The sequence below is a fragment of the Pseudomonas sp. GM79 genome (assembly GCF_000282495.1).
GTDB lineage: Bacteria > Pseudomonadota > Gammaproteobacteria > Pseudomonadales > Pseudomonadaceae > Aquipseudomonas.
Genome location: NZ_AKJE01000035.1, coordinates 1 through 57,671 on the forward strand (window position 1 = coordinate 1; position 57,671 = coordinate 57,671).

The window sequence follows — 57,671 nt, forward strand, 5'->3', positions numbered from 1 at the left end:
TTCAGAAGTTTTCAAAGTTTCCTTTGTAACTTCAACCACTTGCGCTTTCGATCTCTCGTTAGCGGGAGGCGAATAGTACAGCATTTTATTTCGTGGTCAACCACCTGTTGCGATTAATTTTCCCCTTAACGAAACCCCTCAAGGCGAGTGCTGATTTCTGCCTCTATTAAGCAGCCCTGCTTTACTCATCGACACACCCAGATGTGGACAGGGTGAAACCAGCATGCGTCCGTTACAGTTCCTATGGCACATGTATTCGCGAGGCGATCATCTGTTACAGATTCAGGCATAAGCCATTGGCCATCAGACAATCCTCACCACTAGCTGCGTTATCATCGCCCGCCTCTCTGCACCAAGAGTCTTGAACCCGGATGTCCGTATCTTTGCCATTGCCCGCCGATCACTCCCTATTGCCACCGGTCCTCGTCGGTCCGCTGTTACGGCGCCTGGAACCCACGCGGCTGGTACTGTGGTTGGTAGGGTCGCGTGCGCTGCCGCTGACGCTGCGCCTGCAAGGAGTCGACATCAGTCTCGATGCGGGACAACGCACGGTTATCCCGGTCGGTACTCATGCCTTCATTCATTTGATAGATGTGCCACTGGATGCCGCCCTGCCCTGCGACACGTTGATCGAGTACGACCTGCTGATCACCAACGCGGATGGCACTCAGTCGGGCATTCTCGAATGGGCGCCTCATCTACTATATGGCGAGGCGCAATGTCCGAATTTCGTGTTGCGCTCGCGGATCGATCAATTGCTGCATGGCTCCTGCCGTAAACCTCACCATTCAGCGGCTGATGGTTTGCTGTGCGTCGATCGATTGCTGGAGTCTGAGCCGGAGGCTTGCAAGCGCCCCGCGCTATTAATGATGAGCGGCGATCAGGTATATGCGGATGATGTCGCGGGGCCGATGTTGCGGGCGATTCATGCCTTGATTGAGCGTCTGGGGCTGTTCGGCGAACACCTCGACGGTGCGGTGGTCAGCGACAGCGCCAAACTCTACGAGCATCCTGCCAGTTACTACCATCGTGCGGATTTGTTACCGGCGCTTGAGAGCAACGAAACCCTGCGCGAACGATTTTTCGGTGGAGCGCGTAAGCCGATCTTTACCAGTAGCAGCGCCGACAACCATTTGGTGACCTTCGCCGAGGTCATGGCCATGTACCTATTAGTATGGTCGCCCACGTCCTGGACACTGATCGCGCCGCAACCACCGGCACTGACGCCCGAACGACGCAAGCGTTACGCCCTGGAGCAGACGCGCATCGAGGAGTTCAAAAAAGGACTGGGTGGTGTTGGGCGGGCGATGGCGCACCTGCCGAGCCTGATGATTTTCGACGACCACGACATTACCGATGACTGGAATCTTTCCGCGCAATGGGAGGAAACGGCCTACGGCCATCCGTTCTCCAAGCGCATCATCGGCAACGCGCTGCTCGCTTATATGCTGTGCCAAGGCTGGGGCAACAACCCGGACGCGTTTGGCGGCATGCTGGAAAAAACCCGCCTATTGAGTGCCTCGGGGCAAGATACTTACCTGGACAGCGATGTCCAGGATAGCTTGATCGACGAGTTGCTGAGCTTTCAGAAGTGGCATTACGTGCTGCCCACTCGCCCTGCGGTGGTGGTGCTCGACACTCGCACTCGGCGCTGGCGCAGCGAAATGACGCTCAAGCAACCGTCCGGTCTGCTGGATTGGGAAGCGCTCAGCGAGCTGCAGCAGGAATTGCTCGATCATCCCTCGGCGATCATCGTTTCGCCCGCGCCGATTTTCGGCGTCAAATTGATCGAGACCGTGCAACGAGTGTTTAGCTGGTGCGGTTATCCACTGTTGGTGGACGCCGAAAACTGGATGGCCCATCGCGGCGCCGCCCAGGTAATCCTGAACATTTTCCGACACTCCCGCACTCCTGGTAACTACGTGGTGCTGTCCGGTGATGTGCATTATTCCTTCGTCTACGAAGTATTGATCCGACACCGCAAGGCTGGCCCACGAATCTGGCAGATCACCAGCAGCGGTATCAAAAATGAGTTTCCGCCAGCGCTGCTCGAATGGTTCGACCGCCTCAACCGCTGGCTCTACTCGCCCCGTTCGCCGCTGAACTGGCTGACCAAGCGCCGGCGCATGCGCATTGTTCCGCACATCCCCGAACACGCCGAAGCCGGCGAGCGGCTTTGGAACTCAGCGGGGATCGGCCAAGTGTTCTTTAATGAAAAAGGCCAGCCGCAGGATATTTATCAATTCAATGCGGATGGATCGCCGAAGACGCGGATGATTGCGCCTGAAATTTCCGAAGCGGCTGACTGACTTTGCCCGAGTTGCCATGAGCAATCATTACCCGCACACCATGAACCTCACCCGAACCCTGATCATCGGCAATTCCGGCTCGGGCAAGAGTTGGCTGGCCAAACGACTGGCCGAGCACTTGCAAGTACTCTGGATCGATCTCGACCTGATTCACTGGGTATCCGATGAACACAGTATCGCTCGTCCCCGCGCCGAAGCACTGGGAATGGCGCGAGTGGCGGCGAGTGGAGAGCGCTGGGTTATCGAGGGTGTTTACGACTGGATGATCAGTGAACTTGTGGAGCAGGCGACAGCGCTGATCTGGCTGTGTCTGGATGATGAAGACTGCGTCAGCCATATTCGCCAGCGGGAGGCGAAGCGCGATGAGCATGACGAGTTACTGATAGCGTTACTGGAATGGGCCGGCAGCTACCGTACTCGCGAAGGGTCCAGTGGATTTGCCACGCATCAGCGCTTGTTCGAAGGGTTTAGCGGTTCGAAACTTCAACTGATGAATCGGGATGAAGTCACGGCTTTCGTCAGCACAGTGCAACAAATCGACTGATTGCTCCTGATTCCACTGACGCAGACACCGATTCTGTAGGAGCTGCCGAAGACTGCGATCTTTTGATCTTGATTTTCGACCAAACTGAAATCGCTGAAAATCAAAAGATCGCAGCCTTCGGCAACTCCTACAGAGGGAATGCGTACATCCAATAGATGTCAGGCTGCGCTCACTGCCCGACACACACCTCTGACAATCATCTCCACTTCCCGCTCATCAATCGTCAGCGGTGGCAGCAGGCGAATGGTCTTGCCCCGTGTCACGTTGATCAGCAAGCCGTGATCGCGGGCTGCAATCAGGGTCAGGTCGCGAATCGGTTGTTTGAGTTCAATGCCGATCATCAAACCTTGGCCGCGAATCGCCAGAACGTTGGGATCATCGGCCAATTCGATGCGCAATCTGGCGAGCAAGCGTTCACCCTGCAGTCTGGCGTTTTCCAGCAGCCCTTGCTCTTCAATGATCTCCAGCACGGTGCACCCCACTCGACACGCCAATGGATTCCCGCCGAACGTGCTGCCGTGGCTGCCGGGGGTGAACAGGTCGGCGGCTTTGCCCCGGGCCAGGCAGGCCCCGATGGGAATGCCGTTACCAAGGCCTTTGGCCAGCGTCATGACGTCCGGGACAATCCCTTCGTGCTGGAACGCAAACCACTGGCCGGTGCGGCCGATGCCGGTCTGGATTTCGTCGAGCATCAGCAGCCAGGCGCGCCGGTTGCACAGTTCGCGTACCGCTTTGAGATAACCGGGCGGTGCCACTTGCACACCGCTTTCGCCCTGAACCGGCTCCATCAGAATCGCCACGATGCGTGGACCGTGGGCTTGTTGGACCGCCTCCAGCGCAGCGAGGTCGCCGAATGGCACTTTAATGAAGTCCCCCGGTAATTCGTTAAACCCCAGACGCACCGCCGGGCCGTCACTGGCGGACAGGGTGCCAAGCGTACGGCCGTGAAAGGCGTTTTCCATGACTACCACCAGCGGCTGCTCGATGCCTTTGTGCCAGCCGTAAAGCCGCGCGAGTTTCAGCGCGGTTTCGTTGGCTTCGGCGCCAGAGTTGTTGAAGAACGCCCGATCCATGCCGGAAAGCCGAACCAGTTTCTGCGCCAGCCGCTGTTGCCAGTCGATGCTGTACAGGTTGGAGGTGTGCAACAACAGCCCGGCCTGTTCGCTGATGGCTGCCACGATTCGCGGATGGGAATGGCCGACGTTGGTCACCGCTACGCCCGCCACCGCGTCCAGATATTCGCGGCCGGCCTGATCCCACAAGCGCGTGCCCAGGCCTTTGCTGAAACTCAGGGCCAAGGGTTGATAAGTGCTCATCAGGCAGGCGGCGGTCATGACATCAAACTCCATTAATAGTCGGTGTTTTTGCAGTATGGTTAGCCACCTGAGCTGGATAAACACTGCAACACTTCAATCATTTTAAAGCTGGGCTTGATAATGGATTTGTTCCAGGCAATGACCGTTTACGTAAGAGTGGTGGAAGCCGGCAGCATGACCGCCGCCGCTTTGCAGTGCGAAATGTCCACGACCATGGTCGGCAATCATCTTCGGGCCCTGGAGCAACGTCTGGGTGTGCGCCTGCTTAACCGTACGACACGACGCCAGCGGCTGACGGAATTCGGCACGGCGTATTATCAACGTTGCCTTGAGGTATTGGGGCTGGTGGCCGATTCCGAACGGCTGGCCGAACAGACCCTCGACGAGCCGAGCGGCACCCTGCGCATCACCGCACCGCTGACCTTCGGCACCGAACGGCTGGCGCCGGCCTTGAGCGACTTCGCCTTGCGCTGCCCGCAGGTCAAACTCGACGTCGTGTTGACCAACCAGCGCCTGGATCTGCTCGACAACGGTTTCGATGTGGCGATTCGCTTGGGCACTACCGAGATGTCCAACATGATCGCCCGCCCGCTCATCGACTACACGATGACCCTGTGCGCATCGAAGGACTATCTGGCGCGCCGGGGCACTCCTGAAAAACCCACCGACCTGCAACACCATGACTGCCTGGCCTTCGCCTACCCGGCCGGAGACGACTGGCACTCGGTAGCCAAACAATGGCGCCTGAGGGGACCCGAAGGCGAAGTCATGGTGGCAGTCAGCGGGCCGATGCTGATCAACAGTTCGGCGGGGCTGCACCAAGCGGCGCGCACCGGTATGGGCATCGTGATGGTGCCCGATGCCTTGGTGGAGCAGGACCTTCAGGACGGAAAGCTGGTGGCCTTGATGCAGGACTACCAACTGCCCAGCCGTCCGATGAACCTGGTGTACGCCCAGGACCGCTACCGTTTGCCGAAATTGCGCAGCTTCGTCGACTTTGCGCTGCAGAGGTGGGGCAAGCAGTAGCGGGCGCTCTCAAATAGTTTCCCCGCCGCGCTGGGGAAACTAATTGAGAACGCCCCTCTAGCAGGGGCAATACCCCATGAACTAATCTCCCCGACTGGCGAGTCACGTTGATATCAGTTCGGCAGGGAGACCGATGATGGGTGAGGCATCGAATATCGAGCCGTTGAAGTTCAATCTGTCAGATTTTAACGAAGACATGCTGCACACCATTCTGGAACTGGTCAGCGATGGCATCTGGGACTGGAACGCCAACACCGGGTTCGTCTACCGCAACCCCGGGTGGTACGAGATGCTCGGTTATCCACCTCATTCCCTGGATAACACTGTGCTGACCTGGGAAAACGTGATCCACCCCGACGATTACTCGCGGGTCATGGCGCTGTTTGATGACTACCTGAATCAGCGCGCACCCGGTTATCAAGCCGAGTATCGCTGCCGCATGCGCGATGGCACTTACACCTGGATCGAAGATCGCGGCTATGTGCTGGCACGTAATGCCGACGGCTCGGTGGCACGAATGGTCGGCGCGCACCGCAGTATCGAAGACAAGAAACGCCTGTTCGAAGAAATGGAACGGCGCAATCAATCCCTCGAAGCCATCGTCGAAGAACGCACCCGTGAGTTGTCTCGGGTCAATGAGCAGTTGCAGATTCAACTCGAAGAGAATCGCAAACTGGCGGAAACCGATGTGCTGACCTCCATCGCCAATCGCTATCGACTGGAAAAGGCCCTGCCCCAGGAATGCGACCGCGCCCAACGCTTTCGCCAACCCCTGTCGCTGATCGCCATGGACATCGATGACTTCAAAAACATCAACGATCACTACGGCCACGCCCTGGGTGATGCGGCGTTGGTGCAGGTGATCGAGAGCGTGAAGCACTGCGTGCGCGAAGGCGATCTGTTGGCACGGTGGGGCGGTGACGAATTCATCATGATCCTGCCCAATACCTTGTTGGCCGACGCAAGGGCACTCGCTGAAAAAATCCGTCACAGCCTGTCGAGCTTGCTACCGGTCGGGGACTATCAAGTCACCATGAGTTTTGGCGTGGTGCAACGCTTTGAAGAAGAGCAACAGACAGGGTTGCTGGCCAGGGCCGATCAGGCGCTGTATCGATCGAAGATTGCGGGCAAGAATGTAATTTCGGGATGAATACTCCCGTGCTTATCCGTGATGCGCAGCCCTCGGACGTGGAGTCCGTGCGACTTTTTCTTGGCGAGAATGGCTGGGCTCACCGCACCGGCTCATCCGAGCATTTCGCGCAGCTGATCGCTAATTCCCAACGTACAGCTCTTGCGATAACGGACTCCCACATCGTCGGGTTTGCCCGAGGTATCACCGACGGATTGTCCAATGGTTATCTGTCGATGGTTGTCGTGTGTGGGCAGCATCGGCGTGAAGGCATCGGTCGCGCACTGGTTGAGCATGTCATGGGCGACAACACCGCCATTACCTGGGTTCTGCGAGCAGGCCGTGAAGGCGCTTCAGATTTCTTTTCAAAGCTTGGCTTTGAAACGTCGACCATTGCGATGGAACGCTCACGCTTGAAGTAGCCAATGCACTATTGACCAGCCTTCACCAACACCGGCTTCTCCTGATACCGATCCGGATACAACTGTTTCAACTGCGCCACCTTCGGCAGGTCATTGATCACGATGTAAGGATACGTCGGATGTTCGGTCAGGAAGTCCTGATGTTCTTCCTCGGCCGGGTAGAAACCGTTGTAGGTTTCCAGTTTGGTGACGATGGGTTTGTTGAACGAATGGGCAGCGTCTAGCTGGGTGATGTAAGCCTGGGCGACGCGTTGCTGTTCGGCGCTTTTCGGGAATAGCGCCGACCGATACTGAGTACCGCGGTCCGGCCCCTGGCGGTTGAGTTCGGTGGGGTTATGGGCCACCGAGAAATAGATCTGCAACAGGCTGCCATAACTGACTTGAGCCGGATCGTAGGTGACTTCGACGGCCTCCGCATGACCGGTATCGCCATTGCTGACCCGCTCGTACTGAGCGGTGTCGGCTGTGCCACCCGCGTAACCGGATACAGCGTTCTTCACCCCTTTGACGTGTTGAAATACCCCTTGGACGCCCCAGAAGCAACCGCCGGCAAAAATTGCCGTTTCACTGCGGGCTTCAGTGTTCTCGTCGAGTGTTGGTGGCGCAATGATGACCGCCTCTTCGGCGCCTGCGAAAGAAAACGCGGCGCACTGACCGATAAAACTGGCTGCGGCCAATCCCAGCAGGGTGCGACGCCAGTTAAATAGGGTTTTCATGGCTTGTCTCCTGAATGAATGGGGCTATCAACCAAACGGCTATCAACCAAAGGTGAATGCATACGCCGACACACCCGGATCGAGAAATTCAATGCTGAATGTCCGGTCCTTTACGCCTGCGGTCTGGCGTACCAATTGATACAACCGCTGCTCGGTAACGCTGCCGCTGCCATCCGGCGCCACGTCAACACCGTGGGCAGTACCAGGGGGCTTGCCGTCAATCAACACGTTGAAACGCACCGGTTTGCCATCAGCACCGGGGCCCAATACCAGATGCAGATCGCGAGCGTGGAAGCGATAGACGATTCGACTGGCCGGTGCGTTCGAAACGGCCCGCTCCGGACCGACCGTCCATTGGCCCTCCAGGCTCCAGTTATTGAGGGCCAGTCGGGACGGCGGGCTATAGGCCGTCATCTTGTCTGGCGCCAGATCGGTTTGAGCAACGAAATGCTCCGCCCGTCGGTAGCCGATATAGGTTTCCGGCGATTGCACTTCACTCATGTCCGGGGCGAGCTGGACGCCCTCGGCACGAGCATTGATCAGCCCGTCCGCGACCTTCTCGGCGCCCGCCTCATGCAGCAGTTGTTGAATCACTCGCTCCGATTCGGCGTATTTGCCCTCGCCAAAGTGGTGGTAACGAATGCGCCCTTGAGCATCGGCAAAATAGTGGGCAGGCCAGTATTGGTTGTTGAAAGCACGCCAAACCTTGTAGTCGTTATCGATTGCCACCGGATAAGTGATGCCCAGGTCTTTCATGGCTTTGGTGACGTTGCCTACATCACGTTCGAAGGCAAACTCGGGCGTATGGACGCCGATCACCACCAAGCCCTGATCACGATACTTCTCGGCCCAGGCCTTTACGTACGGCAGGGTGCGCAGGCAGTTGATGCAGGAGTAAGTCCAGAAATCCACCAGCACGACCTTGCCCTTCAAGGCCTGGGCGGTGAGAGGTGGAGAGTTGAGCCATTGCACAGCGCCGTCCAGCGATGGAAGGTTGCCTTCAATCGGCAGTTCGCCCGGTATCTTGGCGGTCATTTTCATACTGCCGACGGATTGATCGCCGCCCCGTGGAATCTGCGACATCATCGCCCCACTGCCGGTCGGCAACTTACCGGCCAGCCGATTTACCAGCGCCTGCTCGATATCGCCGGTGGATGCCGTCGAGACCCGCGCCAGAATCCCGGTATCCAGCCCCAAGGCGATCGCCACTACACCCGCCAGCATCGCGCCTCCCAAGCCTCGACGCAGCCACTCGCCTGCGCCTATCGAGCGCTTCATCGCGGCGAAGACTTTACCGCCCAGCAGCAATGCCGCGGCGAGAGAGGTGGCGGCGCCGGCCGCGTAAGCCAGTAGCAACAAGGTGGTGGCGATGTTTGCCCCTTGCAGCGCCGCGCCAGTCAACAGCAGGCCCAGAATCGGCCCGGCGCAGGGCGCCCAAAGCAGGCCCGTGGCGACACCGATCAGCAACGAAGCGCCGGGGCGCGGCCGGGTATCGAGAGCCGCGGCTTCCGACAGCCGACCGCCGGCCGCCACCAATGGTCGCGTCAGGCGCTCGGCCAACCGTGGCAGCAACAGCGTCAGCCCGAACAGCGCAACGAACAGCAACGCGAGCCAGCGACCGTACTGATTGACTTGCACCACCCAACCGCCGCCCACCGCCGCCAATGAGGCGACGAGCGCGAAGGTCAGCGCCATCCCCGCCAGCAGCGGCAAGCCACTCTTGATAAACGGCTGCCCGGTGCGAGCGAAGACAAAGGGCAATACCGGCAGAATGCACGGGCTGACGATCGTCAGCACACCACCGAGATAAGCGAGGACCAGAAGCCACATAACGTCGACCTGCGTGAAGTGAGTGGAAGGAAGTGCCCATGGATTACGCCTGTGGCTTGAAAGTCAGCGCCAGACCGTTCATGCAGTAACGCAGACCGGTGGGCTTTGGCCCGTCCTCGAAGACATGGCCCAAGTGACCGCCGCAACGACGGCAATGAACCTCTTCGCGCAGCACGCCGAAGGAGCGGTCCTGACGGGTGGCCACCGCGTTGTCCAGTGGCGCCCAGAAGCTCGGCCATCCAGTGCGGCTGTCGAACTTGGTGTCGGAAGAAAACAACGGCAGATCACAACCGGCGCAGGCAAAAACGCCTTTACGGTGCTCGTTGTTCAGCGGGCTGCTGTAGGCCCGTTCGGTGCCCTCTTCGCGCAGGATTTCGTACTGCTCGGCGCTGAGCTTGGCGCGCCATTCGCTATCGCTGTGGGTCACCTCGAAAACCTCCTCCGCGCGGGTCTCATCGATCAGCGCGACGCTTGCGGAAAATTTTGGCAATACACCGACCACCAGGGCTGCAGCCCCAAGCCCGCCGCTCGCTACAAGAAACTGTCGCCGTGAAAACATGGGCCTTCTCCAAAATTCCAGATGCCTTGCATGGAACACAGCCTAGGCTTGAGTTGATCGCCAAATCCTCACGAGGAGTTAAACAATTCGTGATAACTCGGCCTCAGGAAAAGCCGCACAATGTTGTTCATTGCATCACGAGGGATTGAGCTCCATGGAACCGACCAAACGCGTCCTGGTGGTCGAGGACGACCTGCCTATCGCCGACCTTATCTGCCTGCATCTTCGCGATGAGCAGTTCGAGGTGGTGCACTGCGCCGATGGCGATGAGGGCATGCGACTGCTGCAGCAAGGAAGCTGGGACGCACTGATTCTCGACCTGATGCTGCCCGGCGTCGACGGCCTGGAAATCTGCCGCCGCGCCCGGGCCATGACTCGCTACACACCGATCATCATCACCAGTGCGCGCTCCAGCGAAGTCCATCGGATTCTGGGGCTGGAACTCGGTGCCGACGACTACCTGGCCAAACCCTTTTCCATGCTCGAGCTGGTGGCACGGGTCAAGGCATTGCTGCGACGGGTCGACGCCATGGCCCGCAACCTGAAAATGGATGCTGGCAGCCTGATCAGCGATGGCCTGGCCATCGACCCGATCACACGTGAAGTCTCCCTCGATGGCCGTCGTCTTGACCTCACGCCGCGGGAGTTCGACTTGCTGTACTTCTTCGTCCGCCAGCCCGGCAAGGTCTTCTCGCGCATGGACCTGCTCAACGCGGTGTGGGGCTACAGCCACGAAGGCTACGAGCACACGGTCAACACCCACATCAACCGCCTGCGGGCCAAGATCGAGGCCGATCCGGCGCAACCGGCGCGCATCCTCACCGTGTGGGGTCGTGGTTACAAATTCGCGACGAGCGGAGAACAGCCATGAGGTTGACCCTGACCCAACGCCTGTCCCTGGTGTTCGCCGTGCTGTTGCTGGTGTGCTGCGGCACCTCGGCATGGATGCAGGTGCGCTCCAACCAGATGCATGAACTGGAAGTGGTGCAGGGGTTGTCGCGGGATCTGGCGCAGCACATCGCCCACGACACCGTGCTGATGGACCGCAATGGCCCGATGCCCAATGCCGTGCGCGAATTGTTCAGCCAGTTGATGCTGGTCAACCCCAGTGTCGAGGTCTATCTGCTCGACACCGGGGGGCGAATTGTCGGCAGCGCCGCGCCCGAGGGTCGAATACGCCGAGAGCAAGTCGACTTGGCGCCAATCCTGCGTTTGCTCAAAGGCGAAGCCCTGCCGATTCTCGGCGACGATCCGCGCAGCATTGATGGCAGCAAGGTTTTCAGTGCTGCGCCGTTGCGGGTCAATGGTCAGCCGGCCGGTTATCTCTATGTGGTGTTGCTCAGTGAAGAACACGATCGCTTCGCCGAACGCGGCGCCACCAGCGCGGCGCTCAATACCGCGCTGTTATCCATTGGGCTGGTGGCATTGTTGTGTCTGATAGCCGGCCTCACGGCATTTGGCCTGATCACCCGGCCATTGCGTCGTTTGACCGAAAAAGTCAGTCAGTTCGACATCAACGGCGTGCCGTCGGCGGCGCCCTCCTTGCCCGAGCCAGAGCCGGTAGAGAAAGCCGCCAGCCACGATGAAATTGCCATCCTCGACGCCGCCTTCCGGCAGATGCAAGCGCGCCTCGGAGAACAATGGCGCTCGCTGACCCGCCAGGATCAGGAACGTCGCGAACTGGTGGCGAACATCTCCCACGACCTGCGCACACCGCTGGCCTCACTGCACGGTTACCTGGAGACCCTGTCGCTCAAGGACGCCACATTGTCCCCCGCCGATCGCCGTCGTTATCTTGGGATTGCCCTGGATCAAAGCCGCAAGGTCGGTGGCCTGGCGCAATCGCTGCTGGAACTGGTGCGGCTGGAGCACGGTTTCGTGCAACCGGTGCTGGAGCGCTTTTCGCTGACCGATCTGGTGCAGGACATCTTTCAGAAATTCGAACTCAGCGCCGAAGCGCGCCAGATCGAACTCAAGGCCACCTTCGCCCCCAACGTCTCGGCGGCCTGCGCAGATCTTGGGTTGATCGAGCGGGTGCTGACCAACCTGTTCGACAATGCGCTGCGCCATACGCCCCAAGGTGGAGAAATCGAACTCAGCCTCCGCCCTCAAGGGTCTTTCATCGAAGTCACCGTCAGCGACACCGGCCCGGGAATCGCTCCCGAACTGCGCGAAGGTCTGTTCCTGCGCCCGTTCAACATTGGCGGCGCACGGCGCGATGGCGGATTGGGGCTGCGGATCGTGCACCGGATCCTGCAATTGCACGGTCGAGAGATTGAGCTGATTGATGTGCCCGGACGCGGCGCGACCTTTCGTTTTTCCTTGCCGGTGGATGAGCAAACGGCAGAACAAAGCGTGGCTCGCTCGATGAATATAAATTCGATGGGGAAATAGTCGACAGCGCTGGCAAAAATGCTGACCAGCCGCCTGTTCATCCGTGACAACGCAGCCTCGGTCCAATAGATTAGGCGGCCTGAAAAGGCTTCGTGCTTTCTCGCCTCAATCCAAGTTAAAAGAAGTAGTGAAATTTCAATGTCCGATTCCAATACCGCTGAATCCGTAGTCACCTTGTCGTCCAAAGCGGAATACGAAAACTCCATCAATCTTTCACAACACGTGCCTCAGGCCAAGACCATCAGCGAGATGGTTCTGGATGCTTTTCAATCCACCCGGGAAAGCGACCAGATCCGCGAACTGCGCGCCGCGATTCGCCAGGCTCATGACAGCTTCGACGACGACAAAGCCTACGAATTGATGGGTGAACTCAAGCAACTGAAAGATGCCGAAGCGGCCGACATTGCTGCCCTGGAAGACCTGAGCAGCAAGTTCCCGATCAGTCGCATTCTGTCCAGTTTCAAGGACGACCCGGCGTTCCAGGAAATCGTCTACGGCCTGGCGCTGAAGGTACTGAACCAGACTCACCAGGCCATCAGCAACCCGAGCAGCGGCAAAAGCAAAGCGGCTCGCGCCAAGAAAGACGTCGAAGTGTTCACCATCAGCAAGGACGGCATCAGCGTCACCCTGCCCCTGCGCACCCCGCGCTCGCGCCTGAACGTTGACCGAGAAGCGCTGGAATTCCTGGGCTTCACTTTCGTCGGCGAAGGCGATGAAGCCGAGCTGGAAAGCGAAACGTTCCTGGACAATGCCGGGGCCGAACAAGCGGTCAACCGCAAGAACATCATCACCGCGCTTCAGCAGCAAACCGCGTTCGACGGCTACAGCATCGCCGCGCAGTAACGCTATACGCTGCACATAAAAATCCCCGCCATCAGAGCGGGGATTTTTATTGTCTGTTCGCCTATTAACTTTTTTCTGATACATCGCGGCGCAGCCATCGCGAACAAGCCCGCTCCCACATTGGCTCGGCATCGAGCACAAAAATTGTGGCAATGTCGATCCGTGTGGGAGCGGGCTTGCTCGCGAAAGTGGCGACGCGGTCTATCAGGACAACCCAATAAAAAGCCCCGCCCTTCTCTCGAAGGGCAGGGCTTTTCTTTACCGCATCCGAAGCTTAAGGCGCGTAAGTCAGCAACAGCTCACTCGGCACTTTAAAATCCAGCGACATCATCACGCTCAACGCGGTAATGGTGAAGATCGAGAACACGAACAGCTTGCGTGCCCAGACCGTGTCATCCACTGCCTTGTAGCCGGTCCAGGCCATGTACAACCAATACATGCCCATGGCTGCGGCGACGGCGAGGTAGCTCATGCCGGCGTAGCCGCTGAAGGTCAGCATCAAGGTCGCCACGAGGAACGCCAGGATGTAGAGCAGGATGTGCTTCTTGGCCACTTCAATTCCACGCTTCACCGGCAACACCGGAATCGATGCGGCCAGGTAATCGTTGAAGCGGAAGATTGCGATGGCGTAGGAATGCGGCATCTGCCACAGGCTGAACATCACCAGCAGCGTCAGTGCGGCCATGTCGAAGCTGTTTGTCACAGCCACATAGCCAATCACCGGCGGCATCGCCCCCGACAGACTGCCCACCAGCGTGCCGTGAACCGACTTGCGCTTGAGGTACAGACTGTAGAAACCGACGTAGATGACGAAACCGATCACCGCGAACAACGCAGCCAACGGGTTGGCCACCTTGTACAACAATGCAACGCCGAAAACACCAAGGATGGTCGCAAAAGCCAGGGCCAGTTTCAGGGAGATCAGGCCCTGGACCAGCGCACGGTTCTTGGTGCGTTCCATCTTCAGGTCGATGTCGCGGTCGATGCAGTTGTTGAACACGCAACCGGAAGCGACCACCAGGGACGTGCCGATCATCGCAGCCAGGAAAATGGCCAGATCGACATGCCCTTTGGAGGCCAGGAAAAATCCGCCTGCCACAGAAAGCACGTTACCGAAAATGATCCCCGGTTTGGTGATTTGGATAAAGTGCTTGAGGGACATGCGGACTTACCTCACTTCGCCATCATGAACGTGTGGATGCTGAACATGATCCACAGCGACAGGCCAACCAGCAGGACGATCACGATCGCGGCGAAGACAAACGCAATCACGTTGTTACGCTGCGCGGCCGAACGGTCCAGGTGCAGGAAGTACACCAGGTGCACCAGCACCTGGACGATCGCGAACGCCAGGACGATCAACAGGGTGATCGACTTCGGCAACGTCGGGTACATCACCAGACCGAATGGAATGACGGTCAGGATCACCGACAGAATGAAACCGATAGCGTAGGACTTGACGCTGCCGTGGCCGGCGTCGTGGCTATCGTGGGAATGAGCGTTAGCCATTTACATAGTCCCCATCAGATAAACAACGGTGAATACGCAGATCCACACCACGTCCAGGAAGTGCCAGAACAGGCTCAGGCAGCTCAGACGGGTCTTGTTGGTCGAGGTCAGGCCATGCTTGTTGACCTGATACATCATGATCGCCATCCAGATCAGACCGCTGGTCACGTGCAGACCGTGGGTCCCGACCAGGGTGAAGAACCCGGACAGGAAGCCGGAACGGCTAGGGCCGTAGCCTTCGGAGATCAAGATGTGGAACTCGTTGATCTCCATGCCGATGAAGCCCAGGCCGAACAGGAAGGTCATGGCCAACCAGCCCAGGACCTGCTTCTTGTTGCCCCGGTAGAACGCCAGCATGGCGAAGCCGTAGGTGATCGAACTGAACAACAGCAGCGCGGTTTCGCCCAGCACGTATGGCAGTTCAAAGATGTCGTGGCCCGACGGGCCACCCGCTACGTTGTTAACCAGTACCGCGTACACCGCGAAGATCGACGCAAACAGAATGCAGTCGGTCATCAGGTAGAGCCAGAAACCGTATACGGTCATCTCGCCCGAGTCGTGGTGATGGTCATCATGCCCATGTCCATCGACATGGGTGTGTCCAGCATTGGTCACTAAGTTCGACATGGTTTAAGCCTGTTCCAACGAGGTTTCAACACGGGTGGCGGTGGCTGGAACTTTCCCGGCCGCTACCAGACGCTTGTGCTGCTCGGCTTCGATGCGCTCGATTACGTCGACCGGCACCATATAGCCTTGATCATCACGTGCAGCGTGGATCACGAAGTACACAACAGTGCCGACCAGGCTTGCGACGGCCAACCACCAGATGTGCCAGATCATCGCGAAACCGAACACGGTCAACAGAGCACCCATGACCACACCGGTGGCGGTGTTGTTTGGCATGTGGATCGGCTCGTACCTGGCCGGAGCCTTGTATGCGGTGCCGTTTTCCTTGGCTTCGGTGAACGGGTCGATGGTTTCTGCTTTTGGCAGCACGGCAAAGTTGTAGAACGGTGGTGGCGAGGAGGTCGACCATTCCAGGGTATGGGCATTCCACGGGTCGCCGTGTTCACACATATTCTGCGGCAGCTTGCGGTCACGGATGCTCACGTAGAGCTGGATCAGCTGGCAGGCGATACCGACGGCGATCATCACCGCACCGAACATGGCAACGTACAGGTACGGTACCCACTCAGGGTTGGTGGTGGCGTTCAGACGACGGGTCATGCCCATGAAGCCCAGTGCATAGAGCGGCATGAACGCGACGAAGAAGCCGCTGATCCAGAACCAGAACGCTGCCTTGCCCCAGCCTTCGTGCAGCTTGAAGCCGAACGCTTTCGGGAAGTAGAAGGCGAAACCTGCGATGTAGCCGAATACCGCGCCGCCGATGATCACGTTATGGAAGTGCGCGATCACGAACAGGCTGTTGTGCAGAACAAAGTCAGCACCCGGAATGGCCAGCAGTACGCCGGTCATGCCGCCGATGGCGAAGGTCACCATGAAGCCCAGGGTCCAGAGAACCTGGCTGGTGAAACGCAGACGGCCTTGATAAATGGTGAACAACCAGTTGAATAGCTTCACACCCGTCGGGATGGAAATCAGCATCGTCGCCAGACCGAAGAAGGCGTTGACGCTGGCACCCGAACCCATGGTGAAGAAGTGGTGCAGCCAGACCATGAAGCCCAGGATCGAGATCGCGCCGCTGGCGTAGATCATCGAGTGGTGGCCGAACAGTTTCTTGCCGGTGAAGGTCGAGATGACTTCGGAGAAGATCCCGAACGCCGGCAGAATCAGGATGTAAACCTCGGGGTGACCCCAGGCCCAGAACAGGTTGACGTACATCATTGGATTGCCACCAAGTTCATTGGTGAAAATGTGGAAATCCATGTAACGGTCAAGTGTCAGCAGTGCCAGAGTAGCGGTCAGGATCGGGAACGAAGCCACGATCAGGACGTTAGCCCAAGTGCAGGTCCAGGTGAAGATCGGCATGTCCATCAGCTTCATGCCAGGGGTACGCATTTTCAGCACGGTGGCCAGGAAGTTGACCCCCGTCAGCGTCGTACCCAACCCGGATAGCTGAAGTGCCCAGATGTAGTAATCCATCCCCACGCCCGGACTGTATTGCAGGCCCGACAGCGGTGGATAAGCAACCCAACCGGTCTTGGCGAATTCGCCAACGCCCAGGGACAGGTTGATCAGCACCACGCCGGATACCAGCAGCCAGAAGCTCAGGGAGTTCAGGAACGGGTAGGCAACGTCACGCGCGCCGATCTGCAGCGGCACCGCAAGGTTCATCAGGCCGGTGAAGAATGGCATCGCCATGAAGATGATCATGATCACACCGTGAGCGGTGAAGATCTGGTCATAGTGTTCCGGTGGCAGGTAGCCAGGCGAACCCTCGGTGGCCATGGCCAACTGGGTACGCATCATGATGGCGTCGGCAAAACCGCGCAGCAACATGACCATGGCGACGATGATGTACATCACGCCGATTTTCTTGTGGTCGACCGAGGTCAGCCACTCGGTCCACAAATAGGTCCACTTCTTGAAGTAGGTGATTGCAGCGAACAGCGCCAGACCACCGAGCGCGATCATGGCGATGGTTACCATCACGATCGGTTCGTGGAACGGGACCGCTTCCCAACTTAATTTACCAAACATCGTTTACTCCTCTGCCCCGGCAGCTGAATGCGAGTTCATGTCCATTCCTTGCGTAGCGGCCACTTCTTTCTCTTTCTTCTCGTGCTTGACCTTCGGACCCGGTTTCATGCCTTCGTACTTGTCGACGATGATCTGGAACAGGTTCGGCGTGACCGAGGAGTAGAGCTCGACTGGGTTGTTCTGGCTTTGCTTGGCAAGGGCTGCGTATTCAGCTTGTTCAAGCTGTTTAGGTGCCTTTTTGACTTCGCTTACCCAGGCGTCGAAATCTTCCTGAGAAGTGGCGATAGCTTTGAATTTCATGCCGGTGAAACCCGCGCCGCTGTAGTTGGCGGAGATACCGTCCATTTCAGCGTTCTGGTTGGCGATCAGGTGCAGTTTGGTCTGCATGCCCGCCATCGCGTAGATCTGACCGCCCAGGGCCGGAATGAAGAACGAGTTCATCACGGCGTCGGAAGTGATCTTGAAGTTGATCGGGGTGTGCGCCGGGAACACGATCTTGTTGACCGTGGCAATGCCTTGTTCCGGGTAGATGAACAGCCACTTCCAGTCCAGCGCAACCACTTCAATGGTGATTGGCTTGACGTCGGATTCCAGCGGCTTGTAAGGGTCAAGCGCGTGGGTCGACTTGTAGGTGACGTAACCCAGGGCAATGATGATCAGTACCGGAATAGTCCACACCGCGATTTCGATCTTGGTGGAGTGGGACCATTTAGGCGTGTAGACGGCGTCTTTGTTGGACGCGCGGTATTTCCAGGCGAACGCGAAGGTCATGAAAATGACCGGCACGACGACCAACAGCATCAGCAGCGTTGCGGTGATGATCAGGTTTCGCTCATCCAGGCCGACCTGGCCCTTGGGATCGAGCAAGGTCATGTTGCAGCCTCCCAGCAACAACGTGCCGAGCAGCGGCAATAAGCCTAGTAGTCTGGGGTACCTGTTTTTACTCATCTCACGACCTCTAAAGCAGCTTGCGCAATGCAGTTGGGTTTTGATCGCCAACACTTCACCCTGCCAAGGGTTGGCATTTTTCTTGGATTGAATAAGGGCCTGCCCGTCGCGCGTCAGACGCTGTTCGACAATTGCTGGGCCTGCGGTGAGTTCTTATTCGAATTCGTGGTCAAGGGCCTTGTTACAGACCAATTCCATTTGGTGCGGATAGTCGGAAGGCACCGACACCTGGGAGTCGCATGAAGCCATCAGGCCTCTCGACACCCTGGTTCTGCTCATGCACCTGAGTAAGGGTGAGCAGTGCCGGGAATTCAGTGCGGGCGATTGTAGATATGTAACGATTCATAAACCATGTCTCATCCCGAAATAATTTATATCCGATCCGACAACAATCATTAACGGCTTTTGCAAAAGTGCGCCATGGTATCGAAATTCATTCTCAACAAAAACACCAAAAATAGTAGGTCTACCACGCGAAGTTCAGACAGCTTCCAAGGCTCTGCGCTCGTCTTCGACCCGGCTCTACCCCCTATGTGACAAGGGCTTTGCCAATTTTCCAGGCCCTGTTAAAACTGCCTGTTTCGACTGACGAGCGCTGAAACCGACAGTGCCTGGGAGAGCAGGTTTTTGCTGCGAAGCGATGCCCTGAATCAGCGATTTGAAATGCCTTGCGACACTCAAGCTGTGACAACATGTCGCATACGTGTCGCACCCTTCCTTGTCGAGCATCAAGGTCTTTTTACCTGACCTGCGAATATGCAAACGCCCCGGCCTCTCAACGAGAACCGGGGCGTTTTTTTGCTTCCTGCAACAGTACGACGTACAGCCTCAGCGCAGCGCTTTGCGGTTACGCGAAATGAGCAGCGGCACCAGCACCACGATCAGCACGAAGGCCAGCAGCGCCCACTGTGCCAGGGACAAGCCGAGGATCGGCGGGTACGGTGTAGAGCAGAAGCCGTCGACCTGGAAGCCCAGCGGGAAGATCTTCGCCAGCGGCAGGCCGTCGACGATTGGCTGCAGCACATCGATACCGCAACTGACCGCCGGGTAAAACTGGGTATAGACGTGATGCCCGGCCACCCCGGCGCCCGCAATGGCGCAGATCACCACCAACGTTTCGAACAGCGTGACGCTGCGGCGGGTGCGCGTCGCTGCGCCGATAAAGGCGAACAGCGCAATCAGCAACAACGCGTAGCGTTGCAGGATGCACAGCGGGCATGGTGCCTCGCCCAGAGCCACTTGCATGTACAGCGCGCCACCGATCAGCGCCAGGCAGATAATGCCCAGCAACACCAGATAGCGCCGCTCACGTCCCAACCGCATGGTTTCCTCGCTCATCGCGTTTCCCTTTTGTGTCCGTGGATATCGGTTGTCCGGAAGTCTACACGCAGCCCCTGCCCTTTGAGAGCCTTGAACGGGCCGCTGAAGTCGGGGGAATAAACGATAAACCGGTTAAGCACGGATTAACCTTTAAGCGATTGTTAATAATCGAAACCGCGACGCGGTCTTCGCGAAGGGTTGCTTACTGCTTCCACCGATCCGCCGCCGCATGATCGCTGTCACGCCCTTCCACCCAACGCGGCCCGTCCCCGGTGTTTTCTTTCTTCCAGAACGGCGCGCGGGTTTTCAGATAGTCCATGACGAAGGCACAGGCATCGAATGCCGCCTGACGGTGGGCGCTGGCGGCGCCGACGAAAACGATCGGCTCGCCCGGCTCAAGCGCGCCGATGCGGTGCAACACTTCCAGCTTCAACAGTGGCCAGCGCTGCTCGGCCTCCGCGGCAATCTTGCCCAAGGCTTTTTCGGTCATGCCCGGGTAGTGCTCAAGGAACATCCCGGCGACGTCGAGGCCGTCATTGAAGTCGCGCACGTAGCCGACAAAACTCACGACCGCACCAACGCCCACATTGGCTGCGTGCATGGCGTTGACTTCAGCGCCCGGGTCGAACGGCGTGGACTGCACGCGAATTGCCATGGCTCAGCCCCCGGTCACGGTCGGAAAAAACGCCACTTCATCGCCATCGCTCACCGGCTCGTCGAGCTGGCAGAGGTCTTCGTTGCGGGCGCACATCAGGTTTTGCTCGCTCAGCACTTCGGCGCCGTCACGTTGGGCCAGCAGCGCGCGCACATCGTCGACCGTGGCGAAATCACCTTCGACCTTCACCGAGTCCACACCGAGCGCTTCACGGTAACGGGCGAAAAACTTCACGGTAATGTTCATGGCTGATCCGCCCGAAAATGACCGCTCTTGCCGCCGAGTTTCTCCAGCAGCCGCACGCTCTCGATGGTCATGCCGCGATCCACGGCCTTGCACATGTCATAAATGGTCAGCGCAGCGACGCTGGCTGCGGTCAGCGCTTCCATTTCGACGCCGGTCTGCCCGGACAACTTGCAGCACGCCACGATGCGCACGGTGTCGTCGCCTTCGGCACTGAGTTCGACCTTGACGCCGGTGAGCATCAACGGGTGGCACAAAGGAATCAGATCGCTGGTTTTCTTCGCCGCCTGGATGCCGGCGATCCGCGCCACGGCGAACACGTCACCCTTGGGATGGCCGCCCGTGACAATCAACTGCAGGGTTTCGGGCAGCATGCGCACCAGCGCTTGGGCCGTCGCTTCACGGAACGTCACGGTTTTTTCAGTGACGTCGACCATATGGGCGCGACCTTGGGAATCGAGATGAGTCAGCACAGGGATACTCCTGATCAGGAGCATCGATTGTAAACCTGTGGGTCAAATTTCCGCACGTTTGATTATCGGATCACCACGAACCCACTGTGGGAGCGGGCTTGCTCGCGAATGCGGTGTGTCAGTCACTATTTACTTCAACTGACACACCGCATTCGCGAGCAAGCCCGCTCCCACATTTGATTTGTGTCGGGCATAAAAAACCGGGCGGCTTTGGGCCGCCCGGTTCTGTTGAAGCGATTACAGATGCGATTCGGCGTATTCGGCCAGAATCGAGCGTGGCACCCCTTGCAGGGTGATGTGTACACCGTTGGGGAAGTCCTTGAAGCGCTCGGTCAAGTACGTCAGCCCGGAGCTTGTCGCGGACAGGTAAGGGGTATCGATCTGTGCCAGGTTGCCCAGGCACACCACTTTGGAACCGGCGCCGGCACGGGTGATGATGGTTTTCATCTGGTGCGGCGTAAGGTTCTGGCATTCATCGATCAGAATCAGACTCTGCTGGAAGCTGCGGCCTCGGATGTAGTTGAGGGATTTGAACTGCAACGGCACTTTGCTGAGGATGTAGTCGACGCTGCCATGGGTGTTTTCGTCGTCCATGTGCAGCGCTTCGAGGTTGTCGGTGATGGCGCCGAGCCAAGGCTCCATTTTTTCCGCTTCGGTGCCAGGCAGGAAGCCGATTTCCTGGTCGAGCCCCTGCACGCTGCGGGTGGCGATGATGCGCCGGTAGCGTTTGCTGACCATGGTCTGCTCGATGGCCGCCGCCAGGGCCAGGATGGTTTTACCGGAACCGGCCGCGCCGGACAGGTTGACCAAGTGAATGTCCGGATCAAGCAAGGCGTACAGCGCCAGGCTCTGATAGATGTCACGCGGTTTCAGGCCCCAGGCTTCCTGATGCAACAGAGGCTCCTGATGCAGGTCGAGGATCAGCAACTTGTCGACCTGGATTTCCTTGATCCAGCCAACAAAGCCCTGTTCGTCGATGATGAACTCGTTGACGTGTACCGCAGGCAGGTTGTCGATCAGCTGCACCTGGTGCCAGGTGCGACCATGATCCTGCCGGGTTTCTACCTTGCTCACCCGATCCCAGAACGAACCGGTCATGTTGTGATAACCGTTGGGCAGCAACGAAACGTCGTCGACCAGTTGGTCGGTGCTGTAGTCCTCGGCCGCAATCCCGCAAGCCCGGGCCTTGAGGCGCATGTTGATGTCTTTTGTGACCAGCACCACGGGCAGTTTTGCATCGCGTGCGCGCAGGTCGATCAACTGGTTGATGATGATGTTGTCGTTCAGATGCTCGGGCAGAATGATGTTCGGCTCAGTGCGCTTGCTCATCAGAATTGACAGCAAACCCTTGGGCCCACTCTTGCCGCGCTGGATCGGTACGCCGAGTTCGACGTCTTCGGGGCTGGCATCGCCCAACGTCTTGTCGATCAGGCGAATCGCCTGGCGGCATTCCGCGGCAACGCTGTGATGCCCGCTCTTGAGCTTGTCCAGCTCTTCAAGCACGGTCATCGGGATGGCGACGTGGTGTTCTTCGAAATTAAGGAGGGCGTTTGGATCGTGAATCAATACGTTGGTATCGAGTACATAAAGGATTGGCTGGTTGGAAGAAGGGCTACGTCCGTGATCATCCATACTCGGTCACCTTTGTGGGAGCCAGTCGACGCAATACCATAACGGTGCTGCGCCTCGAAGTGGCCGCCGAATTCACCTGCGAGGAGTCAAGTGAACTGCACACAAACTGGGGTCTTGGGAGACGCCACCTGTGTTGCAGGTTTCGGCGGTCTGTCTTCGTAATACTCCAAAACATGTGACAGAAAAAAGCACTTTGACGTTTTTTTGAAGTTTATTTTTCAGAGTGACGAATAGCCCTTGGCGTGCAGGCAATGTGCCGTTAAAGTCGGAAGTCCGCCTGCACCGATTTCTCTGCAAAAATCGCCCTTCACCCAATGTTTTCGGCCTTTTGCCGTTTTCAGCGAAACGCGTCCTGACAGTCTGCCCAACCGATCCCGCTTGGCGCCGTTTGCGTAATGAGCCAGGGCATCGCCGTTTTCAGCGCATCCTGCTTCACATTGAAATTGATCACCCCGTGCCGCCACAGCAACATCAGGGTCAATACCCGTTGTGCGCTCTGGCTGCCCTTGAGCTTGCCGGCGCCGTCCTGGGCATCGATGTCCCACAATGCCACCTGCAAGCCCTGAGATTTGAAGAAGCCCTCGGCATCGGATCGACGCTGCCCCTCGGGCGGGCGAAACAGCGGCACGTAATTCTCCGGCAGCTTGCCTTTGACCAGCTCGACGCTGCGTCGCACCGAGTCCTGCCAGTCTTGCCAGTGGCTGTGGGAGCGAAACTCCCAGCCTTGCACGCCAACGCATTGCTGCGAATAAGTCCCTTGCAGGCTGGCCACCGAACGATCGGCCAGGCGGGCCTGGATGTCCTTGCCGAGGACGAAGAACGTAGCGCTCATGTTGGATTTGCGCAGGTACTCGGTGACCCAGGCGGTGTTATCTGGCGTGGCATTGGCGGCGCTGTCGAAGGTCAGCAGGAACAGACGATCATTCATGGCCTCGCCATTGCGCTCATAGTCGCCAAAACGATCGACTTCGCTGCTGGTCTGCGGGAACAGAGCGGCCTTGCGCAGCTGCTCGTCAAGGTATTGGGCGTGGAACAACCGGCTTGGCTCGGCCCATTTGATGTAATAGCTGTCATCGCTCACCTGAAATTTCGCCGCTTGCTCACGCAGGGTGGCCATGTCCTCGACCAGGAAACAGAAGGAGGCATCCTGATCGCAACTCTGCTGGGCGAAGTTGTAATTGGTCAGCAAACGCTGCCACAGGCGTTGGCGCAGTTGGTTGACCGACTCCAGATTGAGGGTGCGCAGGCCCAGGCGTTGAGCCAGGCTCGCTTCATCCAGCGATTCACTGGCCAGCAGAACCCGGGCAAACATGAGGATTTCGGCCCGCGAGGCGACGTCAAACAGCGTCGGGCTGCTGAGCTGCTCAGGCCAGGTGCCGCGATCCAGCGTCGCCACATCGCCCGGCGCGGCGATGGCGCCAAAACTCAAGAGCCAGGCCGAGAATAGAAAAACGATACGCAAAGGGATGTCTCCATAACAAAACCCGCGCGGCACTATAGCTGATCCCGCTCACATTCCCGCAGCAGCACCGATCTCCTGTGGGAGCGGGCTTGCTCGCGAAGGCGATTTATCATTCAACATTGATGGTGACTGACCCGCCGCCTTCGCGAGCAAGCCCGCTCCCACAGGGTTTTGCGGATAACCACCGATCATCACCTATGGACTTGATAGCTGGAGTCAACAAGGACAACCCCCTAGAATCGCCCCCACGATTAAAGGAGACGACTTCATGCTGATGGTGATTTCCCCCGCCAAGACTCTCGATTACGAAACACCGCCGGCGACCCAGCGCTTCACTCAGCCGCAATACCTCGACCATTCCCAGGAACTGATCCTGCAACTGCGCGACCTGACGCCAGCGCAGATCAGCGAATTGATGCACGTCTCCGACAAGATCGGCGGTCTCAATGCCGCGCGTTTCGGTAGCTGGACCCCGGCCTTCACCCCTGCCAACGCCAAGCAGGCGTTGCTGGCATTCAAGGGCGATGTGTACACCGGCCTGAATGCACAAACTTTCAGCGAAGCCGATTTCGATTACGCCCAGCAGCACTTGCGCATGCTCTCCGGCCTGTATGGCCTGTTGCGCCCCTTGGACTTGATGCAGCCCTATCGGCTGGAGATGGGCACCAAACTGGCCAATGCCCGTGGCAAAGACCTTTACGCCTTCTGGGGTACCCGGATCAGCGAATGGCTGAACGAAGCCTTGGCCGATCAAGGCGACGACGTGCTGCTGAACCTGGCCTCCAACGAGTACTTCTCGGCGGTCAAACGCAGTGCTTTGAACGCGCGCATCATCAATACCGAGTTCAAGGATCTGAAGAACGGCCAGTACAAAATCATCAGCTTCTACGCGAAAAAGGCCCGCGGGATGATGAGTCGCTTCGTCATTGAAGAACGCATCAATGACCCGGTCACCCTCAAGCAGTTCGACGTTCAGGGTTATCGCTACAGTGCCGAACAGTCTAAACCGGACAATCTGGTGTTCCTGCGCGATCACGCACCTGAGTAAATCAAACCCCGCACCAAGTCGACGCACGACATCGGTTACTTGATCGTGCGTCGCCCTTTGATCATCGAACAATCCCCTTCTTTTCGCCGCTTTATTGGCGCCAAAAAACAAGCACTCTCTTTTCTAACTTTAGTTTCACTCGACATCGATCATTTTTTTCCGTAGTGGCACAGATTTTTTTTGCTCGTAGTGGCAAAAAAATATCCACGACAATAATCACCCCATATATAAAGGGCCAAACGGCAAGTGCTATCAATATGAAAGCAGTGCCATCTTTTTCAATATTTCAAGAAATTTCAGAATTCGCGATGGGCGGACAGGAACTATGTCCAAATGCGCCGCTCATACCACCGGTAACGATTCTCTCGGTGATTGTGCGAGATAACTTACACAGACAAGAGATCGATGTAGCGAAGTTGTCACACTTACTTTGGCTTACTGATCACTTATTTGGGCAACACATGAAGGACAGGAGATAACGCACCATTACTATCCCCTACAAGGCCACGGCTGCGCCCCTATAAACGTGCTCACCTGAGCACCCAACCGCTTGATTTACGGGCTTTCGGGCCTGGCATTGAGCGCGCAAGACCTTTGCACGGAAGTCTTCAGAAAAGAGGATCGGCTGCATAACAGGGCACGTCATAACAATAAGACCTGGCTGCGCACATCTTGAGTGCACTTATTTAGACACTCGGAACTTAGTATGCCTGCACACGGCATTGTGGCGCCTTTAAGTCGCACTTGCGAGTGCACTATGACCGCTGAACACCATTAACTCCGGCCATGTAATGGCTTGATAAACACAGAGGTAATTGCGATGCGCATCAGCATATTTGGTTTGGGTTACGTCGGCGCAGTATGTGCCGGTTGCCTGTCTGCACGGGGCCATGACGTCGTTGGCGTCGATGTTGCCAAAGACAAAATCGATATGATCAACGCAGGCCGTTCGCCGATCGTTGAACCGGGTCTGGGCGAACTTCTGAAGCAGGGTATCGAGACGGGCAAATTGCGCGGCACGACCAACTTCGCCGAGGCGATTCGCGACACCGACCTGTCGATGATCTGCGTCGGTACGCCGAGCAAGAAGAACGGCGACCTGGAACTGAACTACATCGAAGCCGTTTGCCGCGAGATCGGTTTTGTCCTGCGTGACAAGACCACCCGCCACACCATCGTGGTTCGCAGCACCGTCCTGCCGGGCACCGTGGCAAACGTGGTGATCCCGATCCTCGAAGACTGCTCCGGCAAAAAAGCCGGCGTCGATTTCGGCGTAGCGGTTAACCCTGAGTTCCTGCGTGAAAGCACCGCGATTGCCGATTACGACCTGCCGCCAATGACCGTTATCGGCGAGTTCGACAAGGCCTCGGGTGACGTTCTGCAATCGCTGTACGAAGAGCTCGACGCACCGATCATCCGCAAGGACATCGCCGTTGCCGAGATGATCAAGTACACCTGCAACGTGTGGCACGCCACCAAGGTGACCTTCGCCAACGAGATCGGCAACATCGCCAAGGCCGTCGGTGTTGACGGTCGCGAAGTGATGGAAGTGGTCTGCCAGGACAAGACACTGAACCTGTCCCAGTACTACATGCGCCCTGGTTTCGCGTTCGGCGGCTCCTGCCTGCCTAAAGACGTGCGCGCCCTGACCTACCGCGCCGGTTCCCTGGACGTGGAAGCACCGCTGCTCAACTCGCTGATGCGCAGTAACGAGTCCCAGGTGCAGAACGCGTTCGACATCGTCTCCAGCCATGACAAACGCAAAGTCGCCCTATTGGGTCTGAGCTTCAAGGCCGGCACCGACGACCTGCGCGAAAGCCCGCTGGTTGATCTGGCGGAAATGCTGATCGGCAAGGGCTACGACCTGAGCATCTACGACAGCAACGTCGAATACGCCCGTGTCCACGGTGCGAACAAGGATTACATCGAGTCGAAGATCCCTCACGTCTCGTCCTTGCTCAACGCTGACTTCGACGACGTGATCGCAAACTCCGACGTGATCATCCTCGGCAACCGTGACGAGAAATTCCGCGCCCTGGCGCTGGAAGCTCCACACGGCAAGCAAGTGGTCGACCTGGTTGGCTTCATGTCTCAAGCCACCAGCGTCAGCAAGCGCACCGAAGGTATCTGCTGGTAACACACTTGTAGGAGCTGTCGAGTGAAACGAGGCTGCGATCTTTCCCGGGGCACTTGAGTCCTGAGTGAACCCAAAGACAAAGATCAAAAGATCGCAGCCTGCGGCAGCTCCTACCAGGATTTCTGGCGTCATCCAGAGCGGGTGACGCCAGTTTTCACAGGCCTGCCTTAACCCCATCGGGCCACCCCACAGGCTCGCCCGAGATCGAGACGGATGCAGATTATGCACAGGCTAAAGCACGGCCTACTTCAGGCCGCCGGTTGGCTGTTTTACCTAAGTTTACTGATGGGCATCGCCATGGCGCTGCCTACGTCCACGTTCGACTCCGAGTCGAAGGACTTTATCTTCCTGATCGGTATCGTCGGTATCTGGCGCTACTCGATGGGTGCCACGCACTTTCTGCGCGGCATGCTGTTTCTGTACGTGGTCTACCCGCACCTGCGGCGCAAAGTGCGCAAGCTGGGCAAAGAGGCAGACCCGTCCCATGTATTTCTGATGGTCACCAGCTTCCGTATCGACGCGCTGACCACCGCTCAGGTCTACAGCTCGGTAATCCGCGAGGCCATCGACTGCGGCCTGCCGACCACCGTGGTGTGCTCCATCGTGGAAATGTCCGATGAGCTGCTGGTCAAGAGCCTCTGGAAACGCATGAACCCACCGCCACGGGTCAAGCTCGACTTCGTGCGCATTCCCGGCACCGGGAAACGCGATGGCCTGGCTTACGGTTTCCGCGCCATCTCGCGCCACCTGCCGGACGACCGCGCCGTGGTTGCCGTGATCGATGGCGACACCGTATTGGCCGAAGGCGTCGTGCTCAAGACCGTGCCGTGGTTCCAGCTGTTCGGCAATGTCGGCGGCCTGACCACCAACGAGTTCTGTGAAGTGCGCGGCGGCTACATCATGAGCGAATGGCACAAACTGCGATTCGCCCAGCGCCACATCAACATGTGCTCCATGGCCCTGTCCAAGCGCGTGTTGACCATGACCGGCCGGATGTCGGTATTCCGCGCCACCGTGGTCACCAACCCGGACTTCATCGCCGATGTGGAAAGCGACTCGCTGCAACACTGGCGCCTGGGCCGCTTCAAGTTCCTGACCGGTGACGACAAGTCGAGCTGGTTCAGCCTGATGCGCCTGGGCTATGACACTTTCTACGTGCCGGACGCCGCGATCCATACCGTGGAACACCCGCCGGAAAAGAGCTTCATCAAGGCCAGTCGCAAACTGATGTTCCGCTGGTACGGCAACAACCTGCGGCAGAACTCTCGCGCCCTGGGTCTGGGGATGAAACGTCTCGGCCTGTTCACTTCGGTGGTGCTGTTCGATCAGCGTGTATCGATGTGGACGTCCTTGCTGGGCCTGACCGTGGCCATCCTCGCCACCTTCAAGTACGGCAGCGCGTTCATCCTGGTTTACCTGCTGTGGATCGGCATCACCCGCCTGATCCTGACCGTGCTGCTGTCCTGTTCCGGTCACCGGATCGGCCCGGCTTACCCGGCGATTCTCTATTACAACCAGATCGTCGGCGCGCTGGTGAAGATCTACGTGTTCTTCCGCCTCGACCGACAGTCCTGGAGTCGCCAGCCCACTTCCCTGACCCGTGATCTCGCCAGCTTTCAAGGTTGGTTCAACACTTGGTCGTCTCGGACCATGACCTTCTCCGCCGGCAGCATTTTTGTCGCCGTGCTGCTGCTGATGGTCTGACCGAACTCGCCTGAATTAACTAGGAAATCGCCCATATGAATACCGCCGTCAACTCCAACGTAGTGCACGAATCCGAAGCCCAGCGCCAACACGCTCGCGTGAAAATTCCGGCCAAGCTGCGTTTCTTCGGCCCTGACCGGACTCCGGTTGAAGCCCGAGTCATCGACCTTTCCGCTGGCGGCCTGGCGTTCAACGCCGGTCAGCTGCCGCTGAAAGTCGGCGATGTGCACAAGGCTCGCCTGCAGTTCGTGATCGATAACCTCGGTTTGGCCATGGACGTGGAATTGCAAATCCGCTCCGTCGATCGCCAGACCGGTCGTATCGGTTGCCAGTTCCAGAACCTGGAACCCCGTGACATTTCCACCCTGCGCCACCTGATCACTTCGCACCTGGCCGGCGACATCGTCAGCGTGGGTGAAATGCTGGCGACCTTGCAGCGCGACAACTTCACCAAGGCGCGCAAGACCAAGGATGGCGGCCACGGCATGACCCCTTTGGGCCGTCTGAAAGCGGTGACTTTCAGCGCCGGTATCTTCGTGGTCGGCCTGGTGGCGTTCGGTTTCATTTTCAAATCGGTGTACGGCATGTACTTCGTCAGCCACGCCCAGGCCGGCCTGGTCAGCGTACAGGGGATGAACATCACCATGCCACGCGACGGCACCGTGCAGAGCCTGATCAAGGCTGATGGCGTTGCCGCCAAAGGCGCACCGCTGGCGACCTTCAGCACCAGCATGCTCGACGTACTCAAGGGCCATCTGGACGAAGGTCAACTGCAACCGTCCAAGGTTGAAGAACTGTTCGGCAAGCAAATGACCGGCACCCTGACGTCGCCGTGCGATTGCACCGTGGCTCAGCAATTGGTGGCTAACGGTCAGTACGCCAGCAAAGGCGACGTGATCTTCCAACTGGTGCCGCGCAACACCGAAGCCAACGTTGAAGCACGCTTCTCCTATCGCCAGTTCGGCGACGTGCGTCCTGGCACCACCGTCAGCTTCCAGATCGCCGGCGAAGACCAAACCCGTACCGGCAAGATCGTCAGCAGCACCAGCCTGAAAAGCGCCGACCTGTCATCCGACATCCGCGTGCAGATCAAACCAGACGAGCCGCTGGACAGCGCCTTCGCCGGTCGCCCGGTGGAAGTGAACAGCACTCGTGGCCCGAACCTGAGCTGGCTGATCAACAAAGCCATGGCCGCCGGTCTTTAAACAGAGGACATGCCCGTGACCATCACAAAAATCCTGAACACACCGCACACCTTGTGGGAGCGGGCTTGCTCGCGAAGGGATCAACACGGTCTGCCTGATGCACCGCAGCGCCTGCTTCGCGAGCAAGCCCGCTCCCACAAGGGTGCATTCTGTGCATTGGCGTTAGCGGTGAGCCTCAGCGGTTGCGCCGGCCTGCCCGACCAGCGCCTGGCCAATGAAGCCCTCAAGCGCGGCGACACCGCACTGGCGGCGCAGAATTATCAGCAGCTCGCAGACCTGGGTTACAGCGAAGCTCAGGTCGGCCTGGCCGATCTGCAGGTCGACAGCCGTGACCCGGCGCAAATCAAAAAGGCCGAGGCGACTTACCGTGCCGCGGCCAGCGTCTCGCCGCGGGCTCAGGCTCGCCTGGGTCGTCTGCTGGTGGCCAAACCCGGTGCCACCGAAGCCGAACATCACGAAGCCGAAGCGCTGTTGAAGAAAGCCTCGGCCAATGGCGAAGGCAACACCCTGATCCCGCTGGCGATGCTGTACCTGCAATATCCGCACAGTTTCCCGAACGTCAACGCACAGCAGCAGATCAGCCAATGGCGCGCCGAAGGCAAACCGGAAGCCGGTCTGGCGCAAGTGCTGCTCTATCGCACCCAGGGCACTTACGACCAGCATCTGGATGACGTGGAAAAAATCTGCAAAGCCGCGTTGAACACCACCGACATCTGCTACGTCGAACTGGCCACGGTCTATCAGAAACGCGGCCAGCCAGAGCAGCAGGCTGAACTGATCAAGCAGATGCAGGCGGGTCACAGCCGTGGCGTCGTTTCTGCGCAACGTGTGGACAGTGTGGCCCGTGTGCTGGGCGATGCGAGCCTGGGCAAGACCGACGAAAAAACCGCTCAGTCGCTGCTCGAAGGCATCGCACCTGGCTACCCGGCGTCCTGGGTCAGCCTGGCGCAATTGCTCTACGACTTCCCGGAACTGGGTGATGTCGACGCCATGATGAAGTACCTGGACAACGGCCGCGCCGCCGACCAGCCGCGTGCCGAACTGTTGCTGGGCAAGCTCTACTTCGAAGGAAAAATGGTGCCGGCCGACGCCAAGGTCGCCGAAGAGCACTTCAAGAAAGCCGTCGGCCGGGAAGTTGCCGCCGATTACTACCTTGGCCAGATTTACCGTCGTGGTTACCTGGGCAAGGTCTATCCGCAAAAAGCCCTGGATCACCTGCTGACCGCTGCGCGTAACGGCCAGAACAGCGCCGATTTCGCCATTGCCCAACTGTTCTCCCAAGGCAAGGGCACCCGACCCGACCCGGTCAACGCTTATGTCTTCAGCCAATTGGCGAAGGCTCAAAACACCCCACAAGCCAATGAGCTTGCGCAAACCATCGAAGCGCAACTGCCGCCTGACCGGCTGGCCGAGGCCCAACGCCTGTTGAAACAAGAACAGGCCATTCGTAGTGCCGTGAGTCCGGACACGCTGGAACTGCACGCCCTGCAAGAAGAAGACGGCGAGGAATCCCTATGAAGCTCAATCCATTCGTGAAGGCCGGTATTGGCCTGACATTCGCCCTGCTGTGGTCGTGCCCGACCCTGGCGGCCCTGACCGAAGACAAGAACTTCGGCCTCGAAGTCAAAATTACCGGCCAGTCCGAAGACGACCGTGACCTGGGCACTGCCAGCGGCGGCGACGTTTCCGGCGTCGGCCTCGACCTGCGTCCATGGGTGTACGGCGAAAGCGGCGCGTGGAGTGCCTACGCCATGGGCCAGGCCGTGACGTCCACCGACATCATCGAAACGGACACCCTGCAACAGTCCGACAGCGACGGTACCCAGACCACCGACAACGGTGATCGCAAAACCAAGAAGAACTACTTGGCGATGCGCGAGTTCTGGGTCGGTTACAGCGGCCTCACGCCCTACCCTGGCGAGATCCTCAAGCTCGGACGCCAACGCCTGCGCAACGACGACGGCCAATGGCGCGACACCAACATCGAAGCCCTGAACTGGACCTTCGACACCACCCTGTTGCGCGCCAACGTCGGTATCGCCGAACGCTTCAGCGAATACCGCACCGACTTGAAAGAGCTGGCACCCAAGGATGAGGATCGTCTGCACGTTTTCGGCGACGTGGCCACTCAATGGTCGCCGGGTAACTGGGTCGGCATTCGCGGTCATCACACCCACGATGACGGCAAGCTCGACTACCCGGAGCCGGGCGTGGCCGGTGATTCGCTGGATAAAAAACAGAACGGCGACATCAGCTGGCTCGGCCTCACCGCCGACAGCGACGCCTACAACTGGCGCAACACCAACACTGTCAACTACTGGGGCAGCATCACCGGCATGAGCGGCGACACCGACACGGTCAACCCGCTGAACGCCGATGGCACGCGTCCGACCGAAGCCAAACGCGGTGAAGACCTCAATGGCTGGGCCACCGATATCGGCCTGCGTTTGCGCCTCGATCCGCAGTGGCAAGTCGGTGCGGCCTATGCCCGTGCCAGCGCCGAGTACGAACAGACCGGCCTGGAGAGCAATCGCTCGAACTACACCGGTACACGCTCGCGGGTTCACCGTTTCGGCGAAGCCTTCCGCGGCGAAATGAACAACATGCAGACCGCTACCCTGTTCGGCTCGTGGATGCTCAACGACGAATACGACGCCAGTCTGATCTACCACAAGTTCTGGCGCGTGGACGGCAACAAGCCGGTGGGCAGCAATGGCATCAATGCCGTCGAAAACAACACCGACGACGTGACCGGCGCAATCCTCTCCAGCACCTCGCTGCCGCTGGAAGATGGCAACAAAGACCTCGGTCAGGAAATGGACCTGGTGGTCACCAAGTACTTCAAGCAAGGCTTGTTGCCGGCGGCGTTGAGCCAGTCGATCGATGAGCCTTCGGCTCTGGTGCGGTTCCGTGGCGGTGTGTTCAAGCCCGGCGATGCGTATGGCAAAGAAGTCGACTCGTACATGCACCGCGCGTTTGTCGACGTGGTCTGGCGCTTCTGATGCAAACCGCGAAGGGAGTGCCCGACATGAACAGTGCCAAGAAAGGCTCGATCAGCCTGCTGGCCGGCGCGCTGCTGCTCGCCAGCGCAGCCGCCTTCGCCACCGTCGAACCGGCCCAGCCTGTGCAAGCGGGAAAATCGACGACCATGGCCAAGGGACTGCAACAGGCCAAGACCTACACCGTCAGCAGCGCGCCAACCGCGCCGCTGGACTTGGCCAAGCCGAAACTGCCGGACACCTCTGGCTACACCGCCGAAGCCATCGCCGCGAAAGTCGTGCGCACCAAGCCCGGCAAGATCAGCGTGCGCCGGATGATGCAGGAAAACGCCCTGAAGGACTTCATCGGCGGCGACAACAAGATGGCCGAGTGGGTGGTGCGTCAGCATGGCATCCCGCAGGCGATCTTCGTCGACGACGGCTACATGAACCTCAAGGACCTGGCCAAGAAGCTACCCAAGCAGTACTTCAGCGAAACCTCGCCGGGCGTGTTCCTGGCGAAGTTGCCGATCGTGGTGGGTAACAAGGGCATTCTGGAAATCGACAAGCAGACCCAGGAGTTGCGCCTGTCCCAAGAGGCCGGTTCGTTCCTGGTCAACGACGGCCAGCTGTTCGTGCGTGATACCAAAATCACCGGCTGGAGCGAGAAAGCAAACGGCCCGGCGGCCTTCAAGTCGCCCAAGGAGTTCCGTCCGTTCCTGCTGTCCTGGGGCGGCACCGAAACCTACATCGCCAACAGCAAGATCGCCAGTTTCGGCTACGCAAACAGTAAGTCCTATGGCGTGAGTATTTCCCAATACACGCCGAACATGGCCAAGGTGCTCAAGCGCCCTGAGCCGTCCGGCTGGATCGTCGGCTCCGAGTTCTCGGACATGTGGTACGGCTTCTACTGCTACGAAACCCGCGACTTCGTGGTCAAGGGCAACACCTACAAAGACAACATCGTCTACGGCATCGACCCCCATGACCGTTCCCACGGTCTGATCATCGCCGACAACACGGTGTACGGGACCAAGAAGAAGCACGGGATCATTATTTCCCGTGAGGTCAACGACAGCTTCATCTTCAACAACCGCAGCTACGACAACAAGTTGTCGGGCCTGGTGATCGACCGTAACAGTGTGAACAACCTGATCGCCTACAACGAGATCTACAAGAACCACACCGATGGCATCACCCTCTATGAGAGTGCTGACAACCTGCTGTGGGGCAACAAGGTGATCAGCAACAAGCGCCACGGCATCCGTATTCGTAACAGCGTGAACATTCGCCTGTACGAAAACATCTCGATGGCCAACGGCCTGACCGGTGTCTACGGGCACATCAAAGACCTGACCGACACCGACCGGGACATCAAGCTCGACCCGTTCGACGCCCAGGTGTCGCTGATCGTCGTCGGCGGTGAACTGGCGGCCAATGGCAGCGGACCACTGTCGATCGACTCGCCGCTGAGCGTGGAGTTGTATCGCGTGTCGATGCTCGCCCCGACCAAATCCAGCGGCATCAGCTTCTCGGGGATTCTTGGCGAGCGCCAGGATGAAATTCTCGACCTGCTGGTGCGCCAGCAGAAAGCCGTGCTGATCGACCCTGTCGAACGCCAGACCGAAATGCGGGACTGAGGATAATTTTATGCACCCACACTTGATCAAATTACTCAGCCTGTCGGCCCTGACCGCTGGCATTCTTGCGGCGAGCACTGGCGTACGTGCCGAAGACGCCAAAGCCCCCAGCTTCAAGGCCGATGATTGCTGCAACCTGTGCCCGGAAGCCCACGACCCGAAGAACTACACCACCCGCTATCAGCAGAACTTCACCACACTGGTGCAGGCGCAGGGCGATTGGCTGTTCCGTACGCAAGAAGACTTGCGCACCGAGTTCGACACCACACCCGCTGGCTACAAGCGCATGAAACAACTGCACGATGCGTTCGAGAGCAAAGGCGTGGAACTGGTCATCGTTTACCAGCCGACCCGCGGCCTGGTGAACCGCAACAAGCTGAACCCGGCAGAGAAGGCGAGCTACGACTTCGACAAGGCGCTGAGGAATTACAAAACCATGCTCGGGCGTTTCGCGCAGATGGGCTACGTGGTCCCGGACCTGTCGCCACTGACCAACGAATCGCTGCCCGACACCTTGCCAGCCCACGACTTCTACTTCCGCGGCGACCAACACTGGACGCCGTATGGCGCCCAGCGCACGGCGAAAATCGTCGCCGAGAAGGTCAAGCAATTGCCGGCCTTCGCTGACGTTCCCAAGCGTGAATTCGAGACCCATAAGTCGGGTCGCATGGGCAAGACCGGAACGTTACACAACATGGCTGGTCAACTCTGTGGCACCAGCTACGCGATCCAGTACATGGATCAGTTCACCACCGAGCCGAAAGGCGAAGCGGGCGATGGCGATCTGTTCAGTGATTCCGGCAATCCGGAAATTACCCTGGTCGGCACCAGCCACAGTGGCAAGAACTACAACTTCGCCGGTTTCCTCGAAGAGGCCATCGGCGCCGACATCCTCAACGTGGCGTTCCCCGGTGGTGGCTTCGAAGGTTCGATGCTGCAGTACCTGGGCAGCGAAGAGTTCCAGACCAAACCGCCGAAAATCCTCATCTGGGAGTTCTCGCCGCTTTATCGCCTGGACCAGGAAACCATCTACCGCCAGATGATGGCGCTACTGGACAACGGTTGCGAAGGCAAAGACGCGCAGATGAGCGCCAGCGCCACGCTGAAACCGGGCAAAAACGAATTGATGGTCAACAGCAAGAACCTGGACCTGCGCAACAGCAGCCACCAGGTCGATATCCGCTTCGCCGACACCTCGGTGAAAACCTTGCAAGCCACCCTCTGGTACATGAACGGGCGCCACGAGGACATCAAGATCGACAAACCGGAAACCTCCGAAACCGACGGGCGTTTCGCCTTCGAGTTGCGCACGGACGAAGACTGGGCCTCGCAGAATCTGCTGGCCGTCGAAGTCCAGGGACCTGAAAAACCAGGTACCACGCCTCAGAAAGTCGAAGCGAAAATCTGCAAACGCAACGTGTTCTCCGGCACTGGGCAGCGTACCGCTCAAGCCGGGCAATGAGGCTACCTCTTATGAACTGCATGCAAACCCGAACGCTGAAAAAGATACTCGCGCCCTCCCTGCTGACGCTGGCGATGTTCGCCGGCGCCACCCAGGCTGCCGCGCCACTTCGTCCGCCCCAGGGTTACTTCGCGCCCATTGAAAAAGTCAAAACCGGCGACAAGAGTGAAGGCTGCGACGCGATGCCGACGCCTTACACCGGTGCCCTGCAATTTCGCAGCAAATACGAAGGTTCCGACAAGGCCCGTTCGACCCTGAACGAGGCATCGGAAAAAGCCTTCCGCGACAGCACCGCCGACATCACCAAGATCGAACGCAGCACCAGCAAGCAGGTGATGAAGTTCATGCGTGACGGTCGTCCGGAACAACTGGAATGCACCCTCAATTGGTTGACTGCCTGGGCGAAGGCCGACGCGTTGATGTCCAAGGACTTCAACCACACCGGCAAGTCCATGCGCAAATGGGCCTTGGGCAGCATGGCTTCGTCCTATGTCCGCCTGAAATTCTCTGACTCGCATCCACTGGCTACCCACCAGGAAGAAGCGCAAGTGATTGAAGCCTGGTTCAGCAAAATGGCTGATCAGGTGGTCAGCGATTGGGACAACCTGCCGCTCGAGCAAACCAACAACCACTCGTACTGGGCCGCCTGGTCGGTGATGGCCACGTCGATCGCCACCAACCGCCGCGATCTGTTCGATTGGGCCGTTAAGGAATACAAGGTCGGCGTCAATCAGGTCGATGCCCAAGGCTTCCTGCCCAACGAGCTCAAGCGCCAGCAACGCGCCCTCGCCTATCACAACTACGCCCTGCCGCCACTGGCGATGATCGCCAGTTTCGCTCAGGTCAACGGTGTCGATTTGCGTCAGGAAAACAACGGCGCCTTGAAACGCCTGGGTGATCGCGTGCTTGCAGGCGTGGAAGACCCGGATGAGTTCGAGGAGAAGAACGGTAAAAAGCAGGACATGACCGACCTCAAGGTCGATTCGAAATTCGCCTGGCTCGAACCGTTCTGCTCGCTCTACACCTGCACGCCGGATGTGCTGGCGCAGAAACACAAAATGCAGCCGTTCAAGACCTTCCGCCTCGGCGGGGATTTGACCAAGGTCTACGACCCGGCCAGCGAGAAAGGCAACAAAGGCAGCTGATACATCCCTCCCTGTAGAGCAGGGAACCCTGTGGGAGCGGGCTTGCTCGCGAAAGCGGTCTGACATTCACCATTGATGTCGACTGATACACCGCCTTCGCGAGCAAGCCCGCTCCCACACTGAATGCAATATACCTCCCGGATTTTCGTGGGGGGTTTGGGGGGGCCTTGGCCCTTGACTGTTGGTTAAACATGGAGAGATCGGGATGGTATTTTCATCCAACGTGTTCCTGTTTCTGTTCTTGCCGATCTTTCTCGGCATGTACTACTTGAGCGGAACACGCTATCGCAACTTGCTGCTGCTGATCGCCAGCTACGTGTTCTACGCCTGGTGGCGTGTGGACTTCCTTGCGCTGTTCGCAGCCGTCACGCTGTGGAACTACTGGATCGGCCTGAAGGTTGGTGCGGCAGGCGTTCGGACCAAACCGGCCCAGCGCTGGCTGCTCCTGGGCGTGGGTGTCGACCTGTGCATCCTCGGCTACTTCAAGTACGCCAACTTCGGTGTGGACAGCATCAACGCGATGATGACCTCGGTCGGTCTTTCGCCGTTCATCCTGACCCACGTGCTGTTGCCGATCGGGATCTCGTTCTACATCTTCGAGTCCATCAGCTACATCATCGACGTCTACCGTGGTGATACCCCGGCGACCCGCAACCTGATCGACTTTGCCGCATTCGTGGCGATCTTCCCGCACTTGATCGCCGGCCCAGTGTTGCGTTTCCGCGACCTGGCCGACCAGTTCAACAACCGCACCCACACCCTCGACAAGTTCTCCGAAGGTGCCACGCGGTTCATGCAGGGTTTCATCAAGAAGGTCTTTATCGCCGACACCCTGGCGGTGGTGGCCGACCATTGCTTCGCCTTGCAGAACCCGACCACGGGCGATGCCTGGCTCGGCGCCCTGGCCTACACCGCGCAGCTGTACTTCGACTTCTCCGGCTACAGCGACATGGCAATTGGTCTGGGCTTGATGATGGGTTTCCGCTTCATGGAAAACTTCAAACAGCCGTACATCAGCCAGTCGATCACCGAGTTCTGGCGTCGCTGGCACATCAGCCTGTCGACCTGGTTGCGTGACTATCTGTACATCACCCTCGGCGGTAACCGTAAAGGCACGCTGATGACTTATCGCAACCTGTTCCTGACCATGCTGCTCGGTGGTCTGTGGCACGGCGCGAACATCACCTACATCGTCTGGGGTGCCTGGCACGGCATGTGGCTGGCGATCGAAAAAGCCCTTGGTCTGAACACTTCGCCGCGCAGCATCAACCCGATCCGTTGGGCGCTGACCTTCCTGCTTGTGGTCATGGGCTGGGTGATTTTCCGCGCAGAAAACCTGCACGTCGCCGGTCGCATGTACGGTGCGATGTTCAGCTTCGGCGAATGGTCGTTGTCGGAACTCAACCAGGCCAGCCTCACCGGTCTGCAAGTGGCAACCCTGGTGGTGGCCTACGTCACCCTGGCGTTCTTCGGCATCCGTGATTTCTACACCAACCGGCCACCGGTCAAGACCAAGCCTGCGGTGAACACCGAAACCGACGGCCCTGCCGCGGCTACGCCTGGAATGATCAAAGCCGTACCGGGTGACAACCCGGCCAGCATCCATGAACCGGGTTACACCGTCGGCGTTGAAGCGACTGTGCAACCGGCCTACTGGACCGCTGACTGGTCCCGTTACGTGATGCGCGCCCTGGTACTGCTGCTGTTCATCGCCTCGATTCTCAAACTCTCGGCGCAAAGCTTCTCGCCGTTCCTTTACTTCCAGTTCTGAGGGATCTGACTATGACCCGCTCATTACGCATCTTCTACATCGCCCTGTTCCTGGTGACCTTGCTGGTCCTGGGCGTGTGGTCGGTACGCAGCTTCTTCGGCTTCAGTACCAACGCCGATGCGACCGTGCTCAACGGTCGCTGGAGCAAAGCCGTCGAGACGCACTACGACGACGAGTTCCCGATCAAGCGCCTGGGCACCAACCTTTGGGCCGCGCTGGATTTCAAACTGTTCAACGAAGGTCGTCCGGGCGTGGTGCTCGGTCGCGATCAGTGGCTCTACAGCGATGAAGAGTTCCACCCGATCGTCAACGAAGAGTTGAACCTGCAGGGCAACTACGCGCTGGTCGAAGGCGTGCGCCAGACCTTGAAAAAACAAGGTGTGCAACTGGTGATGGCGATTGTCCCGGCCAAGACGCGTCTGTACCCGGAACACCTGGGTGAAGAGAAGCCGGCAAGTATCCACGCCAATCTGTACCAGGACTTCCACGCTCGTGTGGCGGCCGACAAGATCCTCGCCCCCGACCTGCTAGGCCCGATGCAAAAGGCCAAGCAAGACGGTCAGCAAGTGTTCCTGCGCACCGACACCCACTGGACCCCGGAAGGCGCGCAAGTCGCTGCCCAGACCCTGGCCAAAACCATTGCCGACAAGGCTCCGCTCAGCGGCGAACCGCAAAACTTCGTCACCGAACCTGCGGAGAAGGTGACGCACAAGGGTGACCTGCGTTTGTTCCTGCCGCTGGACCCTCTGTTCGAAAACCTGATGCCGGCGCAAGAGCCTTTGCAGAAGCGCAACACCGTGGCGGCCCAGGATCAGCCTGCCGGTGATGACGCCCTGTTCGCCAACACTGAAGTGCCGGTGGCCCTGATTGGCACCAGCTACAGCGCCAACCCGAACTGGAACTTCGTCGGTGCGCTGAAAGAAGCGTTGCACAGCGACGTGGTCAATTACGCCGAAGACGGCCATGGCCCGATTCTGCCGATGCTCAGCTACCTGAAAAGCGATGCTTTCAAGAACAGCCCGCCACAAGTGCTGATCTGGGAGTTCCCTGAACGATATCTGCCTGTGAATAACGAAATCGGTGACGCCGACCCGCAGTGGGTCGCAGAGCTTAAACAAGCCGGCGCACGCCAACAAAACGTAGCTGCAAACACTAAATCCGAGACGCCCGACCGGGCGCAAAACTGAAAGAGAGGTACTTCCATGACTTTCACTACTACTCCTCGCCGTCTCGCCGCTCGCTCCCTAAAAGCAGTTGCCCTCGTCGCCGGCATGAGCGTGCTGTCGATGCAGGCCTTCGCCGGTGACGCCGCGCTTTACGGCCCGACCGCACCGAAAGGCTCCAGCTTCGTGCGGGTCTACAACGCCGCCAACGCTGAAGTCAGCGCCACTGTTGGCAGCACCAACCTGAGCGAAGTCGCGCCGTTGTCCAGCACCGACTTCAGCTTCATGCCGGGCGGCGATTACAGCGCCAAGGTCGGCAGCCAGACCCTGCCAGTGAAATTGGCCGGCGACCACTATTACACCCTGGTCAACAACGCCAGCGGCGCACCACAACTGATCGAAGAGCCGCCGTTCAAGAACAAGCAGAAATCCCTGGTTCGCGTACAGAACCTCAGCGACAAGGCCCTGACCCTGAAAACTGCCGACGGCAAGACCGAAGTGGTCCCGTCCGTGGCAGCCAAGGGCCGTGGCGAGCGTGAAATCAACCCGGTGAAAGTCAGCCTGGCACTGTACGACGGCGCCACCAAAGTCGGCGACGTGAAACCGGTTGCCCTGGAACGAGGCGAAGCCGCGGTGCTGTACGTCACCGGCAGCGGCAGCAGCCTGTCGCCAGTGTGGGTAAAACGCCCGGTGTCGACGCGCTAATACATTTGCCGGATTGACCCATATCCCTGTGGGAGCGGGCTTGCTCGCGAATACGGTTTCACACTCAACGATGATGTTGGCTGACCCACCGCTTTCGCGAGCAAGCCCGCTCCCACAAGGGACCGAGGTGTCAATTCGGACACGGAACAAGAACAAGAGTGAAACGACAGAACTTTCGTGGCTCTAACCCAATCGATTTTGAAGGAGTAACAACATGATTCCGGTGATCTTGTCAGGTGGTAGCGGCTCACGTCTTTGGCCGCTTTCGCGTAAGCAATTCCCCAAGCAATTCCTCGCCCTGACCGGCGAACACACGCTGTTCCAGCAAACCCTGGAACGCCTGGTGTTCGAAGGCATGGATACCCCGATCGTGGTCTGCAACAAGGAACACCGTTTCATCGTCAACGAGCAGTTGAGCGCCCGCAACCTGGACGTGCAGCGCGTGCTGATGGAACCCTTTGGCCGCAACACGTCGCCGGCCGTAGCCCTGACCGCGATGATGCTGGTCAATGAAGGTCGCGACGAGTTGATGCTGGTGCTGCCGGCCGACCACGTGCTGGAAGACCAGAAAGCCCTGCAACGCGCCCTGGCCCTGGCCACCGTAGCGGCCGAGCGTGGCGAGATGGTGCTGTTCGGCGTGCCGGCGACCAAACCGGAAACCGGTTACGGCTACATCAAGTCCACCAACGATGCGCTGCTGCCGGAAGGTGTCAGCCGTGTCTCGCACTTCGTCGAAAAACCGGACGTGAAACGCGCCACCGAATTCGTCCAGTCCGGTGGTTACTTCTGGAACAGCGGCATGTTCCTGTTCCGCGCCAGCCGTTTCCTCGAAGAGCTGAAAAAGCATGATCCGGACATCTACGACACCTGCGTACTGACGCTGGAACGTAGCGCACAGGATGCCGACACCGTCGACATCGACCCCGCCACCTTCGCCTGCTGCCCGGACAATTCCATCGATTATTCGGTGATGGAAAAAACCCAGCGCGCCTGCGTCGTGCCGCTGACCGCCGGCTGGAGCGATGTCGGTTGCTGGTCGTCGCTGTGGGAAGTCAATGAAAAAGACGCCAACGGTAACGTCACCAAAGGCGACGTGGTCATCCAGGACAGCAAGAACTGCATGATCCACGGCAACGGCAAACTGGTGTCGGTGATCGGCCTGGAAAACATCGTGGTCGTCGAAACCAAGGACGCCATGATGATCGCCCACAAGGACAAGGTCCAAGGCGTGAAACAGATGGTCAACACCCTCAACGCTCAGGGCCGCAGCGAAACCCAGACCCACTGCGAAGTCTATCGTCCGTGGGGCTCCTACGACTCGGTGGACATGGGCGGTCGCTTCCAGGTCAAGCGCATCTCGGTCAAGCCGGGCGCATGCCTGTCGCTGCAGATGCACCACCACCGCGCCGAACACTGGATCGTGGTCAGCGGCACCGCTGAAGTGACCTGCGACGAAAACGTGTTCCTGCTGACTGAAAACCAGTCGACCTACATCCCGATCGCCTCGGTTCACCGTCTGCGCAACCCGGGCAAGATTCCACTCGAGATCATCGAAGTGCAATCGGGCAGCTACCTGGGTGAAGACGATATCGAGCGGTTTGAAGATATCTACGGTCGCTCCAACCCGATCGAGCGTGGCGTGTCGGTGAAAACCATCGCGCAGTGATTGACCGGCAACAATAAGAAGCCTCCGTCCAGCCCGCTGCGTCCCTATCCGCAGTGGGTTGGGCGGGGGCTTTTTTATTTGGATCGGCTTCTTTTGCGCTCGCGCATTGGCGGTGCGGCTGCAGGCGTAGGGGTATTGAATCCCGCTGCCAGCAGGCGCATTGCCAGCGGGCTTGGTGAGTGTGATGACGGCTCCACTGAACCAGCCAAAGGCGATTGGGCAGTCGTCAAGGCTGGCATTGTCGATGACCTGGCAATAACCGTTGGCGGACCTCCAACAGTTGGGGCTCGAACATTGCTCAACTGCCTGTACTGCATTTGTGTCTGGGCTTCCGATACTTCCATAAACCGTCCCATAGCCTGCACCATGGTTCCCACGGCGCTCAGTGCCGGGCGTCGGGAGAACGACGCCAGTTTTCCCGCTCCCTTCAGACCTTTGGCCACGGCATCGCGTCGGTCAGCCAGAACCTGCGGATCCTCGACCGGACTGTTGAAGGTGACCGACATCGGGCCCATGATGCGACCTGTTGTTTGCTCTCCCGCTACAGAGTTCAGCATCCCCGAAATGAGCTCCCCCGAGTGATACAGCACTGCCCCGGAAGGTGGCGCTGTCTGGGTCCTGACGGCGGCAATGACATGGGCTTGATGGGTGTTAGTGAACGCTATGTTTCCGCCTTCACCCAACTGCTCGAGGGCTATCGGAATTTCTCGGCGATAAGCCAAAGTCGATGGGTCCTGGCTGTCCGCAAAATAATTGCGGATGGGTTGCATGCCGGCTGCTTGAAGTGGGTAAACAATGCCCTCCTGGGCAAGATCGTGATAAACCTCGTCCTTTGTTTTTTGATTAGGATGAGGCGCCAGACCATCGACATCCTTGTAGAACAACGGATTGTTACGCATCGCCCGGTATCGATTCGGCCCATCAATGTTTCCTCCAGGATCCGGGTTGATCCATCGTTGCAACCACGCGGCGTAATATCTGTACCCGTAGTAGTCGAGTCCCGTGGCATCCCGCTCCTTGCCCGAGTAGCGAACGGTTTTGTAACTCGCTTCAACGACACCCGCCCCGGCAAACCAAGCCGTTTCGCCAAAGGGATAGTAAGTTTCCTGACTGATAATTCGCGCGTCGTCGGCCAGTTCCAGCGTGCAGGATTTCAGGTGATCGACCAGGCTGTAGCGGTATTGATCGTTGGCGATACCGGACGGTGGCGCTGTTTCCCAATGCAGCACCCGCACGCTATTGAGTCCCGCCTGGGCGGTGATGACCTGCAATACCTCTCCCGTGCCGTTATCGCTGCGCATCTCAAGCCCCGGCAGATATCGCACTTCAGCCACCACGGTCCGGGCATTGGTCTGCAATGAGCGGATTTTGCGTACCCGCTGCCCACCGCCATCGTAGACATAGGACTCCCTGTCATTGAGCCCGGAGACGCGTTCCACCGGGCTGACCGACTGCAACTGATTACGCAGATCCCAAGTCAGGATCCGCCCCTGATCCAGCTCCAGCAAATTGCCCTTGGCGTCGAACGCCGCGGCGATGTCCTCTTCGGTCGGCGGCACACCGTTGCGCCAGGGCAGACAACGATTGCTGTAGCGCGCCGCTTTCAGTTTGCGCCCCGGGCTCTGCGCGCCGACGTGCGTCAGCGTCAGCAGGTTCCCGCCTTCATCATAGCTGTAGGTCTGGCGATAGTTGCTGACCGCCGCCGGATCGACCCGCCCCACCGACGCTGGCCCCTGCTGGAGAGTGCCCTCCTCCCAGCCTTCGGCTTCGATCAATTGATACAGGCTGTCGTAGATAAAGCGACTGATGGGATCGATGCGCTGGTTGTTGAAGTAACGCACCGACAGTGCCCTGTCCTCGATGCTCAGGACATTGCCCATCCGGTCATAATCGTAGATCAGGTGTTGCAACAGTCCGGCACTGGCATGCTGTGCCCGGCGCTCCATCAGCAGACCGTCTTCGGGGCGGTAAACGAGGGTCGTCTGTATGTTGTTACCAGCGGTTTCGTGTTCGACCTGACCCTGCGCGCTGTACCGAATATCGCGCACCAGCGTTTGCCAGGCTGTCAGCCCATGGAGTTGCAGTCGCGCCTCACGCAATTGTCCATCAAGCGTCAGGTGGAAGGCCTGACGATTCTCCTTGGCATCGGTCTGTTCCAGCACATGCCCCTGTGGACCGAAACGCCATGTCGACGACGCACCGTCACCGGGCTCAAGCAGCCGCTCGCGATCGGCTTCCAGCTCCGGCCAGTCGGGGGCAACAGGGTCCAGGGTGAAGTGACGGACTTGCTTCACGCATTGGCCGGTGATCGAAAATGCCTCGAACAGCACCGTCCCGGCGGGATCGTCATGACGGATCAACTGCCCGCATTGATTCTGGTCGCCCTGATCGGACCCGCCATAGGTCATGCGTTCAACGGACCTTCGCGGCTCAGTTGCGCCCTGCTCGAACACTGCCACAGGACGAAGCAGGTCGTCGTATTCAACCTCACGTTGTGTACCCCGGCTGTCCCACGCCAGCAAAATCTCGTCGCCCAGACCGGGCAGGTTCAGCTGCAATCCAGCATCGACGCTGACGGTACACAGCGCATGGCCGGACAGCGAATGCACGGTCGTTGAATTGGCGGGTGTCAGAGGATCTTCATCCTGCAATGCCCAAAGCCGCGGATCCCACTGTTTTATCGGGTGGCCCGCAGCATCATGGGCCGTGCGATTGATGCGTGCTTCGGTGGGCAGGTTTTCGACGGCACGCCAATAGTCCACCGTACGGATGGTCAAGCCGCGCGGGTCGACGGCGGACAATTTTGGTGTTTTGTGGTGCATTCCCATCGTCAAGACCTGCATGCCTGTATGTCCTCATCTAACTGTTCGTGGACATGCCTGGCTACTATCAGAAATGACAGTACCGACCAACGGCCATCGATATTGCTCCACGAATGTCCATTCCCGCGCCCCTTCGGTAGGATGGTGTTTATGAGTTCAAGGAGCGTTCACACATGTTCATCGGCGTCCTGCTGGTCATCACCTGGCTGATCCTGCTGCTGCGCTACCCGTCCAAGGCCGTGCCGGTGTCCATGGCCGCCGCTGTCGGGTTGGGCCTGGTGGCGGTGTGGGTGTTCTGGCTGGACACCCGCGAGGTCAAGCAACTGGCGCGCCTGGAGTTGCGCATCACCTACGCGCCCGAGCACTGCCCGGCGGATCGCCCCTTGAAGCTGACGATGAACAACGGCAACGACGTGCCGCTGACCGAACTGCGCTGGCGAATCGCCGCTTATGCACCGGGCGATACGGTCAATCTGGCTGACAATCAATACGCCGCACCGCGCTATCGCGGGCCCGGCGAATTGCAGGCCGGTGGTAATTGGGAAGACTGTTTGCCTATGCCGCCGTTGCGCCCCGGTTATCGCCCGCAAACCCTGGAGTTTCGCGCCGAGCGTTTGCAGGGTAGTTTCTCCGACTGATCCCTTTTCTTTTTGCACAAGGACCGCGCCATGCCCGTTGCGTTGATTACCGGTTGTTCCAGCGGCATTGGCCGCGCCCTCGCCGACGCTTTCAAAAGTGCCGGGTACGAAGTCTGGGCCAGCGCCCGCAAAGCCGAAGACGTAGCCGCTCTAACCGCCGCCGGGTTCACCGCCGTGCAACTGGACGTGAACGATGGCCCGGCCCTCGAACAACTGAGCGAGCGGATCAATCAGCAACGCGGCGGCCTTGATGTGCTGATCAACAACGCCGGCTATGGCGCCATGGGGCCGTTGCTCGACGGCGGTGTGCCGGCCATGCAGCGGCAATTCGAAACCAACGTGTTTGCGATTGTCGGCGTGACTCGCGCGATGTTCCCGGTGCTGCGTCGCGCCAGGGGCCTGGTGGTGAACATCGGCAGCGTTTCCGGGGTTCTGATCACGCCATTTGCTGGCGCCTACTGCGCCTCGAAAGCCGCGGTGCATGCCTTGAGCGATGCGCTGCGCATGGAATTGGCACCGTTCGGTGTGCGGGTCATGGAAGTTCAGCCAGGGGCCATCGCCTCCAGCTTCGCCAGGAATGCCGGCCAAGAGGCTGAGCAACTGATCACCGAGCAATCGCCATGGTGGCCGCTGCGTGAAGGTATTCGCGCGCGGGCCAAGGCGTCTCAGGACAAACCGACGCCGGCCAGTGAATTTGCCGCCGGTTTATTGAAGGCCGTGCAGCAGAATAAACCCCCGCGTCTGGTGCGTTTGGGTAATGGTAGCCGGGCGTTGCCGTTGATGGCGGGGTTGTTGCCCAAGGGGTTGCTGGAGTCGGGGCTGATGAAGCGGTTTGGCTTGCGCGGGCAACTTTGAGATCGCGGTGCCCCATTCGCGAGCAAGCCCGCTCCCACTAGGTTCTGCTGGGTGGCATAGATAGCATTCACACCAAAGATCACTGTGGGAGCGGGCTTGCCCGCGAAGACGTCAGGACAGACGCTGCAAAATTTCAGGAAACAGCATGACCAACTACACCGAATACTTTGACGAAGTGATCCAGGCTCACATAGCCATTGAACAATGGTTGGCCGAGGAGCGGGACGAATCCGAGCTTGAACAATTGCTCATGCGTTTTTCACCCCGGTTTTCCATGATCTCGCCGTTGGGCCGGGTGCTGGATTTCGAGGCGCTGAAGGAATTGTTTCTGCTGGCGGGCGGGAAAAAACTCGGGTTCAGGATTGAGCTCAGCGAGTTGCGAGGTGTAGCGCTGTACGACGGTGGCGCGGTGGTGAGTTACCGCGAGCAGCAGACCGATGCGACAGGGCTGCATTCTGATCGACGGTCTTCGGTGGTGTTCGAGAAACAGGCCGATGGCAAGGTGGTTTGGCGGCATTTGCATGAGACGTTTTGCAAGGAGTGAACTGTCGCCATCTTCCTGAGAGGCCGAGTTGTCCCATTCGCGAGCAAGCCCGCTCCCACATTTGATCTTCAGTGAACACAAAATATGTGCGCAAAGTAGATCAAGTGTGGGAGCGGGCTTGCTCGCGAAGCAGACGACTCGGCCTGTCAGTTACCCCTCGACAGCCTGTTTCACCACAACGGTGCAAGTAATCCCCGCCGCCAACAGCACACCCTCCGGCACTTCATCAATGTGAATCCGCACCGGCACCCGCTGCGCCAGGCGCACCCAGTTAAAGGTCGGGTTCACATCGGCGATCAGCTCGCGGCTTTCGGGATTATCCCGGTCATAGATGCCGCGAGAAATGCTTTCCACATGCCCCTTGAGCACTTCGCCGCTCATCAATTGCATATCGGCTTTATCGCCCACGCGCACATGCGGCAGTTTGGTTTCTTCGAAGAAGCCATAAACCCAGAACGAATTCATGTCGACCACGGCCATTTTCGCTTCGCCGATGCGCGCGTAGTCGCCGCGATGGACGTTGAGGTTGGTGACGTAGCCGTCCACCGCCGCGCGCACTTCGGTGCGTTTGAGGTTCAGTTCGGCCGCTTCCAGTTGCGCCAGTGCGTGCTGATAATCGGCCAGGGCCGAATCGGCGATGTTGGTGGCGTCGTCGCGGTTTTCCCTGGAGATCACCAGGTTGTCGAGGTCGGCGCGGCGATGGGCGTTGACCTTGCGCATCTCCCACGTGGCTTTGCGCGAGGCCACCAGCGACTGCGCCTGTTTGACAGCAATGCGGTAATGCTCGGGGTCGATGCGCATCAGCAAATCGCCCTTCTTCACTCGCTGATTGTCGCGCACCGGCACGTCCACCACTTCACCGGTAACGTCGGCGGCAACGTTGATGATGTCGGCGCGCACCCGGCCGTCGCGGGTCCAGGGCGTGTTCATGTAATGCACCCACAGGGTTCGGCCGATCCACAGGGCAAGGGCCAACACCAACAGGGTTGCGAGCAGGCTGAAAAGCTTTTTCATCAGGGCCTTCTTCAGTGATAGAAAGTCAACGGTAAACAGTCAGCGCAAGAGCGCCGAACAGACAAGTAAACAGACTCAGGCGCAATAGCGCCGGGTGCCAGAAGAAGCGGTACAGATCGAACCCCGACAGGAACCGATCCAGCGCCCAGGCCAGCGCCGCGGCAATGAAAAACATCAAGGTCATGGTCGGCATGTACACGCCGTGGAAGGCAATTTCACGAGGCATATTCAAGTCCTTGGGGCTTGGTCACGGTGTAAGCCGCAAGTGGCGATTGCGGGTCAAGCAGCGAGGTGCGGATGAAGTGCAGGTAGCTCTTCACCCGGCGCAGAGCGGAAGTGTCGAAGTGCGGCGCGAAGGGCTCATCGGTGGCCTGCACGCGGCTGATCGCGTGGTCGACCGCGACCAGGGCACGCTCCAGATTGCTCGGGCCGGGTTGCAGAAACAGTCGCACCAGCGAACGCCCCATCGCCCGGATTGACTGACGCCACGGCTGGGATTCGGCATAGGCCGGGTGCACCGGCAGAATCGCCTGTTCCTTGCGCAACTCGATGATCGCGTGGCCGACTTCCAGCACCACGAACATCCAGCGCAATAAGTCCCGTTGCACCTGCGGCTGTCCCGCTGCGAGGCCATAGGCTTGATGCAAAAGATCGCGAGTGCGACTTTCGAAACTCGATGCCAAACCTTTGAGTTTGCCGCTGATGGCGTAGACCACTTGCCCGCGCAAATCCTGCTCCAGGCGCCGCCATAACCAGCGACTGTTGGGCGGCAAAATGATCGCCCCGGCCGCCGCACACACCAGCATGCCCATAATCATGGCGATGTAGTCGTTGATGAAGGTGTAAGGGTTGTAAACCGTGAGGTTGTCCGGCACCGAACCGGTGCTGAAGAAGATCAGCAACCCCAGGCCAACCCCGGCGTATTGCGGCCGTGAACTCAGGAACGCCCCGATCACGATCACCGGCGCGAGCATCATGCAGAGCAACGCAAACCCGTCGATCAAGGGGAAGATGAAGAACATCTCGACGAAGCCGATCAGCGCCCCGAGCAACGTCCCGCAGGCCATCTGAAACGCCATCCGTTTGGGGTTCGGTGTCGCCGCTGAAAGGCCGACGGTGGCGGCGGCGATCAGGGTCATGGTCGCCCCGCTCGGCCACGCGGTGGCCACCCAATAACTGCCGAGCACCACGAGAATGAATGCTGCGCGAAGGCCCGATGCCGCCGAAGCCAGCCAGTTGGTTTGCGGGGTGAAGGGCTCGTCCCAACGTTCCCGTTCGTGGCTGTGATCGGCCAGCGATGCGTGGGTCTGTGCATAACTGTGCAGGTCGTCGACATAGCGATAAAGCAGCTCGTAGGCGGTGTGAAAATCCAGCTGCTCGGCGTCGCTCGGATCACTTTCCTGAAAGGTCGCCCGCAGGCTGCGGACCCGCGCCGGCAAGTTGTCCTTATAAGTCGCCAAAGCACTGGCCAGGCGTGCAGCGTCGGGGCTGGTCAAGGCCCGACCGCTGAAGCCGTCGAGCACTTCCGCCAGATCCTGCAAACCCGGTTTGATCGCCGCGACAACATGATCGGTGCCGCTGTTGCGCAGGCGTTCGAGCAACTGATGCAGCGCATTGAAGCGCGTGGTTATGCCCATGAACTCGCTGTTCAAGCGACTGAGCCGCCCGTTGCGCCGACGCATGTGCGGGTCTTCGAACACCGTGACGCTGCGCAGCCCTTCCAGACCTACCGCCTCGGCAATAAATCGCACGTTGTTCGCTTCAAACGCCTCGCGCTGGCTGCGACCGCGCAAGCCATCGGTGACGAACAAGGCAAACACGCCGAAGCGCTGATACAAGGCATTGCGCATCGCGGCGCTGGCGGTTTGCGGCAGGATCGCGGCGCTCACCAGCGTCGAGCAGAGAATCCCCAGGGAGATTTCCAGCACACGCCAGACTGCTGCCATGAACGCGCCGTCGGGATGCGCCAATGCAGGCAGTCCGATCATCGCCGCCGTATAACCGGCGAGCACAAATCCGTAGGCGCGGAAGTTGCGATAACGCGCCGCGCCGGCCGAGCAGAGGCCGACCCAGATCGCCAGCGAGCCGAGGAACAGCTCGGTGTTCTGCGCAAACAGGGCAATCAACGCGACCATCACCGCCGACCCGGCCAACGTGCCGAGGAAGCGATAGAAACTCTTGGCGAAAACCTGGCCGCTTTGCGGTTGCATGACGATGAATACGGTGATCATCGCGGTGCGCGGTTGTGGCAACTCAAGACGCATGGCCAGCCACAGGGTCAGGAACGCCGCGAACAGCACCTTGAAAATGTACACCCAGGTCACGCCGTCGCTGCGTGCCCAGTCGAAGAAACCCCGGCGCCATTCAAGGGAATACAGCCAGCGCAAAGGTGCGGGCAAGGGAGTCATGGGATTTTGCTCAATGGTCTTGGGTTGTGCGGCGAGGACTCGGCCCCTGTGGGAGCGGGCTTGCTCGCGAAGACGGAGTGTCAGTCAATGCGGATTTCGCCTGACACACCGCTTTCGCGAGCAAGCCCGCTCCCACAGGTTGCGTGTTCAATTCGAGAGACTCTTAAGAAGGGCCGGGGTTTTCGGTACATCGGTCTGGCTGTCTTCCGGCACGTCATTGCCTGCCCCGAGTCCACCGCCAAGCGCCGTCACCAGCTCGGCGTGTGCACTCAACCGCGCAGCCTGAACCTGCTGCTGCACTTGTTGCTGCTTGAACAACAAAGTCTGCGCATTGAGCACGTTGAGGTAATCGGTTAGCCCGCGCTGATAGGCGATCATCGCGATGTCGTAGGTCTTCTGCGCCGTGGCCACCGACTCGGCGGCGAAGGCCTGTTGCTTGTCCATCGACTCGCGGCGAATCAGCTGGTCGGAGATGTTCTTCAGCGCATTGACCAGCGTCTGGTTGTACCTGGCCACCGCGATGTCATAACCCGCCGAGGCCTCGCCCAACTCCGCACGCAAGCGGCCGCCGTCGAAGATCGGCAACGAAATCGCCGGACCAACGCTGTAGTTGAGCTTCTTGCCAGTCAAAAACTCCAGCGCACCACCGCCGGTGGCCATGTAGCCGAGACTGCCGACCAGATCGACGTTGGGGTAGAAGCCCGCGTGAGCGACATCGATGCCCCGCGCCTGCGCCGCCACTTGCCAGCGACTGGCAACCACGTCCGGGCGTTGACCGAGCAATTGCGCCGGCAAGGAGGACGGCAGTTTCAATGCCGCGCCCAACGACAGTGTCGGCCGTTGCAACTGCGCGCCCTCCCCCGGTCCCTTACCGGCCAGCGCGGCGAGTTGGTTGCGGCTTAGGGCAATTTCCTCATCCAGGGCATCGATTTGCCGATGGGTTTCCGGCAAGGGTGTTTCGGCCTGGCTGACTTCGAAATGGGTGCCGATGCCGCCGTCCAGACGTTTCTGTGCCAGGTCGAGAATTTGCTGTTGCTGCTTCAAAGTCGCGGCAGCGATGTCCCGTTGCGCATAATGCAACGAGAGCTCGATGTAGGCGCGCACGATGTTGTTCTGCAATTCAAGCTGGGCCTGCCGTGCTTCGGCGGCGCTCATGTGAGCCATGTCCACGGCGCGTTCGGTGGCGTTGCTTTCGCGCCCCCAGAGGTCGAGGGCATAGCTGAAACCCAGCGCGGCGTTGTTGTCCCAAGTGGTGGTGTTGGCCAACTCGCCGGGGCCGTAGAACTGATCGGTGGGCCAGTTGTGGCGCTTGAGGGTGGATTGGCCATTGATCTGCAACGACTCGGCGGACTCGGCAAGGCCGGCCATCGACCGCGCCTGACGCACTCGCGCAGCGGCCATGGCCATGCTCGGGCTGCCTTGCAGGGCGAGGTCGATCCAGCGGTTCAATTGCGGGTCGCCGTAGGCTTGCCACCATTGAGCGGTGGGCCAATGAGCGTCTTGCTCGGCGCTCTGAATGGCATCGTCGGTGGCCAATGAATTGGCCTCCAGTGCCTTGTCTTGCGGGGCAATACCTGCGGTGCCGATGCAGCCGCTGATTGCCAGGGTTAAAGCCAAAACACTGAGCGTCTTGAGCGCTCTGTTGATGCGACGCGGCACTGCTGCGATTTCCTGAGAAAGGGAGGGTCACGAGATCCTTGTGGGAGCGGGCTTGCTCGCGAAAGCGGAGTGTCAGTCAACATCAATGTTGAATATGAAATCGCATTCGCGAGCCCCCTCCCACAATGGCGCAATTCTAGGGGTGGGCCTTGTTGGCGATAAGCCGGGATTCTTGTGAATCTTTGTTACCGTTAACGCGATAATCCCTTGGTCGCGCCTTTAGTCGTCTGTAAAGAATCAGCAACTTCGTGTCACAATTTGCCATTCGCCAAGAGAGCACCCCATGGACACTTTGCAAAACATGCGCGCCTTCAGTTACGTGGCCGAGGCCGGGAGCTTCACCGCCGCCGCCGTGCAACTCGACACCACCACGGCCAACGTCTCGCGCGCGGTCTCCAACCTGGAAGCCCACCTGCAAACCCGCCTGCTCAACCGCACCACCCGCCGCATCGCCCTGACCGAGGCCGGCAAGCGCTATCTATTGCGTTGCGAGCAGATCCTGGCGTACGTCGAAGAAGCCGAAGCCGAAGCCAGCGACGCCCACGCGCGCCCGGCCGGGCAACTCAAGGTGCATACCATGACCGGCATCGGTCAGCACTTCGTGATCGACGCCATCGCCCGCTACCGCAAAACCCACCCGGACGTGACCTTCGACCTGACCATGGCCAACCGCGTGCCGGATCTGCTCGACGAGGGCTACGACGTGTCCATCGTGCTCGCCAGTGAACTGCCCGACTCGGGCTTCGTCTCCCAGCGTTTGGGCATCACCTACAGCATCGTTTGCGCGTCGCCCGCCTATGTAAAAGCCAACGGCTGCGCGCACAAACCCAGCGATTTGCTCAACCACGCCTGCCTGCGCCTGGTGAGCCCGGTCATCCCGCTGGAGAAATGGGCCTTCGACGGGCCTGACGGCCAGGAAATGGTCACCATCAACAGCTCACCGTTTTTGGTGAACTCCGCTGATGCGATGAAGACTGCAATCACCAGCGGCATGGGGGTTGGCGTTTTACCGGTGTACGCGGCGATTGAAGGGCTGCGCAACGGCACGTTGGTGCGGGTGATGCCGAACTATCGTTCACAGGAATTGAATCTGTATGCGATTTATCCATCGCGGCAGTATCTGGATGCGAAGATCAAGACCTGGGTCGAGTACTTGCGCGGGTCGTTGCCGGAGATATTGGCGGCGCATCAGGCGGAATTGGCGGCGTATGAGTTGAGTGGGAGTTTGGGTGGGGCGCGGTTGGCGAATTGAGCTACAGACGGTCCTACAAATCGCCGAGATTCTGGGACGTTTCCGACGCGTTTTGACGGTTGGTGTGTGGGACGGGAGATGGGTAGGCTTTGGGGGTCGCTGACGCATCAGCGATCAGGTCTGGAAAACCTGGATCAATCCTTTACCTCGGCACATGGCATACTGCGGCGCTTTTTTCTGCTCGCAATGTTATGGCGGCTGTGCGCGGGAGACCTTCGGGTCTGCCGGGTTTTGGTTGGGATTGACCGGTTTTTCCAGTCCGCGCACGGCTGCCACCCTTTTGTCTGGAAAACAAAAAGTGGCAGCTCCATTAATCCCAGCATGGAGTAATGCACTTATGTTCAAGCCGACGCCAAATCCCCCTCACATACCCAGCCACTTGTTCCAGGTTACCCCCGACTCCACCACCGAAACCTTATTGGTCTACGCCTGCGAATCCCTCGCCTCGGCCAGCGTCATGGCCAGTGACTTCGCCGGTTTTCTCGAAGGCACTCATCGCAACACCATGCTGGGCATCCAGCAGGTCATCATGCTGGGCGAACTGGCGGTGAATCGAGTACTGGACAACATCGACCCACAAGACTGACCCGTACCAGCAGGAGTCGAGCTTGCTCGCGATGACGGTTCAACATTCAACATTGATACTGGCAGCCCCATCGCAATCGCGAGCAAGCCTCGCTCCATGTAGGAGCTGCCGAAGGCTGCGATCTTTTGATCTTGAAAAAATCCAGATCAAAAGATCGCAGCCTTCGGCCACCGCCTACGCACAACAACGAAAAAGAATGTTAGCGTGCTTGGCATTCTCCAAGCCCGACGAGCCGCCTCCAATGAAAAAAACCGTCCTCGCCTTCAGCCGTATCACCCCACCGATGATCGAACGTCTGCAACAAGACTTCGACGTGATCGTGCCGAACCCGAAAAACGGCGACATCAATGCCCAATTCAATGAAGCCCTGCCCCACGCCCACGGCCTGATCGGCGTCGGCCGCAAACTCGGTCGCGCGCAACTGGAAAACGCCAGCAAACTGGAAGTGGTCTCCAGCGTCTCGGTCGGCTACGACAACTACGACCTCGCCTACTTCAACGAACGCGGGATCATGCTCACCAACACCCCCGACGTCCTCACCGAAAGCACCGCCGACCTGGCCTTCGCCCTGCTTATGAGCAGCGCCCGCCGCGTCGCCGAGCTGGACGCCTGGACCAAGGCCGGTCAATGGCAAGCCACCGTCGGTGCGCCGCTGTTCGGTAGCGATGTGCATGGCAAAACCTTAGGGATTGTCGGCATGGGCAACATCGGCGCGGCCATCGCCCGTCGCGGTCGGCTGGGCTTCAACATGCCGATTATCTACAGCGGCAACAGCCGCAAGACCGAACTGGAACAGGAGCTCGGTGCGCAGTTTCGCAGCCTCGACCAGTTGCTGGCCGAAGCCGATTTCGTCTGCCTGGTGGTGCCGCTCAGCGAAAAAACCAGGCACCTGATCAGCCACCGTGAACTGGCGCTGATGAAACCGAGCGCCATTCTGGTGAACATCGCCCGCGGCCCCGTAGTGGACGAACCGGCGCTGATCGAAGCGCTGCAAAACAACCGGATTCGCGGCGCCGGGCTGGACGTCTACGAGAAAGAACCGCTGGCCGAGTCGCCATTGTTCCAACTGAAAAACGCCGTGACATTGCCGCACATCGGCTCGGCGACCCACGATACCCGTGAAGCCATGGCCAACCGTGCCTTGGCCAACTTGCGCAGTGCCTTGTTGGGTGAGCGGCCGCAAGATCTGGTGAATCCACAAGTGTGGAAAGGCTGACTAAATAAGGGCAGGCGGTTCAAACGCCTGCCCACTCGTTACACAACGTGCAGACGAAAAAACCTGGCGCTATGGACCAATGCCAGTCAGTTAAGGCGCGGAACCTGTGGGAGCGGGCTTGCTCGCGAAAGCGGTGTATCAGGCAACATCAATGTTGATTGTGCCGCCGTCTTCGCGAGCAAGCCCGCTCCCACATGGATTGCGCCTTAACTGACTGACATTGAGCGCTATGGATTCTCCTTACTTACCCGCCCCTGCGGATAATGAGTATGGAGAATATGGGCGTTGAGGATTGAGCGCGGAGTAATACGCGGTCAATCTTTGAAAAGCATCAGGCAAATTTGCCAGTCCCCTGCACCATCGGCGCCTTGGGTTTACGGAACACCAGCACATTCCCCAGCATCACCAACACCAGCCCCACCAACGCCGGTGCCGTCCATTGATAGCCTTCGACAAACGCCGACACATTCAGCGCCACCACCGGAAAGAGTACGGTGCAGTACGCTGCCCGCTCCGGGCCCATGCGCCCGACCAGCGTCAGGTAGGCGGTGAAGCCGATCACCGAGCCCGGAATCACCAGGTACAACAACGAGCCGATATAGCGGGCATTCCATTCCATGTCGAACGGGATGCCTTTGACCAGACACCACACCGTCAACATCGCCGCGCCGTAAGCCATGCCCCAGGCATTGGTGGTCAGGGGTTTCAGGCCGGCCTTTTGTTGCAGACTCGACAGCATGTTGCCGGCCGAGAAGCATAAGGTTCCGAGCAGCGCCAAGCCCAACCCGAGCATGGTTTCAGGGCTGGCGGTATGACCGGCCAGCTCCGGCCAGAACAACAGGCCCAATCCGAGCAAGCCCAGTGCACCGCCCATCAGTACATTGCGAGCGATTTTCTGACCGAAAAACACCCGTGCGTTGAAGGCATTCCAGAGGGTCGCGGTGGAAAACACCACGGCAACCAGACCGCTGGGAATCCATTGGCTGGCGGTAAGAAAGCACATGAAATTGATGCAGAACAGGCACAAGCCCTGCGCCAGGCAGATCAGATGCCCGCGACGGTTCATCACTTGCAGACGGCGGCTGAGCAGCAACATCACGAACAACACCAATGCGGCAAGGCCGAAGCGATAAACGATCGACACTGGAATCGCCACCACGCCCAGTTGCCATTTCAAGGCAATCCAGGTGGTGCCCCAGATCAGCACGGTCAATAAATACAGCGAAATGTTCATGGCGACAGCTCCGGGATGGGCAATGCTGTTCACTTTGTGGCGAGCGAGCTTGCTCGCGCTGGGCTGCGTAGCGGCCCCAAGTCCTGGCAAATTTCGCCAGTTTTGTGAGCGCTGCGCACTCAAGCGGGAGCAAGCTCCCTCGCCACAGTGCATTGCCTGATTAGGGGTCCAGTGTGCTGCGCCAATCGTGGGCGCACTTGCATAAACTTGCGCTTTTGTCGGCCGGCGGGCTGGCAGGCCAACCTCTACGGAGTAGGATGCAAGGCGTTGGAGAGAACCGATCATGGCCGCACAAGTGTCCTGTCTCGCAAATACGTTCCTTTTTGACGAGGGGCTGTTGCCGTCAGGCAAGGCGCCGCGACGAGTCATAGCCCGCTATGGCGAGGAGCGGCAACGCAGCATGGCGGAAACAGACACCGTCAAAAGGGAACCGTATTTGCGAGACAGGACACTCGATACCCTGCAAGTCTTTCAAGCGCTTAACCGCTCGCCCAATGCTCGTCTGGAGCACAGCGCCGAGCTCGGTGACGGCATGGCCGCAGCTTTGTGGAACAACCACCACGATGCTCAGGATTACGAAGCACCGAGCCATCACACCTTGTCTTGCTACATCGCCGGCGGCACCGGTACCTTTCGCCGCGACCAGCCCGGCACCAAGGGCGGCCCGGACAAGTTGTGCATTCTGCCGGCCGACCATCAGTCCGGCTGGGTGATCAACGGCGATATTCGCCTGGCCCACCTCTATTTCAGCCCCGAACAATTTGCCCTTGGTTGCGTCACGCTGCTGGATCGCGAACCTCGGGAATTGCAGTTGCGCGAGCGCACGTT

49 protein-coding genes (1 of these 49 running past the window's edge) are annotated in these 57,671 nt (G+C 59.0%); 28 read left to right on the forward strand and 21 right to left on the reverse strand.

The window, feature by feature from the left end:
- Positions 1-371 precede the first annotated feature (371 nt).
- Positions 372-2,309, forward strand: a complete 1,938-nt coding sequence (locus PMI36_RS19410; protein ID WP_008070420.1) for an alkaline phosphatase D family protein — start codon at positions 372-374, stop codon at positions 2,307-2,309.
- Between the two features lie 16 nt (positions 2,310-2,325).
- On the forward strand, positions 2,326-2,853 hold the full coding sequence (locus PMI36_RS19405) for an AAA family ATPase (protein ID WP_008070421.1): 528 nt from the start codon (positions 2,326-2,328) through the stop codon (positions 2,851-2,853).
- A 158-nt stretch (positions 2,854-3,011) separates the two neighbouring features.
- Here PMI36_RS19405 and PMI36_RS19400 read toward each other — a convergent pair whose 3' ends face one another.
- Complete coding sequence (locus PMI36_RS19400) at positions 3,012-4,187, reverse strand: aspartate aminotransferase family protein (protein ID WP_008070422.1); 1,176 nt, start codon at positions 4,185-4,187, stop codon at positions 3,012-3,014.
- A gap of 102 nt (positions 4,188-4,289) precedes the next feature.
- On the opposite strand from PMI36_RS19400, the gene PMI36_RS19395 reads away from it, so the two are divergent.
- The 3 genes from PMI36_RS19395 to PMI36_RS19385 all read left to right on the forward strand — a co-directional run bounded on the left by PMI36_RS19395 (position 4,290) and on the right by PMI36_RS19385 (position 6,746).
- On the forward strand, positions 4,290-5,195 hold the full coding sequence (locus tag PMI36_RS19395) for a LysR family transcriptional regulator (RefSeq protein WP_008070423.1): 906 nt from the start codon (positions 4,290-4,292) through the stop codon (positions 5,193-5,195).
- Between the two features lie 136 nt (positions 5,196-5,331).
- Positions 5,332-6,345 (forward strand): sensor domain-containing diguanylate cyclase, encoded by a 1,014-nt coding sequence (locus PMI36_RS19390; protein ID WP_008070424.1) that lies wholly within the window; start codon positions 5,332-5,334, stop codon positions 6,343-6,345.
- Positions 6,342-6,746 (forward strand): GNAT family N-acetyltransferase, encoded by a 405-nt coding sequence (locus PMI36_RS19385; RefSeq protein WP_008070425.1) that lies wholly within the window; start codon positions 6,342-6,344, stop codon positions 6,744-6,746. The genes PMI36_RS19390 and PMI36_RS19385 overlap by 4 nt, the downstream gene beginning before the upstream one ends.
- Positions 6,747-6,754: 8 nt before the next feature.
- Here PMI36_RS19385 and msrA read toward each other — a convergent pair whose 3' ends face one another.
- Genes msrA through msrB form a run of 3 tightly spaced genes read right to left on the reverse strand, consistent with a single transcriptional unit; the run spans position 6,755 to position 9,851 of the window.
- On the reverse strand, positions 6,755-7,462 hold the full coding sequence (gene msrA / locus PMI36_RS19380) for a peptide-methionine (S)-S-oxide reductase MsrA (RefSeq protein ID WP_008070426.1): 708 nt from the start codon (positions 7,460-7,462) through the stop codon (positions 6,755-6,757).
- A gap of 42 nt (positions 7,463-7,504) precedes the next feature.
- Entirely contained in the window at positions 7,505-9,292 is a 1,788-nt protein-coding gene (locus PMI36_RS19375; protein ID WP_008070427.1) for a cytochrome c biogenesis protein DipZ, read from the reverse strand.
- Positions 9,293-9,335: 43 nt separating this feature from the next.
- A complete protein-coding gene (msrB, locus tag PMI36_RS19370) occupies positions 9,336-9,851 on the reverse strand; it encodes a peptide-methionine (R)-S-oxide reductase MsrB (protein ID WP_008070428.1) in 516 nt (171 codons plus the stop codon).
- Positions 9,852-10,005: 154 nt separating this feature from the next.
- Between msrB and PMI36_RS19365 the strand changes: the two genes are divergently transcribed.
- From PMI36_RS19365 to PMI36_RS19355, 3 genes are all read left to right on the forward strand, one after another.
- Positions 10,006-10,722, forward strand: a complete 717-nt coding sequence (locus tag PMI36_RS19365) for a response regulator transcription factor (protein WP_008070429.1) — start codon at positions 10,006-10,008, stop codon at positions 10,720-10,722.
- The gene (locus PMI36_RS19360) at positions 10,719-12,245 is read left to right on the forward strand and encodes a sensor histidine kinase (RefSeq protein ID WP_008070430.1); all 1,527 of its coding nucleotides are present in this window, start codon (positions 10,719-10,721) and stop codon (positions 12,243-12,245) included. The genes PMI36_RS19365 and PMI36_RS19360 overlap by 4 nt, the downstream gene beginning before the upstream one ends.
- A 138-nt stretch (positions 12,246-12,383) precedes the next feature.
- Positions 12,384-13,088 carry a hypothetical protein gene (locus PMI36_RS19355; RefSeq protein WP_008070431.1) on the forward strand — a complete coding sequence of 235 codons (705 nt, stop codon included), beginning with the start codon at positions 12,384-12,386 and terminating at the stop codon, positions 13,086-13,088.
- Between the two features lie 274 nt (positions 13,089-13,362).
- Here the strand turns inward: PMI36_RS19355 and cyoE are convergent, their stop codons facing one another.
- From cyoE to PMI36_RS19295, 11 genes are all read right to left on the reverse strand, one after another.
- Complete coding sequence (gene cyoE / locus PMI36_RS19350; RefSeq protein WP_007896421.1) at positions 13,363-14,250, reverse strand: heme o synthase; 888 nt, start codon at positions 14,248-14,250, stop codon at positions 13,363-13,365.
- Positions 14,251-14,261: 11 nt separating this feature from the next.
- The gene (cyoD, locus tag PMI36_RS19345; protein WP_007896420.1) at positions 14,262-14,597 is read right to left on the reverse strand and encodes a cytochrome o ubiquinol oxidase subunit IV; all 336 of its coding nucleotides are present in this window, start codon (positions 14,595-14,597) and stop codon (positions 14,262-14,264) included.
- A complete protein-coding gene (locus PMI36_RS19340) occupies positions 14,598-15,224 on the reverse strand; it encodes a cytochrome o ubiquinol oxidase subunit III (RefSeq protein WP_007896419.1) in 627 nt (208 codons plus the stop codon).
- Positions 15,225-15,227: 3 nt separating this feature from the next.
- Complete coding sequence (gene cyoB, locus PMI36_RS19335; protein WP_008070432.1) at positions 15,228-17,258, reverse strand: cytochrome o ubiquinol oxidase subunit I; 2,031 nt, start codon at positions 17,256-17,258, stop codon at positions 15,228-15,230.
- A gap of 3 nt (positions 17,259-17,261) precedes the next feature.
- A complete protein-coding gene (gene cyoA, locus PMI36_RS19330) occupies positions 17,262-18,206 on the reverse strand; it encodes a ubiquinol oxidase subunit II (RefSeq protein WP_008070433.1) in 945 nt (314 codons plus the stop codon).
- 828 nt (positions 18,207-19,034) lie between these two features.
- Complete coding sequence (locus PMI36_RS19320) at positions 19,035-19,544, reverse strand: disulfide bond formation protein B (RefSeq protein WP_032830273.1); 510 nt, start codon at positions 19,542-19,544, stop codon at positions 19,035-19,037.
- A 184-nt stretch (positions 19,545-19,728) separates the two neighbouring features.
- Entirely contained in the window at positions 19,729-20,181 is a 453-nt protein-coding gene (gene moaE, locus PMI36_RS19315; RefSeq protein ID WP_008070435.1) for a molybdopterin synthase catalytic subunit MoaE, read from the reverse strand.
- Positions 20,182-20,184: 3 nt separating this feature from the next.
- Entirely contained in the window at positions 20,185-20,427 is a 243-nt protein-coding gene (gene moaD, locus PMI36_RS19310; RefSeq protein ID WP_008070436.1) for a molybdopterin converting factor subunit 1, read from the reverse strand.
- Positions 20,424-20,897, reverse strand: a complete 474-nt coding sequence (gene moaC / locus PMI36_RS19305; protein ID WP_032830274.1) for a cyclic pyranopterin monophosphate synthase MoaC — start codon at positions 20,895-20,897, stop codon at positions 20,424-20,426. Before moaC ends, moaD begins: the two co-directional genes overlap by 4 nt.
- 237 nt (positions 20,898-21,134) lie before the next feature.
- Positions 21,135-22,529, reverse strand: a complete 1,395-nt coding sequence (locus PMI36_RS19300; RefSeq protein ID WP_007896403.1) for a PhoH family protein — start codon at positions 22,527-22,529, stop codon at positions 21,135-21,137.
- A gap of 337 nt (positions 22,530-22,866) precedes the next feature.
- Positions 22,867-23,991: a polysaccharide deacetylase family protein gene (locus PMI36_RS19295; RefSeq protein ID WP_008070438.1), complete on the reverse strand. Its 1,125-nt coding sequence runs from the start codon at positions 23,989-23,991 to the stop codon at positions 22,867-22,869.
- Between the two features lie 268 nt (positions 23,992-24,259).
- Between PMI36_RS19295 and yaaA the strand changes: the two genes are divergently transcribed.
- From yaaA to PMI36_RS19230, 13 genes are all read left to right on the forward strand, one after another.
- Complete coding sequence (gene yaaA, locus PMI36_RS19290) at positions 24,260-25,039, forward strand: peroxide stress protein YaaA (RefSeq protein WP_008070439.1); 780 nt, start codon at positions 24,260-24,262, stop codon at positions 25,037-25,039.
- Between the two features lie 820 nt (positions 25,040-25,859).
- Positions 25,860-27,176 carry a nucleotide sugar dehydrogenase gene (locus PMI36_RS19285; RefSeq protein WP_008070440.1) on the forward strand — a complete coding sequence of 439 codons (1,317 nt, stop codon included), beginning with the start codon at positions 25,860-25,862 and terminating at the stop codon, positions 27,174-27,176.
- Between the two features lie 222 nt (positions 27,177-27,398).
- Positions 27,399-28,880: a mannuronan synthase gene (alg8, locus tag PMI36_RS19280; protein ID WP_427623238.1), complete on the forward strand. Its 1,482-nt coding sequence runs from the start codon at positions 27,399-27,401 to the stop codon at positions 28,878-28,880.
- Positions 28,881-28,915: 35 nt separating this feature from the next.
- Positions 28,916-30,085 carry an alginate biosynthesis protein Alg44 gene (locus tag PMI36_RS19275; protein ID WP_008070442.1) on the forward strand — a complete coding sequence of 390 codons (1,170 nt, stop codon included), beginning with the start codon at positions 28,916-28,918 and terminating at the stop codon, positions 30,083-30,085.
- Between the two features lie 9 nt (positions 30,086-30,094).
- Complete coding sequence (algK, locus tag PMI36_RS19270) at positions 30,095-31,603, forward strand: alginate biosynthesis TPR repeat lipoprotein AlgK (RefSeq protein WP_177319484.1); 1,509 nt, start codon at positions 30,095-30,097, stop codon at positions 31,601-31,603.
- Positions 31,600-33,087 (forward strand): alginate export family protein, encoded by a 1,488-nt coding sequence (locus tag PMI36_RS19265; RefSeq protein ID WP_007896392.1) that lies wholly within the window; start codon positions 31,600-31,602, stop codon positions 33,085-33,087. The genes algK and PMI36_RS19265 overlap by 4 nt, the downstream gene beginning before the upstream one ends.
- Positions 33,088-33,113: 26 nt before the next feature.
- Positions 33,114-34,703: a mannuronan 5-epimerase AlgG gene (algG, locus tag PMI36_RS19260; protein ID WP_008070446.1), complete on the forward strand. Its 1,590-nt coding sequence runs from the start codon at positions 33,114-33,116 to the stop codon at positions 34,701-34,703.
- 10 nt (positions 34,704-34,713) lie between these two features.
- On the forward strand, positions 34,714-36,165 hold the full coding sequence (locus PMI36_RS19255) for an alginate O-acetyltransferase (protein ID WP_008070447.1): 1,452 nt from the start codon (positions 34,714-34,716) through the stop codon (positions 36,163-36,165).
- An 11-nt stretch (positions 36,166-36,176) separates the two neighbouring features.
- Positions 36,177-37,310 carry a mannuronate-specific alginate lyase gene (locus PMI36_RS19250; RefSeq protein ID WP_008070449.1) on the forward strand — a complete coding sequence of 378 codons (1,134 nt, stop codon included), beginning with the start codon at positions 36,177-36,179 and terminating at the stop codon, positions 37,308-37,310.
- A 205-nt stretch (positions 37,311-37,515) separates the two neighbouring features.
- Positions 37,516-39,081, forward strand: coding sequence for an MBOAT family O-acyltransferase (locus tag PMI36_RS19245; protein ID WP_008070451.1), 1,566 nt, complete (start codon positions 37,516-37,518; stop codon positions 39,079-39,081).
- 11 nt (positions 39,082-39,092) lie between these two features.
- The gene (locus PMI36_RS19240; RefSeq protein ID WP_008070452.1) at positions 39,093-40,268 is read left to right on the forward strand and encodes an alginate O-acetyltransferase; all 1,176 of its coding nucleotides are present in this window, start codon (positions 39,093-39,095) and stop codon (positions 40,266-40,268) included.
- Between the two features lie 15 nt (positions 40,269-40,283).
- Positions 40,284-40,949, forward strand: a complete 666-nt coding sequence (locus PMI36_RS19235; protein ID WP_008070454.1) for an alginate O-acetyltransferase AlgF — start codon at positions 40,284-40,286, stop codon at positions 40,947-40,949.
- Between the two features lie 214 nt (positions 40,950-41,163).
- Positions 41,164-42,615: a mannose-1-phosphate guanylyltransferase/mannose-6-phosphate isomerase gene (locus PMI36_RS19230; RefSeq protein WP_008070455.1), complete on the forward strand. Its 1,452-nt coding sequence runs from the start codon at positions 41,164-41,166 to the stop codon at positions 42,613-42,615.
- A 74-nt stretch (positions 42,616-42,689) separates the two neighbouring features.
- On the opposite strand, the gene PMI36_RS0129480 is transcribed toward PMI36_RS19230, so the two are convergent.
- Positions 42,690-45,443 (reverse strand): RHS repeat-associated core domain-containing protein, encoded by a 2,754-nt coding sequence (locus PMI36_RS0129480; protein WP_081499248.1) that lies wholly within the window; start codon positions 45,441-45,443, stop codon positions 42,690-42,692.
- Between the two features lie 167 nt (positions 45,444-45,610).
- On the opposite strand from PMI36_RS0129480, the gene PMI36_RS19225 reads away from it, so the two are divergent.
- The 3 genes from PMI36_RS19225 (at position 45,611) to PMI36_RS19215 (ending at position 47,474) form a co-directional block, all read left to right on the forward strand.
- Positions 45,611-46,075 carry a hypothetical protein gene (locus tag PMI36_RS19225; protein ID WP_008070465.1) on the forward strand — a complete coding sequence of 155 codons (465 nt, stop codon included), beginning with the start codon at positions 45,611-45,613 and terminating at the stop codon, positions 46,073-46,075.
- Between the two features lie 30 nt (positions 46,076-46,105).
- Positions 46,106-46,930, forward strand: coding sequence for an SDR family oxidoreductase (locus tag PMI36_RS19220; protein ID WP_008070467.1), 825 nt, complete (start codon positions 46,106-46,108; stop codon positions 46,928-46,930).
- Positions 46,931-47,075: 145 nt separating this feature from the next.
- Entirely contained in the window at positions 47,076-47,474 is a 399-nt protein-coding gene (locus PMI36_RS19215; RefSeq protein WP_008070471.1) for a DUF4440 domain-containing protein, read from the forward strand.
- Positions 47,475-47,624: 150 nt separating this feature from the next.
- Here PMI36_RS19215 and PMI36_RS19210 read toward each other — a convergent pair whose 3' ends face one another.
- The 4 genes from PMI36_RS19210 to PMI36_RS19195 form a co-directional block, all read right to left on the reverse strand.
- The gene (locus PMI36_RS19210) at positions 47,625-48,488 is read right to left on the reverse strand and encodes an efflux RND transporter periplasmic adaptor subunit (RefSeq protein WP_008070472.1); all 864 of its coding nucleotides are present in this window, start codon (positions 48,486-48,488) and stop codon (positions 47,625-47,627) included.
- Positions 48,489-48,513: 25 nt separating this feature from the next.
- Positions 48,514-48,714: a DUF1656 domain-containing protein gene (locus tag PMI36_RS19205; RefSeq protein ID WP_007896379.1), complete on the reverse strand. Its 201-nt coding sequence runs from the start codon at positions 48,712-48,714 to the stop codon at positions 48,514-48,516.
- On the reverse strand, positions 48,704-50,896 hold the full coding sequence (locus PMI36_RS19200; RefSeq protein ID WP_008070473.1) for an FUSC family protein: 2,193 nt from the start codon (positions 50,894-50,896) through the stop codon (positions 48,704-48,706). The genes PMI36_RS19205 and PMI36_RS19200 overlap by 11 nt, the downstream gene beginning before the upstream one ends.
- A gap of 147 nt (positions 50,897-51,043) precedes the next feature.
- Complete coding sequence (locus PMI36_RS19195) at positions 51,044-52,555, reverse strand: efflux transporter outer membrane subunit (RefSeq protein WP_008070474.1); 1,512 nt, start codon at positions 52,553-52,555, stop codon at positions 51,044-51,046.
- Between the two features lie 283 nt (positions 52,556-52,838).
- Between PMI36_RS19195 and PMI36_RS19190 the strand changes: the two genes are divergently transcribed.
- The 3 genes from PMI36_RS19190 (at position 52,839) to PMI36_RS19180 (ending at position 55,609) form a co-directional block, all read left to right on the forward strand.
- The gene (locus PMI36_RS19190; RefSeq protein WP_008070477.1) at positions 52,839-53,807 is read left to right on the forward strand and encodes a LysR family transcriptional regulator; all 969 of its coding nucleotides are present in this window, start codon (positions 52,839-52,841) and stop codon (positions 53,805-53,807) included.
- Positions 53,808-54,144: 337 nt separating this feature from the next.
- Positions 54,145-54,393 (forward strand): DUF6124 family protein, encoded by a 249-nt coding sequence (locus tag PMI36_RS19185; protein WP_008070480.1) that lies wholly within the window; start codon positions 54,145-54,147, stop codon positions 54,391-54,393.
- A gap of 241 nt (positions 54,394-54,634) precedes the next feature.
- Positions 54,635-55,609, forward strand: coding sequence for a 2-hydroxyacid dehydrogenase (locus PMI36_RS19180; protein ID WP_008070481.1), 975 nt, complete (start codon positions 54,635-54,637; stop codon positions 55,607-55,609).
- A 331-nt stretch (positions 55,610-55,940) separates the two neighbouring features.
- Here the strand turns inward: PMI36_RS19180 and PMI36_RS19175 are convergent, their stop codons facing one another.
- A complete protein-coding gene (locus PMI36_RS19175; protein ID WP_008070482.1) occupies positions 55,941-56,843 on the reverse strand; it encodes a DMT family transporter in 903 nt (300 codons plus the stop codon).
- A gap of 400 nt (positions 56,844-57,243) precedes the next feature.
- On the opposite strand from PMI36_RS19175, the gene PMI36_RS19170 reads away from it, so the two are divergent.
- Positions 57,244-57,671, forward strand: the 5' portion of a protein-coding gene (locus PMI36_RS19170; protein ID WP_157214944.1) for an AraC family transcriptional regulator. It continues 490 nt past the right edge of the window; 428 of the gene's 918 nt are visible here — the first part of the coding sequence; its start codon is at positions 57,244-57,246; the stop codon falls past the right edge of the window.

Coding starts and splice junctions, on each gene's coding strand:
- PMI36_RS19230 (WP_008070455.1), top strand. CDS start 41,164: ATGATTCCGGTGATCTTGTCAGGTGGTAGCGGCTCACGTCTTTGGCCG.
- PMI36_RS19255 (WP_008070447.1), top strand. CDS start 34,714: ATGCACCCACACTTGATCAAATTACTCAGCCTGTCGGCCCTGACCGCT.
- alg8 (WP_427623238.1), top strand. CDS start 27,399: ATGCACAGGCTAAAGCACGGCCTACTTCAGGCCGCCGGTTGGCTGTTT.
- PMI36_RS19375 (WP_008070427.1), bottom strand. CDS start 9,292: ATGTGGCTTCTGGTCCTCGCTTATCTCGGTGGTGTGCTGACGATCGTC.
- PMI36_RS19245 (WP_008070451.1), top strand. CDS start 37,516: ATGGTATTTTCATCCAACGTGTTCCTGTTTCTGTTCTTGCCGATCTTT.
- PMI36_RS19210 (WP_008070472.1), bottom strand. CDS start 48,488: ATGAAAAAGCTTTTCAGCCTGCTCGCAACCCTGTTGGTGTTGGCCCTT.
- PMI36_RS19340 (WP_007896419.1), bottom strand. CDS start 15,224: ATGTCGAACTTAGTGACCAATGCTGGACACACCCATGTCGATGGACAT.
- PMI36_RS19185 (WP_008070480.1), top strand. CDS start 54,145: ATGTTCAAGCCGACGCCAAATCCCCCTCACATACCCAGCCACTTGTTC.
- PMI36_RS19400 (WP_008070422.1), bottom strand. CDS start 4,187: ATGACCGCCGCCTGCCTGATGAGCACTTATCAACCCTTGGCCCTGAGT.
- PMI36_RS19205 (WP_007896379.1), bottom strand. CDS start 48,714: ATGCCTCGTGAAATTGCCTTCCACGGCGTGTACATGCCGACCATGACC.
- PMI36_RS19235 (WP_008070454.1), top strand. CDS start 40,284: ATGACTTTCACTACTACTCCTCGCCGTCTCGCCGCTCGCTCCCTAAAA.
- PMI36_RS19300 (WP_007896403.1), bottom strand. CDS start 22,529: ATGGATGATCACGGACGTAGCCCTTCTTCCAACCAGCCAATCCTTTAT.
- PMI36_RS19410 (WP_008070420.1), top strand. CDS start 372: ATGTCCGTATCTTTGCCATTGCCCGCCGATCACTCCCTATTGCCACCG.
- PMI36_RS19360 (WP_008070430.1), top strand. CDS start 10,719: ATGAGGTTGACCCTGACCCAACGCCTGTCCCTGGTGTTCGCCGTGCTG.
- PMI36_RS19365 (WP_008070429.1), top strand. CDS start 10,006: ATGGAACCGACCAAACGCGTCCTGGTGGTCGAGGACGACCTGCCTATC.
- PMI36_RS19285 (WP_008070440.1), top strand. CDS start 25,860: ATGCGCATCAGCATATTTGGTTTGGGTTACGTCGGCGCAGTATGTGCC.
- PMI36_RS19180 (WP_008070481.1), top strand. CDS start 54,635: ATGAAAAAAACCGTCCTCGCCTTCAGCCGTATCACCCCACCGATGATC.
- PMI36_RS19320 (WP_032830273.1), bottom strand. CDS start 19,544: ATGAGCGAGGAAACCATGCGGTTGGGACGTGAGCGGCGCTATCTGGTG.
- PMI36_RS19225 (WP_008070465.1), top strand. CDS start 45,611: ATGTTCATCGGCGTCCTGCTGGTCATCACCTGGCTGATCCTGCTGCTG.
- moaD (WP_008070436.1), bottom strand. CDS start 20,427: ATGAACATTACCGTGAAGTTTTTCGCCCGTTACCGTGAAGCGCTCGGT.
- PMI36_RS19215 (WP_008070471.1), top strand. CDS start 47,076: ATGACCAACTACACCGAATACTTTGACGAAGTGATCCAGGCTCACATA.
- msrA (WP_008070426.1), bottom strand. CDS start 7,462: ATGAAAACCCTATTTAACTGGCGTCGCACCCTGCTGGGATTGGCCGCA.
- cyoD (WP_007896420.1), bottom strand. CDS start 14,597: ATGGCTAACGCTCATTCCCACGATAGCCACGACGCCGGCCACGGCAGC.
- PMI36_RS19395 (WP_008070423.1), top strand. CDS start 4,290: ATGGATTTGTTCCAGGCAATGACCGTTTACGTAAGAGTGGTGGAAGCC.
- PMI36_RS19200 (WP_008070473.1), bottom strand. CDS start 50,896: ATGACTCCCTTGCCCGCACCTTTGCGCTGGCTGTATTCCCTTGAATGG.
- msrB (WP_008070428.1), bottom strand. CDS start 9,851: ATGTTTTCACGGCGACAGTTTCTTGTAGCGAGCGGCGGGCTTGGGGCT.
- PMI36_RS19250 (WP_008070449.1), top strand. CDS start 36,177: ATGAACTGCATGCAAACCCGAACGCTGAAAAAGATACTCGCGCCCTCC.
- PMI36_RS19175 (WP_008070482.1), bottom strand. CDS start 56,843: ATGAACATTTCGCTGTATTTATTGACCGTGCTGATCTGGGGCACCACC.
- PMI36_RS19240 (WP_008070452.1), top strand. CDS start 39,093: ATGACCCGCTCATTACGCATCTTCTACATCGCCCTGTTCCTGGTGACC.
- moaE (WP_008070435.1), bottom strand. CDS start 20,181: ATGGCAATTCGCGTGCAGTCCACGCCGTTCGACCCGGGCGCTGAAGTC.
- PMI36_RS19265 (WP_007896392.1), top strand. CDS start 31,600: ATGAAGCTCAATCCATTCGTGAAGGCCGGTATTGGCCTGACATTCGCC.
- PMI36_RS0129480 (WP_081499248.1), bottom strand. CDS start 45,443: ATGGGAATGCACCACAAAACACCAAAATTGTCCGCCGTCGACCCGCGC.
- cyoE (WP_007896421.1), bottom strand. CDS start 14,250: ATGTCCCTCAAGCACTTTATCCAAATCACCAAACCGGGGATCATTTTC.
- PMI36_RS19355 (WP_008070431.1), top strand. CDS start 12,384: ATGTCCGATTCCAATACCGCTGAATCCGTAGTCACCTTGTCGTCCAAA.
- PMI36_RS19220 (WP_008070467.1), top strand. CDS start 46,106: ATGCCCGTTGCGTTGATTACCGGTTGTTCCAGCGGCATTGGCCGCGCC.
- PMI36_RS19190 (WP_008070477.1), top strand. CDS start 52,839: ATGGACACTTTGCAAAACATGCGCGCCTTCAGTTACGTGGCCGAGGCC.
- PMI36_RS19390 (WP_008070424.1), top strand. CDS start 5,332: ATGGGTGAGGCATCGAATATCGAGCCGTTGAAGTTCAATCTGTCAGAT.
- yaaA (WP_008070439.1), top strand. CDS start 24,260: ATGCTGATGGTGATTTCCCCCGCCAAGACTCTCGATTACGAAACACCG.
- cyoA (WP_008070433.1), bottom strand. CDS start 18,206: ATGAGTAAAAACAGGTACCCCAGACTACTAGGCTTATTGCCGCTGCTC.
- PMI36_RS19405 (WP_008070421.1), top strand. CDS start 2,326: ATGAGCAATCATTACCCGCACACCATGAACCTCACCCGAACCCTGATC.
- algG (WP_008070446.1), top strand. CDS start 33,114: ATGAACAGTGCCAAGAAAGGCTCGATCAGCCTGCTGGCCGGCGCGCTG.
- PMI36_RS19275 (WP_008070442.1), top strand. CDS start 28,916: ATGAATACCGCCGTCAACTCCAACGTAGTGCACGAATCCGAAGCCCAG.
- PMI36_RS19385 (WP_008070425.1), top strand. CDS start 6,342: ATGAATACTCCCGTGCTTATCCGTGATGCGCAGCCCTCGGACGTGGAG.
- algK (WP_177319484.1), top strand. CDS start 30,095: ATGCCCGTGACCATCACAAAAATCCTGAACACACCGCACACCTTGTGG.
- cyoB (WP_008070432.1), bottom strand. CDS start 17,258: ATGTTTGGTAAATTAAGTTGGGAAGCGGTCCCGTTCCACGAACCGATC.